Annotated in this window: 57 protein-coding genes, 1 tRNA gene, 1 rRNA gene, 1 pseudogene and 1 CRISPR repeat array (2 of these 61 only partly in view); of the genes and pseudogenes, 37 read left to right on the top strand and 23 right to left on the bottom strand. The window is 41.0% G+C overall.

Annotated elements, in window-relative coordinates; all coding sequences use genetic code 11:
• Positions 1–769: the 3' portion of a LysM peptidoglycan-binding domain-containing M23 family metallopeptidase gene (locus PL8927_RS19255; RefSeq protein ID WP_083624829.1), read on the top strand. 113 nt of this gene lie to the left of the window's left edge; the window shows 769 of its 882 coding nt (coding positions 114–882); its start codon lies off the left edge, out of view; its stop codon occupies positions 767–769.
• A gap of 158 nt (positions 770–927) precedes the next feature.
• On the opposite strand, the gene PL8927_RS19250 is transcribed toward PL8927_RS19255, so the two are convergent.
• From PL8927_RS19250 to PL8927_RS19240, 3 genes are all read right to left on the bottom strand, one after another.
• Entirely contained in the window at positions 928–1200 is a 273-nt protein-coding gene (locus PL8927_RS19250) for a nucleotide exchange factor GrpE (RefSeq protein ID WP_083624827.1), read from the bottom strand.
• A gap of 355 nt (positions 1201–1555) precedes the next feature.
• Complete coding sequence (locus PL8927_RS19245; RefSeq protein WP_156093246.1) at positions 1556–2350, bottom strand: calcium-binding protein; 795 nt, start codon at positions 2348–2350, stop codon at positions 1556–1558.
• 144 nt (positions 2351–2494) lie between these two features.
• Positions 2495–3625: a class I SAM-dependent methyltransferase gene (locus PL8927_RS19240; protein ID WP_083624824.1), complete on the bottom strand. Its 1131-nt coding sequence runs from the start codon at positions 3623–3625 to the stop codon at positions 2495–2497.
• A gap of 146 nt (positions 3626–3771) precedes the next feature.
• Here PL8927_RS19240 and PL8927_RS19235 point away from each other — a divergent pair, with 146 nt between their 5' ends.
• From PL8927_RS19235 to PL8927_RS19205, 7 genes are all read left to right on the top strand, one after another.
• A complete protein-coding gene (locus tag PL8927_RS19235) occupies positions 3772–4146 on the top strand; it encodes a DUF3110 domain-containing protein (RefSeq protein WP_083624822.1) in 375 nt (124 codons plus the stop codon).
• A gap of 37 nt (positions 4147–4183) precedes the next feature.
• Positions 4184–5098 (top strand): N-acetylmuramic acid 6-phosphate etherase, encoded by a 915-nt coding sequence (murQ, locus tag PL8927_RS19230; RefSeq protein ID WP_083624917.1) that lies wholly within the window; start codon positions 4184–4186, stop codon positions 5096–5098.
• A gap of 398 nt (positions 5099–5496) precedes the next feature.
• Entirely contained in the window at positions 5497–6324 is an 828-nt protein-coding gene (locus PL8927_RS19225; RefSeq protein ID WP_083624820.1) for a pentapeptide repeat-containing protein, read from the top strand.
• Between the two features lie 279 nt (positions 6325–6603).
• A 5S ribosomal RNA gene (gene rrf / locus PL8927_RS19220) occupies positions 6604–6720 on the top strand.
• Positions 6721–6899: 179 nt separating this feature from the next.
• A complete protein-coding gene (gene nadC / locus PL8927_RS19215; RefSeq protein WP_083624818.1) occupies positions 6900–7751 on the top strand; it encodes a carboxylating nicotinate-nucleotide diphosphorylase in 852 nt (283 codons plus the stop codon).
• A 613-nt stretch (positions 7752–8364) separates the two neighbouring features.
• A complete protein-coding gene (locus tag PL8927_RS19210) occupies positions 8365–8685 on the top strand; it encodes a nucleotidyltransferase domain-containing protein (RefSeq protein ID WP_083624816.1) in 321 nt (106 codons plus the stop codon).
• Positions 8666–9052 carry a HEPN domain-containing protein gene (locus PL8927_RS19205; RefSeq protein ID WP_083624814.1) on the top strand — a complete coding sequence of 129 codons (387 nt, stop codon included), beginning with the start codon at positions 8666–8668 and terminating at the stop codon, positions 9050–9052. Before PL8927_RS19210 ends, PL8927_RS19205 begins: the two co-directional genes overlap by 20 nt.
• An 83-nt stretch (positions 9053–9135) precedes the next feature.
• On the opposite strand, the gene PL8927_RS19200 is transcribed toward PL8927_RS19205, so the two are convergent.
• On the bottom strand, positions 9136–11256 hold the full coding sequence (locus PL8927_RS19200) for a S8 family serine peptidase (RefSeq protein WP_083624812.1): 2121 nt from the start codon (positions 11254–11256) through the stop codon (positions 9136–9138).
• A 236-nt stretch (positions 11257–11492) separates the two neighbouring features.
• On the opposite strand from PL8927_RS19200, the gene PL8927_RS19195 reads away from it, so the two are divergent.
• The 3 genes from PL8927_RS19195 to grxD all read left to right on the top strand — a co-directional run bounded on the left by PL8927_RS19195 (position 11493) and on the right by grxD (position 13024).
• Positions 11493–12161: a hypothetical protein gene (locus PL8927_RS19195; RefSeq protein ID WP_083624810.1), complete on the top strand. Its 669-nt coding sequence runs from the start codon at positions 11493–11495 to the stop codon at positions 12159–12161.
• A 139-nt stretch (positions 12162–12300) separates the two neighbouring features.
• Positions 12301–12558, top strand: coding sequence for a BolA family protein (locus PL8927_RS19190; RefSeq protein ID WP_083624808.1), 258 nt, complete (start codon positions 12301–12303; stop codon positions 12556–12558).
• A 142-nt stretch (positions 12559–12700) separates the two neighbouring features.
• Positions 12701–13024, top strand: a complete 324-nt coding sequence (grxD, locus tag PL8927_RS19185; protein WP_083624916.1) for a Grx4 family monothiol glutaredoxin — start codon at positions 12701–12703, stop codon at positions 13022–13024.
• A gap of 173 nt (positions 13025–13197) precedes the next feature.
• Here grxD and PL8927_RS19180 read toward each other — a convergent pair whose 3' ends face one another.
• Positions 13198–13452 carry a DUF6761 family protein gene (locus tag PL8927_RS19180; RefSeq protein WP_083624806.1) on the bottom strand — a complete coding sequence of 85 codons (255 nt, stop codon included), beginning with the start codon at positions 13450–13452 and terminating at the stop codon, positions 13198–13200.
• A gap of 317 nt (positions 13453–13769) precedes the next feature.
• Between PL8927_RS19180 and PL8927_RS19175 the strand changes: the two genes are divergently transcribed.
• On the top strand, positions 13770–14531 hold the full coding sequence (locus PL8927_RS19175) for a response regulator transcription factor (RefSeq protein ID WP_083624804.1): 762 nt from the start codon (positions 13770–13772) through the stop codon (positions 14529–14531).
• Positions 14532–14637: 106 nt separating this feature from the next.
• Here PL8927_RS19175 and PL8927_RS19170 read toward each other — a convergent pair.
• Positions 14638–14865 (bottom strand): annotated as a pseudogene (locus PL8927_RS19170) (RNA-guided endonuclease IscB); the annotation flags it as partial.
• Positions 14866–14927: 62 nt separating this feature from the next.
• Between PL8927_RS19170 and PL8927_RS19165 the strand changes: the two are divergent.
• Positions 14928–15689, top strand: a complete 762-nt coding sequence (locus PL8927_RS19165) for a response regulator transcription factor (protein ID WP_083624804.1) — start codon at positions 14928–14930, stop codon at positions 15687–15689.
• Positions 15690–16144: 455 nt separating this feature from the next.
• Here PL8927_RS19165 and PL8927_RS19160 read toward each other — a convergent pair whose 3' ends face one another.
• On the bottom strand, positions 16145–16531 hold the full coding sequence (locus tag PL8927_RS19160) for a DUF1830 domain-containing protein (RefSeq protein ID WP_083624915.1): 387 nt from the start codon (positions 16529–16531) through the stop codon (positions 16145–16147).
• A 378-nt stretch (positions 16532–16909) separates the two neighbouring features.
• On the opposite strand from PL8927_RS19160, the gene PL8927_RS19155 reads away from it, so the two are divergent.
• The 4 genes from PL8927_RS19155 to PL8927_RS19140 all read left to right on the top strand — a co-directional run bounded on the left by PL8927_RS19155 (position 16910) and on the right by PL8927_RS19140 (position 20714).
• On the top strand, positions 16910–18478 hold the full coding sequence (locus PL8927_RS19155; RefSeq protein ID WP_083624802.1) for a photosystem II high light acclimation radical SAM protein: 1569 nt from the start codon (positions 16910–16912) through the stop codon (positions 18476–18478).
• Between the two features lie 85 nt (positions 18479–18563).
• On the top strand, positions 18564–18797 hold the full coding sequence (locus tag PL8927_RS19150) for a DUF167 domain-containing protein (RefSeq protein WP_083624800.1): 234 nt from the start codon (positions 18564–18566) through the stop codon (positions 18795–18797).
• A 43-nt stretch (positions 18798–18840) separates the two neighbouring features.
• Complete coding sequence (locus PL8927_RS19145; protein WP_083624798.1) at positions 18841–19104, top strand: hypothetical protein; 264 nt, start codon at positions 18841–18843, stop codon at positions 19102–19104.
• A gap of 251 nt (positions 19105–19355) precedes the next feature.
• Positions 19356–20714 carry a serine hydrolase domain-containing protein gene (locus tag PL8927_RS19140; RefSeq protein WP_083624797.1) on the top strand — a complete coding sequence of 453 codons (1359 nt, stop codon included), beginning with the start codon at positions 19356–19358 and terminating at the stop codon, positions 20712–20714.
• A gap of 98 nt (positions 20715–20812) precedes the next feature.
• Here PL8927_RS19140 and PL8927_RS19135 read toward each other — a convergent pair whose 3' ends face one another.
• The 3 genes from PL8927_RS19135 to PL8927_RS19125 form a co-directional block, all read right to left on the bottom strand.
• Positions 20813–21514: a Uma2 family endonuclease gene (locus PL8927_RS19135; protein WP_083624795.1), complete on the bottom strand. Its 702-nt coding sequence runs from the start codon at positions 21512–21514 to the stop codon at positions 20813–20815.
• A 210-nt stretch (positions 21515–21724) separates the two neighbouring features.
• The gene (locus PL8927_RS19130; protein ID WP_083624794.1) at positions 21725–22075 is read right to left on the bottom strand and encodes an antibiotic biosynthesis monooxygenase; all 351 of its coding nucleotides are present in this window, start codon (positions 22073–22075) and stop codon (positions 21725–21727) included.
• A 443-nt stretch (positions 22076–22518) separates the two neighbouring features.
• Positions 22519–22695, bottom strand: coding sequence for an ABC transporter permease (locus PL8927_RS19125; RefSeq protein ID WP_156093245.1), 177 nt, complete (start codon positions 22693–22695; stop codon positions 22519–22521).
• A gap of 143 nt (positions 22696–22838) precedes the next feature.
• Between PL8927_RS19125 and PL8927_RS19120 the strand changes: the two genes are divergently transcribed.
• From PL8927_RS19120 to PL8927_RS19110, 3 genes are all read left to right on the top strand, one after another.
• Positions 22839–23981, top strand: coding sequence for a DegT/DnrJ/EryC1/StrS family aminotransferase (locus tag PL8927_RS19120; RefSeq protein WP_083624792.1), 1143 nt, complete (start codon positions 22839–22841; stop codon positions 23979–23981).
• 235 nt (positions 23982–24216) lie between these two features.
• Positions 24217–25890 carry an ABC1 kinase family protein gene (locus PL8927_RS19115; RefSeq protein ID WP_197047475.1) on the top strand — a complete coding sequence of 558 codons (1674 nt, stop codon included), beginning with the start codon at positions 24217–24219 and terminating at the stop codon, positions 25888–25890.
• Positions 25891–25994: 104 nt separating this feature from the next.
• Positions 25995–26405 carry a hypothetical protein gene (locus tag PL8927_RS19110; protein WP_083624790.1) on the top strand — a complete coding sequence of 137 codons (411 nt, stop codon included), beginning with the start codon at positions 25995–25997 and terminating at the stop codon, positions 26403–26405.
• A 73-nt stretch (positions 26406–26478) separates the two neighbouring features.
• On the opposite strand, the gene PL8927_RS19105 is transcribed toward PL8927_RS19110, so the two are convergent.
• Positions 26479–27177, bottom strand: coding sequence for a potassium channel family protein (locus tag PL8927_RS19105; protein ID WP_083624787.1), 699 nt, complete (start codon positions 27175–27177; stop codon positions 26479–26481).
• Between the two features lie 34 nt (positions 27178–27211).
• Positions 27212–28546 carry a TrkH family potassium uptake protein gene (locus PL8927_RS19100; RefSeq protein WP_083624784.1) on the bottom strand — a complete coding sequence of 445 codons (1335 nt, stop codon included), beginning with the start codon at positions 28544–28546 and terminating at the stop codon, positions 27212–27214.
• Positions 28547–28660: 114 nt separating this feature from the next.
• Between PL8927_RS19100 and PL8927_RS19095 the strand changes: the two genes are divergently transcribed.
• A complete protein-coding gene (locus PL8927_RS19095) occupies positions 28661–29518 on the top strand; it encodes a methyltransferase domain-containing protein (protein WP_083624782.1) in 858 nt (285 codons plus the stop codon).
• Positions 29519–29572: 54 nt separating this feature from the next.
• On the opposite strand, the gene PL8927_RS19090 is transcribed toward PL8927_RS19095, so the two are convergent.
• From PL8927_RS19090 to PL8927_RS19080, 3 genes are all read right to left on the bottom strand, one after another.
• Positions 29573–30556 (bottom strand): transcriptional regulator, encoded by a 984-nt coding sequence (locus PL8927_RS19090; RefSeq protein WP_083624779.1) that lies wholly within the window; start codon positions 30554–30556, stop codon positions 29573–29575.
• Between the two features lie 149 nt (positions 30557–30705).
• Complete coding sequence (locus PL8927_RS19085; RefSeq protein WP_083624777.1) at positions 30706–31758, bottom strand: hypothetical protein; 1053 nt, start codon at positions 31756–31758, stop codon at positions 30706–30708.
• A 134-nt stretch (positions 31759–31892) separates the two neighbouring features.
• Entirely contained in the window at positions 31893–32564 is a 672-nt protein-coding gene (locus tag PL8927_RS19080) for an Npun_F0813 family protein (protein WP_083624774.1), read from the bottom strand.
• 263 nt (positions 32565–32827) lie between these two features.
• Between PL8927_RS19080 and PL8927_RS19075 the strand changes: the two genes are divergently transcribed.
• Together PL8927_RS19075 and PL8927_RS19070 are read left to right on the top strand one after the other, a co-directional pair.
• Positions 32828–32901 (top strand) — tRNA-Arg (locus PL8927_RS19075).
• A gap of 913 nt (positions 32902–33814) precedes the next feature.
• Positions 33815–34324, top strand: coding sequence for a hypothetical protein (locus PL8927_RS19070; RefSeq protein WP_083624772.1), 510 nt, complete (start codon positions 33815–33817; stop codon positions 34322–34324).
• Between the two features lie 176 nt (positions 34325–34500).
• On the opposite strand, the gene PL8927_RS19065 is transcribed toward PL8927_RS19070, so the two are convergent.
• On the bottom strand, positions 34501–34692 hold the full coding sequence (locus PL8927_RS19065) for a ribbon-helix-helix domain-containing protein (protein ID WP_083624770.1): 192 nt from the start codon (positions 34690–34692) through the stop codon (positions 34501–34503).
• A gap of 168 nt (positions 34693–34860) precedes the next feature.
• Between PL8927_RS19065 and PL8927_RS19060 the strand changes: the two genes are divergently transcribed.
• The 8 genes from PL8927_RS19060 (at position 34861) to PL8927_RS19025 (ending at position 41549) form a co-directional block, all read left to right on the top strand.
• Positions 34861–35529 carry a hypothetical protein gene (locus PL8927_RS19060; RefSeq protein ID WP_083624768.1) on the top strand — a complete coding sequence of 223 codons (669 nt, stop codon included), beginning with the start codon at positions 34861–34863 and terminating at the stop codon, positions 35527–35529.
• Positions 35526–35702 (top strand): hypothetical protein, encoded by a 177-nt coding sequence (locus tag PL8927_RS19055; protein ID WP_156093244.1) that lies wholly within the window; start codon positions 35526–35528, stop codon positions 35700–35702. The genes PL8927_RS19060 and PL8927_RS19055 overlap by 4 nt, the downstream gene beginning before the upstream one ends.
• A 269-nt stretch (positions 35703–35971) precedes the next feature.
• Positions 35972–36460, top strand: a complete 489-nt coding sequence (locus PL8927_RS19050; protein WP_083624766.1) for a hypothetical protein — start codon at positions 35972–35974, stop codon at positions 36458–36460.
• A gap of 51 nt (positions 36461–36511) precedes the next feature.
• The gene (locus PL8927_RS19045) at positions 36512–36778 is read left to right on the top strand and encodes a hypothetical protein (protein WP_083624764.1); all 267 of its coding nucleotides are present in this window, start codon (positions 36512–36514) and stop codon (positions 36776–36778) included.
• Positions 36766–37440 carry a hypothetical protein gene (locus PL8927_RS19040; protein ID WP_083624762.1) on the top strand — a complete coding sequence of 225 codons (675 nt, stop codon included), beginning with the start codon at positions 36766–36768 and terminating at the stop codon, positions 37438–37440. The genes PL8927_RS19045 and PL8927_RS19040 overlap by 13 nt, the downstream gene beginning before the upstream one ends.
• Positions 37441–37443: 3 nt before the next feature.
• Positions 37444–37797 carry a hypothetical protein gene (locus tag PL8927_RS19035; RefSeq protein WP_083624761.1) on the top strand — a complete coding sequence of 118 codons (354 nt, stop codon included), beginning with the start codon at positions 37444–37446 and terminating at the stop codon, positions 37795–37797.
• Between the two features lie 6 nt (positions 37798–37803).
• A complete protein-coding gene (locus PL8927_RS19030; RefSeq protein ID WP_083624759.1) occupies positions 37804–38085 on the top strand; it encodes a hypothetical protein in 282 nt (93 codons plus the stop codon).
• Between the two features lie 725 nt (positions 38086–38810).
• Positions 38811–41549, top strand: a complete 2739-nt coding sequence (locus PL8927_RS19025) for a phage/plasmid primase, P4 family (RefSeq protein WP_197047474.1) — start codon at positions 38811–38813, stop codon at positions 41547–41549.
• A 70-nt stretch (positions 41550–41619) separates the two neighbouring features.
• On the opposite strand, the gene PL8927_RS19020 is transcribed toward PL8927_RS19025, so the two are convergent.
• The gene (locus tag PL8927_RS19020) at positions 41620–42786 is read right to left on the bottom strand and encodes a tyrosine-type recombinase/integrase (RefSeq protein WP_083624756.1); all 1167 of its coding nucleotides are present in this window, start codon (positions 42784–42786) and stop codon (positions 41620–41622) included.
• 224 nt (positions 42787–43010) lie between these two features.
• Here PL8927_RS19020 and PL8927_RS19015 point away from each other — a divergent pair, with 224 nt between their 5' ends.
• Positions 43011–43172, top strand: a complete 162-nt coding sequence (locus tag PL8927_RS19015; RefSeq protein ID WP_156093242.1) for a hypothetical protein — start codon at positions 43011–43013, stop codon at positions 43170–43172.
• Here the strand turns inward: PL8927_RS19015 and PL8927_RS19010 are convergent.
• The gene (locus tag PL8927_RS19010) at positions 43169–45439 is read right to left on the bottom strand and encodes a polysaccharide biosynthesis tyrosine autokinase (RefSeq protein ID WP_083624754.1); all 2271 of its coding nucleotides are present in this window, start codon (positions 45437–45439) and stop codon (positions 43169–43171) included. The two genes, PL8927_RS19015 and PL8927_RS19010, sit on opposite strands and share 4 nt — an antisense overlap.
• Before the next feature lie 136 nt (positions 45440–45575).
• Positions 45576–47105 carry an SLBB domain-containing protein gene (locus PL8927_RS19005; RefSeq protein ID WP_083624751.1) on the bottom strand — a complete coding sequence of 510 codons (1530 nt, stop codon included), beginning with the start codon at positions 47103–47105 and terminating at the stop codon, positions 45576–45578.
• Positions 47106–47393: 288 nt separating this feature from the next.
• Between PL8927_RS19005 and PL8927_RS19000 the strand changes: the two genes are divergently transcribed.
• Together PL8927_RS19000 and patX are read left to right on the top strand one after the other, a co-directional pair.
• Entirely contained in the window at positions 47394–49175 is a 1782-nt protein-coding gene (locus PL8927_RS19000) for an FAD-dependent oxidoreductase (protein WP_083624749.1), read from the top strand.
• Between the two features lie 344 nt (positions 49176–49519).
• Positions 49520–49747, top strand: a complete 228-nt coding sequence (gene patX / locus PL8927_RS18995) for a heterocyst-inhibiting protein PatX (protein WP_083624747.1) — start codon at positions 49520–49522, stop codon at positions 49745–49747.
• A 51-nt stretch (positions 49748–49798) separates the two neighbouring features.
• Here the strand turns inward: patX and PL8927_RS18990 are convergent, their stop codons facing one another.
• Both PL8927_RS18990 and PL8927_RS18985 read right to left on the bottom strand, forming a co-directional pair.
• Positions 49799–50914, bottom strand: a complete 1116-nt coding sequence (locus PL8927_RS18990) for a tetratricopeptide repeat protein (protein ID WP_083624745.1) — start codon at positions 50912–50914, stop codon at positions 49799–49801.
• Positions 50915–51143: 229 nt separating this feature from the next.
• Positions 51144–51662, bottom strand: coding sequence for a hypothetical protein (locus PL8927_RS18985; protein WP_083624743.1), 519 nt, complete (start codon positions 51660–51662; stop codon positions 51144–51146).
• A gap of 229 nt (positions 51663–51891) precedes the next feature.
• Here PL8927_RS18985 and era point away from each other — a divergent pair, with 229 nt between their 5' ends.
• Both era and PL8927_RS28085 read left to right on the top strand, forming a co-directional pair.
• On the top strand, positions 51892–52824 hold the full coding sequence (gene era / locus PL8927_RS18980; RefSeq protein WP_083624741.1) for a GTPase Era: 933 nt from the start codon (positions 51892–51894) through the stop codon (positions 52822–52824).
• Positions 52825–53022: 198 nt separating this feature from the next.
• Positions 53023–53166, top strand: a complete 144-nt coding sequence (locus tag PL8927_RS28085) for a hypothetical protein (protein ID WP_197047484.1) — start codon at positions 53023–53025, stop codon at positions 53164–53166.
• 271 nt (positions 53167–53437) lie between these two features.
• Positions 53438–54573: a CRISPR direct-repeat array (repeat unit 37 nt; unit sequence GTTGAAATCAGCTATAATCCCTATCAGGGATTGAAAC).
• A 69-nt stretch (positions 54574–54642) separates the two neighbouring features.
• Here PL8927_RS28085 and PL8927_RS18975 read toward each other — a convergent pair.
• On the bottom strand, positions 54643–55695 hold the full coding sequence (locus tag PL8927_RS18975) for a Fe(3+) ABC transporter substrate-binding protein (protein WP_083624739.1): 1053 nt from the start codon (positions 55693–55695) through the stop codon (positions 54643–54645).
• A 386-nt stretch (positions 55696–56081) separates the two neighbouring features.
• On the opposite strand from PL8927_RS18975, the gene PL8927_RS18970 reads away from it, so the two are divergent.
• Positions 56082–56540 carry a YraN family protein gene (locus tag PL8927_RS18970; RefSeq protein ID WP_083624737.1) on the top strand — a complete coding sequence of 153 codons (459 nt, stop codon included), beginning with the start codon at positions 56082–56084 and terminating at the stop codon, positions 56538–56540.
• A gap of 69 nt (positions 56541–56609) precedes the next feature.
• On the opposite strand, the gene PL8927_RS18965 is transcribed toward PL8927_RS18970, so the two are convergent.
• On the bottom strand, positions 56610–56823 hold the 3' portion of the coding sequence (locus PL8927_RS18965; protein WP_083624735.1) for a hypothetical protein. The gene runs 176 nt beyond the window's last position; the window shows 214 of its 390 coding nt (coding positions 177–390); its start codon lies off the right edge, out of view — the gene reads right to left on this strand; it ends in the stop codon at positions 56610–56612.

Raw genomic sequence — 56823 nt, 5'->3', positions numbered from 1 at the left:
AGCGGTTTGTCCAACCCCGGTACTCTCTCGTTTAAAACGTCATCGCATTGCAGCTGGGGAAACGGTAGATAGTATCGCCCGTCAATATAATTTAATTCCGGCAACCTTACTAGGGATGAATCCGATTTTACAACGGCAACCCGTAGCGATCGGACAAGAAATTCTGATTCCGCCCTATAATGGGATTCAGGTGGAAGTTCCCCCCGGTCGTCAGTGGCAGGAAGTGGCTAAAGCTTATCAGGCCCGTCCTGACGTGGTTTTTGAGATCAATGGCTGTCAAACGCAACCAACGGTATTATTTTTACCCGGTGTGAATTGGTCGCCAAAAGGCCCCCCGATTCCCGCTTTATTCGTCTTATCGGGTTATCCATTACCGCAACCGACAACGATACAAATGGGTTATGGTTGGCAATTAAATCCGGTTTTGGGTCGGGTTGTGTTCCACAGTGGTTTAGATTTAATTGCAACAGTGGGAACTCCAGTTTTATCCGTTGGAGCCGGAAAAATTGCCTTTGCGGGAGAACGGGAAGGCTATGGAAAATTAGTGGTAGTTAATCATGGGTCGGGAAAACAAACCCGTTTTGCTCATCTGGATAATATTGGGGTAAAAGTGGGTCAATCGGTTAATTTAGGGGATGTATTAGGGACAGTAGGAACAACGGGACAACCCGATAGTAAAGTATCCCATCTGCATTTTGAAATTCGTTATAATTCAGATTTGGGATGGATTGCAGAAGACCCTAATCCTTATTTTAAAGTGCGACGTTGACATTGTTATATGAAATTCTTAAATGTTTGCTACAAATACTTGATCGGGTGGCTAATCAATTTTTTCTATCCCCTATTCCCTATTTTCTTTTCCCCCTGTTCCCTGTTCCCTGTTCCCTGTTCCCTTGCCATCTGTAGCACTAATTTAAGGATTTCATATTATTTTAATGGGTTGGGTAATTTTCGACTAACTTTTGCTGGACAACAAATTCTATCCCCATCTCGATATCCAACAAAGCGAACATAAACCGTTTCTCCGGGTTGAATATCCTTAACATCGGGTTGATGAAATCGGGGATTATATTCCACTTGTTCCCAAGGGATGCCAATTCGTTTATAACCCCAATTTTCTAATACACCATCAATTGAACTCAGGAAAGAAAGTATATTTCTAGTCGGTAAATTAGTTTTTGTTTCTGTTATTTTTTTCATAAAGATTTCATTGTTTTTAACGCCGGACAAAAACTTTGATGCTCCCTTAAAATCCGGTGAGATGTCAGTACAAAATCAACAAACACCGTGATCCCGTGAGTATTTGTATTGTAATAGTTCTATAATTAATTTAAGGACAAACTTAGAGAATTTTTAGAGGATTTTATGAAATCTTTAATAATTTATTTACAAACCGGGGAGTTTCTTTAAAATAGTTTACATTTGTTTACAATTTTTCCCAGTTTATTGTTGGGATAGCTTCTGGAATAATTTCTGTTTGTTTGGAGAATCCACCCCTAGGATTTGATTAAAGATTTTATTGGTCGCAAGGGGTGGTTTCAAGTTCTAAAAAGAATTAAATAAAGACATATTGATTACTATCAAATGTCGATGCTATATCCCCTTGAACAATTGCTAATAATTGTTTTGAGTTATTTGTTGTATTAATCTTGAAAATAGCAACCCCTTCAGGGACATTTGCAGGGGAACTATCAATCGCATACAAGTCTGGAGTTCCTGCTAATAGTAACTTATCTTCATCTCCATTAAAATCTGTAATCATGGTATATCCTAAACTATCACTAGAAATACCTAAAAGGGTATCATTTCCCCGGTCGCCTAATAGTAAATCGTTTCCAGTCCCGCCAATCAGACTATCATTTCCTTGACCGCCATAAATACTATCATCCCCGCCATCTCCAAACAGAGTATCTGCGTCGTTATTTCCAAACACGATATCCTCTTCTGACCCACCATAAGCGGTATCAACTCCGATATCACCAAACAGGGTATCAACTCCTGAACTTCCGATGACTAAATCATTTCCTTGACCGGAAAACAGAATATCATTGCCATTTTGTCCTTCAATAAAATCATCTCCCAGGAAACTGGAAATCATGTCATTTCCATCCCGACCGGGGATAACATCACGATTGCTCGTTCCTTCTAAAGTATCGTCTTGGTTAGTACCAATCAGAGACGCAGCCGGAGTTAAGGGAGGAATTTGATCTCCATTTTGACGCAAAAAGAACGAATCTGCTCCCTCTCCTCCAATCAGGGTATCGACTTCACTATCAAACATAATTAATTGTAGGGTAGAGATTTGGGTTTCTCTAGGTACGGGGTTAGATACTGGTTGCAAATTTGACATTGTACTTAAGGGTAAAGAATCTGAAGTAGTACACTCTGATTTGAGTATAGAATCAGGAGGTTTTTTTATTCTCTTTCAGAGATAATTCGTAAACTATGTATTAATAGTTTTTAACTTTTGATAAAATATATTAAAAAAGAGGATTTATAAAAAGACCGTATAGGTTTGAATTAAAGTTTCTACCGTCGTTGTTTCAAAAACCCATTCTAAGCCTTGAGTATTGACGGCTTTAATCAGAATGATGTCTTGCTGAGAAATTTTGGCCAGGGGAAGTTGATAAGACCAAGACCATTGAGAGTCAGAAGCTGAGGGTTGAGAAGATAATAAACAATTTTTTATTAATGTTCCATTAATGAAGACTAAAATTTCTTTTAATTGGCTATTAGGATTGATTTCTGATACCCATCCTTTGATTAAAAGGTTTCCGGCTTCGGTTAATTCACACTGTTCGATTTTTCCTTGGGGATGGTGATTAAATTGTAAAGAAGATAAGGGTTTTTGAGGGTTGCGGGTGACTAAATATAAATCTTGATAGCGACAAATTCCTTTAGGAATTCGAGAATAAATTGCTTCTCCCTGACTTATGGTTTTTAAACAATTAGCAACAAAGGTTTCACCGACATAAGTTGTGCCATATTCATTCACATCTAAGGTTTGACTTTCACTATTGGGAACAAATAAAAGATCGGAGGCTGAAATGGCTAAATGGGGCGGTAATAGTTCTCGATCATGAACACTAAACATTAATATTCCTTGAGGAGATAATAAAGCATAGAGTTTTTGTAACCAGGTTAAAAATGTCGCTTCAGGAAGATGACTAAAAAAAGAACAGGCTAAAATACAATCAAAGGATTGTTGAATCGGATAATCCTGTGGATAGGTCGTAGAAACAATTCCCTGAACGCCAAACTGTTCCCTTTGAAATTGTACCGCCTGAGCATAAATATCAGAAATCCAGATATTTTCAGGAGGAATATCTTGAACTAAAAACCGAGTAAAACGTCCATAACCACTGGCAAAATCTAAGAAAGATGAAATTTGACTCAAATCCCCAAAATGCCAGTTTAAAACCTGTCGGACAGTATCTAAAATTCGACGACCATTAAAATAATAACGAATACAAGCCCGATCCGGTGTGTGATGATTCGCTAAAGCAAATAAATACATTTCATCCTGATCACAAATAGCGGAATTAAAGGTAGCAGGAAATAAGGTTTGATCTTGAATAAACCGTTGTAGGGCTAAGGATTGACGAGATAAATCAACAAGCTGCATTGACTGTTTTAAAAAATAGAAGTTTTCCTCGCAATTTCATCTTACAGAAGACTGTTCCCCAAAACAATCAGGCCACCCCAGGAAAAAATTTGACGTTTTGGCAGTAAGATAGTAAAGCAATAGTTATCAAAACTTCATGGAAAGCTATGCGAGTTTACGTGCTGCTGTTCAATGCCGGAACAGAAAATGAGGGGATTCATACGATTCAGATGGGCGATCGCAATAAAGTGTTAATGTTTGAAGACGAAGATGATGCCACCCGCTTTGGCGTGCTTCTGGAGGCTCAAGATTTCCCGACTGCTAAGGTTGAAGCCCTGGACGAAGAAGAAATTAAAGAATTTTGCCAGAGTGTTGACTATGACTGGGAATTAGTGGCATCTGGAGAGTTGGCCATTCCCCCGGAACATAATGTCGATGAAACCGACTGGCAAGTTGAGGCGGAGAAACAGGTGGAGGTAGAGTCTAATTTAGGCTCTCCTGAACTGGATGATATTCGCAAACGACTGGAAGGGTTATTATGAATGGGTCAAACTAGGACAATCCAAGGTTAAGTTAAATATGGAACAGTGGGAGTCGCGGGGACATTTATTAACCGAACAAATCAACGCTAATAGTCAGAACTTGGATCAACTCAGTTCTTTAGAATTAGTGGATTTGTTCAACCGGGAAGATGTACAAACGTTACTGGCCATCGCCCGTTCCCGTGAATCGTTGGCCCAAGCGATTGATCTCGCCACTGTTGCATTGCATCAGGGAGGGCGACTATTTTATGTTGGGGCGGGCACCAGTGGCCGTCTGGGGGTTTTGGATGCGGCGGAATGTCCCCCCACCTTCTGTACCCCTCCAGAATTAGTCCAGGGCATTATTGCGGGGGGAGCGGGTGCCTTGGTTCGCAGTTCTGAAGATTTGGAAGATCGGGCAGAAGATGGGGCGATGGCGATCGCTTTGCGCCAAATTACCTATTTAGATGTGATCGTTGGGATTACGGCCGGAGGGACAACACCCTATGTGCAGGGAGCGTTACAAGCCGCCCGTCAACGGGGGGCGAAAACGGTGTTTATTGCCTGTGTTCCGGTAGAACAGGTGGAATTTGAAGCGGATGTGGATATTCGCTTATTAGTGGGGCCAGAAATATTAGCAGGTTCGACTCGATTAAAAGCCGGAACAGTGACGAAAATGGCGTTAAATATTCTCTCAACAAGTGTGATGGTGAAGTTAGGAAAGGTTTATGGAAATCGCATGATTGATGTGGCGGTGACGAATAAAAAATTACAGGATCGAGCCTTAAGAATATTAATGGATTTGACCGAAATTAATCGAGAAGCTGCCGAAATTTTATTAGAAAAAAGTGGAAAATCGGTCAAGTTAGCGTTATTAATGCAGTGGACAGGATTAGATGCGGTATCGGGTCAAGAATTATTAGATCAGCATCAAGGACAATTAAGACAGGCGGTATTCAGTTTTCCAAATTAGGATTTTCTCAAATTAACAATTTTCCCTCCTGTTCCCTGTTCCCTATTCCCTGTTCCCTGTTCCCTGTTCCCTGTTCCCTGTTCCCTGTTCCCTTCCCATCTGTAGCAACTATAATTAGATTTCATATCATTTAATATTCAAAGCTGACTGTCCCATATATGAGTGAAAATAATGTTATATTGAAAATAATACGAACATAAACAAAACGACTAAGGATCAACTGGACATACAATCTCAATACTCTCATAGAACAGCTTGGAATTTCAGGCTGAGACTTAACATCGCTTCTCTTTCCTATCTTCTAACTCCTGATTTTTTTGGGTATGATTACCAGGATCAACAGCCCATTGAATCCTCACTAAAATTAAACCTTATTCAAGTGAAGTGGAGATTTTACAATGAATGATAAAGAGTTAAGAGAGCAAGTCAAAAGCTATATTAAAACCCTTGTTAATGCCAATACTGATAATTTATTAGAATTAGCAAAACTGATCGGAATTGACCCCAAAAAGGATTTAATTGGGGCTGATTTGCAGGGGATTGATTTAACAAAAGCTGACTTAAGAGAAGCTAACCTCAGTCAAGCCAACCTAAGCCGCGTTAACCTCACTGAAGCTAACCTGAGTCAAGCTAACTTAAGTCAAGCTAATTTGAGCGGTGTTAACTTAATGGGAGCGAACCTAGAAAATGCCGATTTAAGAGAAGCTAACCTCAGTTATTCTAATCTAGTAGGGACTAATTTAAGGGGAGCAAATCTTAGAGAAGCGGACTTGAGTGAAGCCTACCTCAGTCATACAAATCTTAGTGGAACGGACTTAACGAAAGCTTATCTCAGTGGGGCTTATTTAGGCAATACTAATCTCCTAGGAGCCGACCTCAATCAAGTCTATTTAAGTAAAGCAAACTTGAACCAAGCTAACTTAATGGGAGCAAATTTAACCCAATCTAACCTAACTAAAACTAATCTGATAGAAAGCAATTTAAGCCGAGCAGTTTTAACGAAAGCTAACCTATTTCAAGCTAATTTGAGTTTTGCTAATTTGAGTTTTGCTAATTTGAGTTTGACTAATTTAAGCCTAGCTAACCTCAGTCAAGTCGTAGTGAAAAAAACTCAATTTAGATATATCCTAGGGATTTCAGCAGAAGTTAAGGATGATCTCATTAGTAGAGGTGCGATTTTTGATGATAATTCAGGTAATAGTTTAAGTGCTTTTCTTTCTCGTTAATGGCATTGATTTAATTAAAAATCTCTATCCAGACATTCCCTATTCCCTATTCCCTATTCCCTGTTCTAAGAGTGCATAGCACTATATTTGAACGACTCTTTGACCCCCTTAAATCCCCAAACCCCCTCAGCAAGCCGGATGAGAGGAACAAAAAGTTTTTTTGGAACAGGGGTTGACATTCCCAGAAAAAGCGAGTATATTAGTAAATTGTGAGAGGAAAACAAGCGAACAACAAAACCGCGAACTCCTCAAAAATCACCGAAAAGTTTATAAAGCTTTCCTGGTGCCTATGGCTCAGTGGAACCACTCCGATCCATCTCGAACTCGGCTGTGAAACGCTGATACGGCGAAGATACTTGGCGGGTAGCCGCCTGGGAAAATAGCTCGATGCCAGGTTAATATCTAACTAAAGCCTTCTTCCAGTGATAAATCGGAAGGGGGCTTTAGTATTTTACCATACCTAGAAACCGGGTTTCTTTCAAGATTTGGGATGGGAAATCAGGGTTTATACAGAAACCCGGTTTCTTTGACCCTCGGTATTATAGGATGTTTTGAAATTCCTAAATAGACTGAATATGAAGGCGATATTACCTCCTGGGATTATTTTAGATCCGCTATTGCAACAATGGTTATTAGAAGATATTGGACGAGGCGATCGCTCGACCGCCGGATTATTAATCGGAAATCAGATAAAATCTGCGGATTGGATTGTTAAAGAAAAGGGTGTTATTGCTGGATTATCCGTAGCGGCGAGAGTGTTTCAACTTTTAGATCATCAGATGAAATTTACTCCTTTAATTCAGGAGGGAGAATATTGTGAAAAAGGCACAAAAATAGCTATTTTAGAAGGGAGTTTAGAAGCGTTATTAATGGGGGAAAGAGTCGCGTTAAATTTAGCGATGCGACTGAGTGGAATAGCGACAGCAACGCGAAAATATGTAGAAGCGATCGCAGATTTACCCTGTCAATTAGTTGATACCCGCAAAACAACACCGGGATTGAGATTATTAGAAAAATACGCCATTCAAGTCGGGGGTGCAAAAAATCATCGCCTGGGATTAGATGATGCGATTATGATTAAAGATAACCATATTGTAGCGGCCGGAGGTATTGCAGAAGCGATTACAAAAATTCGAGAAACAATGCCTTATCCTCTAACAATTGAAGTAGAAACCGAAACCTTAGAACAGGTAAAAATAGCCTTAGAACATCAAGCGGATATTATTATGTTGGATAATATGTCTTTAGGGTTAATGCGGGAAGCCGTTAATCTGATTCGTCAATATAACTCCCGTATTAAAATAGAAGCATCGGGTAATATTACCTTAGAAACAATTCGTTCCGTTGCAGAAACTGGGGTTGATTATATTTCAACGAGTGCTCCTATTACCCGTTCAAATTGGTTAGACTTGAGCATGAAAATGTGAAACTATAGCGCTACGCGAAAGGGAATAGGGAACAGGGAACAGGGAAATAGCGATCGCTCTGAGAAACCGGGTTTTTGAAAAAAACTATTAGGAAAAACCCGGTTTCTGGACACCTGTGCACACAAAACACTCATCAAAACATAGCCTATCTTCATAGGTAGAAACGTAAAAGCTGATTTTCCCAACAAAACCCTATGAAAACCGAGATTTTGAAGAAAACCATCTTCTGAAAAATGACTTGATTTTAAGATTTAGGCTTCGTTTCGTCTTTCGTTATTAGGTGTTTCTTGATTATTTAAAAATTGATAAACTCCAACTGCTCCTATTGCAAATATACCTCCTACTGCCAGAACTCCCGCAACTGGTACAGTAACAGGAGCAGTTATTACTCAGTATAAACATGAGTTGAGTATAATCAGCAACATAAACATTGATTACCTATTCTTTTTTCAAACATAAGATTTTATTGTTAAAAACCAGGTTTTTGACAAGGTACAATCACTGAAAAGGGCGGGCGGGTTTATAACAGTTATCTGTAAATCTCATCATCTTGACCTGATATAATATCAATTAGCAAGTCAATTTCTACTCACAAGGATTAGGGTCGAGAAAAATGATCGAAAGCTCTAAAATTATGCAATTAAGCCAAAATATTGCCAAGGAATTTCAGCCCGATAAAATAATTTTATTTGGCTCCTATGCCTATGGAAACCCTCAAAATGATTCCGATGTTGATTTGCTAGTAATTTTGCCTTATGAAGGGAATAGTTTTCGGAAAAGTTGGGAAATTTTAAATAAAATTAAGCCCGATTTTTCTATAGATTTGTTAGTTAGAACTCCTGTAGAGATCAAGCAAAGACTGGCTTGGAATGATTTTTTTATCAAAGAAATTATTGAAAAAGGAAAGGTGATTTATGAATCCCCTAACCATTGAATGGGTTGATAAAGCAGAGGGAGATTTTACTACCGCTTTAAGGGAATTACGAGCGAGGAAATCTCCGAACTATGATGCAGCCTGTTTTCACGCTCAACAGTGTGTTGAGAAATATTTGAAAGCTCGTTTGCAAGAAGCAGGAATTACTTTTAGTAAAACCCATAATTTGACCGTTTTATTGGATTTGCTTTTACCTGTCGAACCAAGTTACGATGGGTTTCGCCTCAAACTTTTAGCATTAACTCTGTTTGCAGTTGCTTATCGTTATCCCGGTGCTTCTGCTGATAAAGATACAGCGCGTGAAGCCTTAAATTTTTGTCAGGAAGTCCGACAAGCAGTCCGGTTAAGTCTGGGTTTAAATCCTTAAAAAAGCGATCGCAATAAAAAACCGAGTTTTTCAACATAAAATTGGGAAAACCCAAAGTTTGAAAAAAACCCGGTTTGTGGAAATTACAACCCTAAATCCAGTTTCCAATATTTGAGAGTTCCGGTATTTTCAGCAATAGCATCAATAACCCTTAACTGCCAATTTCCTTGGGCTGGGAGATTTAAAAACTGTCTTAAATGGAGTGTATTTTGTAATGTGTAGGTCGTTTTTAATTGAGTTTTAACCCCTAACGTTCGATTTTGGAGTAACACTTTATCCCCATTAGGTGCAACTAACCAAACTTCAATATCTCCTAAAAAACTATGTTCAATTTCTACACTCACCTGAATATCTTGAATTGGACTGGTTTCTGTAATCGTAATTGAACTGGTAAGTCCGTTAGGATTATTATCAGGGATAGCCTTAATCTGACTATTTTCGTGAGAAATATTCCGAGAAATTTGTTGCTGAACCATGCGTTTATTTTGTGCCATTTGCACCGCTTTAAACGCATTTACTTTGCCATAGCCAAACCATTGAGAATAGCCATTTTTATCATAATTTCCCATGCGAATCCCTAACTGAGGGTCAGGATCACCATCCACAATTTTATCCGAACTTTGTTCAAGAATTCGGCGGACTTCTGGGGCTGTTAAATTTGGATTAGCGGATAAAACTAAAGCCGCCACCCCAGCCACAACAGGAGTCGCGCTAGACGTTCCGCCGAAATAGGGTGTAAAATCCGATGGATCATAACCACCGGCTCCCACGCGGTCAGTGGTAAATACTCCTAATCCCGGTAACGTCCCCTTCAGAACTGGAGGTGTGCCAATATATCCTGTTTCTTGTAACCACATCCCCGGCGGCGCATTATTACTGGGAGCACAGACACAAACCCCAGTTCCCCAATTACTATAGGCGGATTTCTTACTTAAACTATTAGAAGCAGAAACCGTAATCACATCGGGATGAACCGCAAATCCAGATAACCATTTTACCCGACCTTTGATAACATCGTTCGGCCAACCCGATTCATCAAGCATTCCATTAATCGGACGATTCGCATTTCCCGCCGCAAAAACAATCACGCAGCCTTTACCCTTACGACCTTTGGTTGCAGCTTTATTAATAACAGCTTTTTGACGGACAGATAAAGGAAAGTAAATCGCACTGGCGCCCCAACTACAGGAAATAACAGAAGCTCCTTTATCAATCGCCCAGTTAAAAATTTGTTCAACGGATTCATCATCTAAAAACCCCGTTGTCCGAATCGGCATTAAAGCACAACCCGGTGCTACCCCCACAATTCCTTTACCATTTTCTTCGGCTACAGCCACCCCGGCACAAGCCGTGCCATGATTATCTGTAGGAGCTTCGGGAAGGGGAAGACTATCTCGACCTTTTAAATCCAAAGGCGCAACAATTTTACCCACTCCTTGAAAATCCGGGTGATTGAGATCGACAGAATCATCGCTAATTGCCACAATCACAGAACGAATTCCTCTGGTAATATCCCAGGCTTTCTCGGCTGAAATATGACAACTTGCTGCCATTTGATTGCCTTCATTACAGTGTAAATACCATTGTTTACTGTAGAGGGAATCACGGGGAACATAATAGGGCTGACTTCTAATCACAATATTCGGTTCAGCCAATAAAACCTGAGTATTCCGAGTTAAACGATTCGTGATTTTTAGAGGATTTTCTTGAGCTTGATTTGTAATTTCATAAACAAAACCATTCGGTATTCCTTCTATGGGTTTTAACTCTTTTAATCCCAGTTCTGAAGTAATAGACTCTCGTGTTGATGCTTCAACGTCTTCTTGAAATTGAATCGTAAGCTGATTGGTTAAATAAATCACTGAGGCGGGATCGTTATCCAGTTGGTAAACATGACTAGCAAAGTCAATATACTCAGAATTCCGGGCTAATGTCATCGCCTCATCCAGTTGATTTGGAGCAACTGTGACCTCTTCTAGGGAAGGAGGAACGCTATTGGCGTGTTGCATTGGAATCGGTGGCTGGGGTAAATCTTTAATTCCAGTGGTACTGGGAGACAATCTTACCGTAAAGCGATCAGGAACTTTATGTAGAATTAATTCCTCTCCACCCCGTTGTAAAACATTGGCGATACTCCCGTCAGGGACGCCAATTCCTTGATAGTTTTGTTGTGAAACACGAGATGAGTTAACTGGTGATGCCATAATTTAATCTATCCTTTCTTCTCAACGGTTTAAATTCACATTCATAATGTAGATCTATCTATTCTGGACGGTTTGGCAGAAAATCAATCGAGTCATGATCCCCACCCCCAGAAAAAATATAACCTGTCTGGGTTAAGCCGGGATAAGGTTACTGATACAGTATGGGATTGGTCAAAATAGATGATAAGATCCATGAAGTTTAATGTTTTTTTTTATCGCGTTCGCGCAATTGAGTCATGGTATCCTCTGGAACTGTCAGTTTCCTTCAACGTACAGCCTATCTATCCATCCCTGTGATGATGGCTTGGGGTGTCTTATTCCCACTTCACGTTAATGCTCAAGAATCTTCTCCCACCCTTTCACCAGGGGATGTACAGTTGAGGGATGGAACAGAAACTGAGATTGCGCCCCCATCAGGTGATCCGGTTCCGCTCAATCCTAATGATATTCGTCCTTTGTCGTTGGATAGTAGTTTTTTAAGTATTGAGGGGGGAAAACGGCTGCTTCAAGAAGCTGACACTGCTGTTTCTCAGGAAAATTATGCTGAAGCCGAAAAAAAATTTCAGGAAGCTCGTCAAGTTTTTAACCAATTATCCAATTTTTATCAACAGTTAGCAGCTAGTTTTTCCGGTGTCGATAACCGCATTGCAGACAGTCACAGAAATGCAGCCCGTGACACGGCACAAATGCGCGATACCGCCACCTATCAGTTAGCTTTACTCCACCGAGCTAAAAATCAACCGGAACTCGCTGTCCCGCTATTAATTCAGATTATCCGCTCTCAAGCACCCACGAGAGATTTAGGTAAAAAAGCATATCAACAGTTACTCGAATTAGGATTTGTAACCGATCCTTTTCCCCGCGCAGGTAACACAGAAAATCAACCTACCTCTGCGGCGCAATAGCGGCAGGGAGAGTAGGGGGAGCACCGGGAGCAGGGGGAGAGAAGAAAATAATTAACACCTGAAACCCGACACCTGTTAACAGTCAACAGTCAACAGTCAGCATCTAAAATATTTAAAACACTCTCGTTCAGGAATAGAGATGATTACACTCAATCAAGTTGAAGCCATGATTCAGTCAGAATTACCGGATGCGGTGGTTCAAGTTCAAGATTTGGGAGGCGGTGACCATTTACAAGCCATTGTGGTGTCTGCTGAGTTTGAAGGGAAAACTTTGGTGAAACAACACCAAATGGTTTATAAGGCTGTTAAAGACGCGATGGCGACAGAAGCGATTCATGCCTTAGCATTAAAGACCTATACCCCTCAAGAGTGGGAAAAAGCTACTTCAGCAGCTTAATTGTGATTGAATCCTGACGCAAGTTAACGCTGAAATTCTCTAAAATAGGCTAAACTCAAATCGGAGATTGTGCAATCGTTTTGCTCATCTATTTCCCGATCTCAAACCAACTGATTTGATTTCATTTATTCAAGAAAGAACCATGACTCCAGAAGTAACAGAAAGAATTGAAAATCTCGTCAAGAAAAACAAAGTCTTTGTCTTTATGAAGGGGACAAAGCTCATGCCAATGTGCGGTTTTTCTAATCAGGTTGTACAGATTTTAAATAGTTTAGGGGTTCCTTTTGAAACCTTGGATGTCTTAGAAGATTATGAAATTCGCCAAGGAATTAAAGAATATTCTAACTGGCTCACGATTCCCCAAGTCTATATCAATGGTGAATTTGTTGGCGGTTCGGATGTGATGGTTGAACTCTATCAAAAAGGTCAATTACAGGAAATGCTAGAAGTGGCTCTAGCTTCATAGAATCGGTGTTGGGTTTGTGGAACAGGCATCTTGCCTGTTAAGTGAAGTGGGGTGTTGGGTATCGGGTGTCGGGTGTCGGGTGTCGGGTTGGATGGAGTTTATTTCCTCTCTCTGTCCCCCTGTCGCCCTATCCCTATATCCCCGCTTTCCCAAACCCTTTCCTGACTCCTCCCCTAATAATAATCTATTTGAGTTTGAGGTTGAGGCATTGGCATTTCAAAATTAGAGGGATCGTAAATGTATCGAGTCGCTTCTTCCTCCAAACGACTAATTAAATAGGGTTCCAAGGTATTCGTGTGTCTGAGTGCGGCTAAGTAACCGTCCAAATATAACCTTAAGTCATCATAACGATAACCTCGGTTCCACATCTCGACGAGGGCGTCGGTGAGTTTTTGATAATGGCGAATCGTTAAGGTGTCTTGAAGCATGGTTTGAATGGGGTTTGAGTAGTAACTACTAGATTCGACGGGAATGGGTTCGCCATCCGGTCATTTTATTAAGAGTTTAATCGCCGGAGAATTCCGGTGCTGGCTTCTGGGGTCACGAGGGAGTAATGGGACACTGACTTGTCTATCTCTAATCTTAACTCCCTCTATCTTAACTGTTTCTCTCCCTCACCTGGACTTCCTTTTCTACTTTTCTACTTTTGACGCAATAAGCTGATTACAGAGTAACAGGAGCTACAAAATCAGAAAGATTACCCTGTTAACCTTGAAGTCAATATTGAAGAAGGAATCTCGTATCCGTGGGATCTGCTTGTATTTCAATTATTGAAGGAAACCCGCATTTACGATCGCTCTTGGGTTGGCATTTACAGCACGTCGGGTACTCGGTTTATCAGGCGGCGGATTTGCACCATGCAAGGGATATCTTCTATGCTCATCAACCCAATTTAGTGATTTTGGATGCTGAACTGCCAGAGGGAAATAGTTTGGAATTTTGCCAATGGCTTCAACAGCAACGACAATCGTTAATTTTAATGTTATCGGTTCGCACAACGGAATCGGATGTTGTCCGAGGCTTGAGAGCGGGTGCTGATGACTATTTAGCAAAACCCTTTGGAATGCAAGAGTTTTTGGCAAGAACAGAATCCTTGATGCGGCGGAGTCGCACCATCGTTCCGCCAACAACCTTGGATTATGGAGCACTCAAAATTGACTTGGTACAACGTCGTGTGCGTTTACAGAGTCAATTAATTGAACTGACTCCCCAAGAATACAGTCTCCTCTATGTTCTCGCTCAAGCTTGCGGAGAACCCTTGAGTCGTTCAGAACTGTTGCGACGAGCATGGCCAGATTCTATTGATAATCCTCGCACGATTGACACTCATGTTCTGTCGTTACGGAAAAAAGTAGAAATTGACCCCCGACAACCGAACTTAATCCAAACGGTTCGGAATGTTGGCTATCGTCTTAATTTAGAAGTCCTGAAAGCGGAAACCGTTCGCACCGCTAGACTCAATGGCAAATATCCACCCATTCGAGAGGTGAAAACGGGTAGTGCGTAATCACTAACCGGGAACCTCTCACAAGAAAAACATGGGAAGGTTGGAAGCCTCGTATCTTCAGAGCGAGGAGGAAAACCGACCCAAGCGGTTTTAACCGCCTGTTTTTTTAGAATCCATAAGAATAACCATCCTTTTTATGAATTGATTGACAATATTTATGACTAATTCCTGTTACTCTTCCATTCTGAGTAACAATATCAAAACTACCAGATGCACGGCAGAGAACTCGACCCAAATAAAAGCCTATTTTCTTGCCTTTGGTAACAACAGCTTTAACAATATCGCCCGTCTGAAAGCCTTTATGAATCTGCATTCGTGAGCGATGTCTCGTTGGNAAAATCAGAAAGATTACCCTGTTAACCTTGAAGTCAATATTGAAGAAGGAATCTCGTATCCGTGGGATCTGCTTGTATTTCAATTATTGAAGGAAACCCGCATTTACGATCGCTCTTGGGTTGGCATTTACAGCACGTCGGGTACTCGGTTTATCAGGCGGCGGATTTGCACCATGCAAGGGATATCTTCTATGCTCATCAACCCAATTTAGTGATTTTGGATGCTGAACTGCCAGAGGGAAATAGTTTGGAATTTTGCCAATGGCTTCAACAGCAACGACAATCGTTAATTTTAATGTTATCGGTTCGCACAACGGAATCGGATGTTGTCCGAGGCTTGAGAGCGGGTGCTGATGACTATTTAGCAAAACCCTTTGGAATGCAAGAGTTTTTGGCAAGAACAGAATCCTTGATGCGGCGGAGTCGCACCATCGTTCCGCCAACAACCTTGGATTATGGAGCACTCAAAATTGACTTGGTACAACGTCGTGTGCGTTTACAGAGTCAATTAATTGAACTGACTCCCCAAGAATACAGTCTCCTCTATGTTCTCGCTCAAGCTTGCGGAGAACCCTTGAGTCGTTCAGAACTGTTGCGACGAGCATGGCCAGATTCTATTGATAATCCTCGCACGATTGACACTCATGTTCTGTCGTTACGGAAAAAAGTAGAAATTGACCCCCGACAACCGAACTTAATCCAAACGGTTCGGAATGTTGGCTATCGTCTTAATTTAGAAGTCCTGAAAGCGGAAACCGTTCGCACCGCTAGACTCAATGGCAAATATCCACCCATTCGAGAGGTGAAAACGGGTAGTGCGTAATCACTAACCGGGAACCTCTCACAAGAAAAACATGGGAAGGTTGGAAGCCTCGTATCTTCAGAGCGAGGAGGAAAACCGACCCNCTTGACCTTGATTCAATAACAATCGAGCTTGAGCAGGATGTATTGGGCTTTGAGGTTGTTTATTCGGAGCAATTACAAAGACGTGATTAGACATGAAATAACTCCTATTTCTAGGGTAATGTTCGCTTCGCCAATGTTTTCTGAACTTTTGGCGTTAACAACACTGTCTTACCCCTCGTAAAACTGTTTAATTGTTAACAATAGAGCCACAAACTAGCGTCGCATTCGTGGGTATTATGATCCAGAAAACGTAGCTGTTAGGCTGAGGCTGGTCAGCTATCTAAAGTTGGAGGCATGAAGCCCCGTCACAAAGAGAGCGGGGTGCTGACAGTGCAATGGGTGTCATGATTTTATTATCGAGGTTTTTTTAAATTAATCAACGGAGGTTAACGCTGGAGTTGTTAAAGGTTCCAGTTTGATTGTACGCTTACTGGTAAAGGTTCTCGGTTGCGTTAAAGGTTGAGCATTGAGTGTTAAAGGTTTATCGTCATGGTGAATAGACTCTTGATCAATCTGGAGTCGCTCACAAGGAATATTATCGGCAATAATGGCACTCGCCATACTCCCGGTATGGATTTCTAGGGTGGCTTGCGACATCGCTTCAAAGACTAAGCGTTGTCCTGGGAATACCACCCGCTCAAAGTACCAATTCGCAACATTGGTGATGCGAGCGATCTGAATATGGCTGGTAGCGTTGACATAGCAGCACAAAATTCGACCAGAACTATTCGACGGTAGGGGATCAAGAATTTGAGCCATATCTAAATCAAGGGGGTTTGAGCTAAACATTTTATCGAATACTTATTACGTTAACATTTGCTGATCCCCGTTGGTTGTAACCCCGACTACCAATCGGCTATTCTACTTACTGATTTTTTCGGAAACTTCCCCACAAATTCCCGGCTTTTCCCTGATTTTAAAGAAATTCTGCCAAAATCTCAGAATCGAAAAAAAGTCTGGATTCCGGGGATAGAGAGCGGTCGTTTCCTGTCCCGTCTGCTTATCGAAACTTCATGAATTTCTCAGATTGGCAAGCTTAAACGACCGAAAATTGGTTATAGTGTTAAGGAATCTTAAGCAAAGTCGATATAACTTCACCGATTTCAGCCCAAATTCCGCCTGAACTACACAAGCCTTATGGAAGATAAAATCCTTTACGTCCGCCTCCCCTGTAACCCCATTTTCCCGATTGGGGTGGTTTACCTCTCTGATTACGTTCACAAGCTGTTTCCCAGTGTTCAACAGCGCATTTTTGATTTAGGTACTTTTCCGCCCCTGGATTATGCCGCCGCCTTGGATGCTTGTGTCGATGAGTTTCAACCGACTTTATTAGTCTTTTCTTGGCGAGATATTCAAATTTATGCTCCTGTGGGAGGACGGGCTGGAAATCCACTACAAAATGCCTTTGAATTTTATTATGCTAAAAACCCTTTCATTAAATTACGAGGGGCGTTAGGAGGATTAAGGTTAGCAACGTCCTACTATACCGAACTTTGGCAAAATTTAAAATTAATTAAACGCGGATTATCCCGTTCTCAACGGTATCACCCCCAAGCGCGAGTCGTAGTTGGTGGGGGGGCTGTGAGTGTTTTTTATGAACAATTAGGAAAGAGTTTACCTTCAGGAAGTATTGTTTCAGTGGGGGAAGGAGAAAGTTTATTAGGAAAGCTGTTAAGAGGGGAAGATTTAGCCAATGAACGCTGTTATATTGTCGGACAAACGACCCCGCGCGATCGCTTAATTCATGAACAACCCATGAATTTTGAAAAAACAGCTTGTAATTACGATTATATTGAAACAATTTGGCCGGAATTTCAATATTATTTTCAAGATCAAGACTTTTATATTGGAGTACAAACAAAACGAGGTTGTCCCCATAATTGTTGTTACTGTGTTTATACGGTTATTGAGGGGAAACAAGTTAGAATTAATCCCGCCGATGAAGTTGTAGCGGAAATGCAGCAACTTTATCAACGCGGAATTAGAAACTTTTGGTTTACTGATGCTCAATTTATTCCCGCCCGTCGTTTTATTGATGATGCGGTAGAATTATTACAAAAAATTCTTGATGCGGGGATGACGGATATTCACTGGGCGGCTTATATTCGGGCGGATAATTTAACCCCAGAATTATCTCAATTAATGGCAAAAACGGGGATGAATTATTTTGAAATTGGCATAACCAGTGGTTCTCAGGAATTAGTCAGAAAAATGCGGATGGGGTATAATCTGCGGGTAGTGTTAGAAAATTGTCGAGATTTAAAAGCCGCCGGGTTTAATGATTTGGTTTCGGTCAATTATTCGTTTAATGTGATTGATGAAACCTTTGAAACCATTCGCCAAACCATTGCTTATCATCGAGAGTTAGAGGCGATTTTTGGGGTGGACAAAGTGGAACCTGCGATTTTCTTTATTGGGTTACAACCCCACACCCATTTAGAGGAATATGCGTTCCAACAAGAAATATTAAAACCGGGGTATGATCCCATGAGTTTAATGCCTTGGACAGCCAGAAAGTTACTCTGGAACCCCGAACCTTTAGGATCATTTTTTGGAGAAATTTGTTTAGAAGCTTGGAAGCGCAACCCCAATGATTTTGGGAGAACGGTAATGGATATCTTGGAAGAACGGTTAGGACGGGCACCTTTAGAAGAAGCGTTGAGTGCACCAATTTCTGGGGAAAAACAATTAGCAACTGTTCGTTAACTCCAACTTTAACTTGAGGGTGCGTAACGGATACACGAATTGTTGTATCCTATATTAAGATTAGCGATCGCAATTCTCTAAAACCTTGGCACTCTTAAAAATCAAAGTCAAACCCAATTCTAAACAGCAAGCTTTCTATGAAGAAATTGATGGAAGTTTTACCGTTCATCTTAAATCTCCTCCAGTGGAAGGAAAAGCCAATCAAGAATTGATTAAATTTTTAGCGAAACACTTAGGAGTCCCCAAATCTCAGATTACGATTAAATCCGGCTTATCCTCCCGCCATAAATTTGTAGAAGTTCCCGATGTTAAGCCCTAGTATAATAGGTGAGTGTGCGCCATAAATTTAAGTTTTTTTGCCAATGGATGCGTTTCAACCCACCCCACCAGATTGGACTACTGATGCAATTCACGCTTCTGAATTTTGCTGTCCTCAATGTTCTGCTAGTAGTTTAGAAGCTCAACAGGTTTGGATTAACCGTCGTTCTCCCGTTTACAATGAAAATAACCGTCGCAAATGGCAGGAATTTTATACTTGTCAATGTGGCTGTGTTTGGTGGGCTTGGAGTAGCGATCGCCCCCCTTCTAATCTTGTTTCTCAAACCGAAGATTCTGATATTTTTTGATCGTCTAATCTCTAAGTAAAAAAACACTGGGGTTTAGTGTAATTTTTAAAGATGGCATTCAGCCTTTTAAAATTAACACTAAATCTGGAGAGGTGTGAGTTTTTAATATTATTCCTAAATTCTCTTTATAAATCATGGGGAAATATTATTACCAGAAAATACCTTACCCAGATTTACCTTAAATTCTGTCTAGTTTTATGGGATTATAGACATGATCTAAAACCCAGGTTAAAAAGGACAAAACACCCCAGATGAATATCCGCTCAAAAGGAATTCTATTCACACTTTTCTTAAGTGTTTGTTTACTCGCCATGAGTTTGAACCTGTCAACAAAGGCCGTCGCTAACGAGCAAACCTCCCCTTCCTCTGATGTTGTCTGGACAGCAGAAACATCTAATCCCAATGTCTTGGGTTGGATGAAAGGTTTCCCACCCCCACCTGATAAAATTATCCGTTTTGATAACGGTAGTTATTTTGAATTTCCGCAAATGCGTTGGAGTGTTTGCCATTTTCAACAATTGATGCCTACTCAGTCGGTAAGCCGTAAATTGTTCGGGGCAGTTCCCTTAGAAAAAAACGAATTACCCGAACTCAATCAAGTTACATTCATGCCTTGGGACGCGACAAAACCGATGACCTGGGAACAGGCATTTTCTGCTAATTTTACCGATGGTATTGTTGTGCTTCATCATGGCAAAATGGTCTATGAAAAATTTTCCGGTTGTCTGACTCCTGCTAACCGTCATGCGGCGATGTCCCTAACAAAATCCTTTGTCGGTTTATTAGGGGAAATGTTGATAGCTGAAAACAAATTACAAGAAGATCGATTGATCAAAGATTATATTCCTGAACTAGCCAACAGTGCCTTTGCAGATGCCAGTGTGCGCCAAGTTATGGATATGACAACTGGCTTGGACTACAGCGAAGATTATGCCGATCCTAACGCAGAGGTTTGGCAACACGCAGCAGCAGGAAATCCTCTGCCAAAACCGAAAGACTATACGGGCCCTAGAACTTATTTTGAATTCCTACAAACCGTTAAGAAAAAAGGAGAACATGGTCGTAGTTTTGGATATAAAACGATTAATACTGATGTTCTCGGTTGGTTAATTAGTCGCGCTACCGGACAACCTCTCACCGAGGTTTTATCTGAAAAAATTTGGAGCAAAATCGGTGCTGAGATGGATGCTTTTTTTACGGTTGATTCGATTGGTACACCCTTTGCAGGTGGCGGTCTAAATGCGGGTTTACATGATTTAGCTCGGTTTGGACAAATGCTGCTTAATAATGGTATGGTTGCTAATCAACGGGTTGTTCCTGAAGCGGTGATTGCTAATATTCGTCAAGGTGGCGATTTACAGGCTTTTGCCCAAGCTGGATACTCCTCACTTAAAGGGTGGAGTTATCGCAGTATGTGGTGGATTACTCATAATCAACATGGGGCGTTTATGGCTAGAGGTGTGCATGGTCAATCGTTGTATATTGACCCCGCAGCCGATATGGTGATTGCTCGTTTTGCTTCTTATCCGGTGGCGGGTAATGCGGCTAATGATCCAACCACTTTACCTGCTTATGAAGCGATCGCAGATTACTTACTGAAGCGAGATTAGAATTTAGTTTTCAACATTTTTATGTGATTAAAAACCTCCTCATTTCAATACAAACTATTGGAATGAGAAGGTAAGTTAAAAAGCGATCGCTTATCCTTTTAAAGTTGTTCAGGATCAATTCCTAATTCTCGGAGTTTAGCCGCTAACTTATCAGCCCGTTGCTGTAATGTTTCTCGTTGTTGTCGCTCTTTAAAAGCAACTTCTTCAGGCGTTAAAACTAATTCACCTCCGGCTGTAAAAAATCGTAATTTATGATCAAGAACGCCTAAAAATAGGTCTAATTGTTGACTCCATAACCAGCCGTTTTCATTGGGTGAAATCGGTTGATATTGACCCTCAACAATATGAAATCCGGCAAATTCTAAAGTCTTTGGATCAAACCAGAAATAGTCAGGAGTACGAAAAACATCCTGATAGATTTCTTTTTTTTCTCCGCGATCAGTATCAGCCGTTGTTTTGGATAACATTTCAATGATGACATTAGGATATTTGCCATCTTCTTCCCAAACAACCCAACTATTACGGGGTTTTCGTTCAGTTCCCAAAACTACAAAAAAATCTGGCCCGCGAAATTCTTCGGATTTTTTTTGACGTTGACTATAATAAATGGTTAAGTTGCCAATGGCATAAAAATCATCTCGATCTTGCCATAACCATTCTAACGAGTTAAGTAAAAGTAGAATTTGGCGGAGATGGAGTTCGCTTTCCAATGGGGGCTCCTGACTCAATAAATCACTGGGCGGAAATTGCACTTCATTGAGAAGTGTTGGGGTTTGGATTTGTTCTTCAACAATAGACATTATTGAATATCCGTTAGGATGAGTGTTTTTTGATTATAGTTTATCAAAATAGCGATCGCACCTTTCCACACCAGAAGATCACATCGCTTATAATAGTTCTAATCTTTAATTAATCTAAAATGAATCACTATTAGGGAAACATAAAACCCGCGCCTGCGGGTTTTTTTTGGTGTAACAACAGATTTTAATCTGTCGAAACCGATAAGAATTTTATCGCAGTAATGCTTCTGCGAGTTGCTCTAAACAAATAGCACTGCTGACTTCATAAAAGGATGTCGTGGGTGCTTTGATAAATAAAGTCGCCATTTCATTCATAATGGCTTGATAGGCTTCTGTTTGATTATCGGACATATCCATATCGCCAATATCTTCCCAAAAAATAATGGCAATTCCTTTATCAGTTCCGGGTTCTTGGAGTAAATAAGCCCCTTGAAAGCCTTGTTTATAAGTGGCTACGGCTTGTTCAAATAATGTTTGAGCTTCTTTAAATTTACCAGGTTTGAATTCACCGATAGCAACGTAGGCGACTTTTCGTCTTAGAAAATCCTGAAATTCAGACATAAGTTAACTGACGTAATAAACAGTATTGACGCTCTGCACCCTAAAGAGACGCAGATTCTTTAAGACTGTGCTTAAATAGAATTTTTGGCTGTATTCTCAGGGGAGAGAGGGTGGATGGCAAATGCTATTATTTTCAATCACAATAGTCACTTGAAATCCCGTCTTTTACAAAAAAATTAATTTGATTGTTCCCTCTATTTCCCACAAGTGAACGAAAAATGAGGCACTCCCCCACAGGAAGAATTGATTACCCCGGTTCTTGGGATGCAGATTCAACCTTCCAGTAATTCTACCAGTTTAATCACCAAAAACCATAGAGAATAATTAAGAAATGAGATAATTAAGAACTTCTAAGGAACTAAAATCAAAATCCCTTGAATTGGGCATCAGCGTTGAAACCTTCCTGATAAATCCCAAAAGTCAGTAGCAGGGTTTTCATTAAGTTAGCAAAAACTAACAGAAACAGAATCAACACCTGAAACGGCAACAGCATCTAAAGGATTAACCCTCGCTAACAGTTCTCCCGACAATACCCCCGGTATTGTAATTAACCCCACCGTCATCATTCCCTGTAACGTAGGAGGGGATGCCAACTCGCCACCAGCAATTGCCCTTGTCATCCTAAACCTTGCCAAGCAGAAATAGCAATTGTGATCGCGGCGCAGTCTTCATAAAAGCCCCAAGTCTGTAAAATCTAAGGAAATCAAAAAAAACGTTCCTCAGAAAACGAACTAACTTTCAATTTTACTTGGTGGTGTGAAACGTGAATACAGTCCCTCCCCTTGATCTAAGCCAACAGTACAAACTGATTCAGGATGAAGTAAGCCAAGCTGTGCAAGCGGTCTTGGCTTCGGGTCGTTATATTGGAGGTTCAATCGTCGAAGCCTTTGAACAAGAGTTTGGGCAATATATTGGAGCCAAAGAAACCATTTCCTGTAATTCGGGAACCGATGCTCTCTTTTTGGCATTACGCGCTTTTAATATTGGGCCAGGGGATGAAGTAATTACTACGCCGTTTACCTTTATCGCCACAGCCGAAATGATCAGTGCGGTGGGGGCAACTCCTGTGTTTGTCGATATTAATCCCCAAACCTTTAATCTCGATCTTGAACAAATTCCCCAAGCCATCACCGCCAGAACTAAAGCCATTATTCCGGTGCATTTATTTGGTCAACCTGTGGATATGACCCGGTTAATGGCGATCGCCCAATCCTATCATTTAGCGGTAATTGAAGACTGCGCTCAAGCAACGGGAGCAAGTTGGCAAGGGCAAAAAGTCGGCAGTATTGGACATATTGGTTGTTTTAGCTTCTTCCCGACTAAAAATCTAGGGGCCTGTGGGGACGGTGGTGCAGTGACGACCCAAGATCCCGCCCTCGCCCAGGCCATGAAAATCATCAAAGAACATGGTCAAGCCAGTCGCTATAGTTCCGAAACCGTCGGCATTAATAGCCGTTTGGATGCCTTACAAGCGGCGATTTTACGGATCAAACTCCGTTATCTCGATACTTGGAACCAACAACGGCAAACTCTAGCTCGACGTTATCACCAATTCCTCTATCCTCTGTCGGAAATTATCACACCCCAGGAAATTGCCTGCGGCCAGAGTGTTTGGAACCAATACACGATTCGGGTTCAATCCCCCTCCGATGCTGTATCTACCCTCAAGCCACGAGATCACCTGCGAAACTACTTACAAGAACAGGGGATTGGTTCGATGATTTACTATCCCATTCCCCTGCATCGGCAACCCGTTTATCAAAGTTTAGGATATTCAGCCGAGCAACTCCCGATTGTTGAAGCCGTTTGTCAGGAAGTCTTATCTTTGCCACTATTTCCCGAACTATCTCCAGATCAACAAGATCAGGTAATTTACGCCATTAAGGAGGGTTATTCAACAGTGTAAGTTTTGTTAACAGATGCTAATGTATGCTAGAGTTTAGGATTAGTTCAAACCCCACAATTGTAGAAACACGCCATAGCGCGTCTCTACTCTACGGTGCTATTTTTGTATACTGTAGTGTAATGAAACGTTAAAAAATTTCACAAATCCAGGTTAACAACGGGGTTTTGGTTATCGCTGAATAGCCAACACTCCTCCCCCATCTAAAATCTAACTGTTACAAAAGGAATATTACTGAGTGAATCCACACCAAGTTAAATCAGAACGACGCTACAACCCAGAGGAAATTGCCCGGTATTATCGCCGTCGTCCTTGGCTGGCAATTGGCCGAATTATCATGGTAATTTGGTATTTCACCGGGTTTCTTCTGGGGCTATTGTGGGATCAATGGCAACATCGAGGCGTGGAACATACCCCCGAACGCGCAGCCCACCTTCGTCACGTTCTCACGGATTTAGGCCCGACTTATATTAAGGTCGGTCAAGCTCTTTCCACTCGTCCTGATTTAATTCGCAAAGATTTTTTAGAGGAATTAACTAAACTTCAAGATCAATTGCCTCCTTTTAACCATGATCAGGCTATGGCAATTATTGAAGCGGAATTAGATCAAGATTTAGATATTATTTACAGCGAAATTTCTCCTGAGCCAATTGCTGCGGCGAGTTTAGGTCAAGTCTATCGCGCTCGACTCCGAACGGGCGAAGATGTGGCGGTTAAGGTACAACGCCCGAATTTATTACCTGTTTTGACCTTAGATTTATATTTAATGCGCTGGGCTGCGGGATGGTTATCTCCTTGGTTGCCGTTAAATTTAGGTCATGATTTAACCTTAATTGTCGATGAATTTGGGATTAAGTTATTTGAGGAAATTGATTATATCAATGAAGGGCGGAATGCTGAACGCTTTGCCACCTATTTTGCTGATGATCCTCATGTTAAAGTTCCCTCGATTTATTGGCGTTACACCACAACTTGTGTTTTAACTTTAGAGTGGATTAATGGGTTTAAACTTACGGATACTGATCGAATTAAAGCCGCCGGATTAGCTCAAGATTCTTTAATTGAAATTGGTGTCACCAGTGGTTTAAAACAATTGTTAGAATTCGGCTTTTTCCATGCTGATCCTCACCCCGGTAATTTATTTGCTCTGGCTGATGGTCGGATGGCATTTATTGATTTTGGGATGATGGATCAGTTGCAACAAAACACCAAAGAAACTCTAGTGGATTCAGTGGTGCATTTGATTAATAAAGACTATGATCAACTGGCTCTTGATTTTGTTAAATTAGGGTTTTTATCCCCCGAAACTGATATTAGACCGATTATCCCCGCCTTAGAATCGGTTTTAGGAAATGTCATGGGAACCAGTGTTAAGGATTTTAATTTTAAAACGATTACCGATAGTTTTTCGGAATTGATGTATGAATATCCTTTCCGAGTTCCGGCTCAATTTGCCTTGATTATTCGTTCTCTGGTGACGCAAGAAGGCATTGCTTTAAGTTTGAATCCTGATTTTAAAATTGTGGATGTGGCTTATCCTTATGTGGCTCGTCGGTTATTAAATGGGGAAACTCCAGCGCTGCGCCGTCGTTTAATTGAAGTCCTATTTAAAGATGGGAAATTCCAATGGCAACGATTAGAAAATATGATTGCGATCGCCCGTTCAGATCGGAATTTTGATCTATTACCAACGGCACAATTAGGATTAAAATATTTATTGTCTGATGAGGGAGACTTCTTACGACGACAAATTATTTTGGCGTTAACAGAAGATGATCGCCTCCATACCGCAGAAGTTCAACGATTATGGAGTTTAATTCAACCGGATTTACAACCCAGTCGTTTATTCGATGCGGCTTGGGGTGCAATCTCCCAATTTTCAACTGATCAAGTTGCGGCTCTGAAACTTTAATTGTTGAACAAAAGGGAACAGGGAACAGGGAACAGGGAACAGGGAAGAAGTAAAAAACTCGGTTAACAGTCAACCGCCAACCGTTAACAACCAACCCATAATTTATGTATAATTCTGCCGATCCACCTTTGCTTTTACTGGTTGTAGGTTTATTCATTGGAATAACCTCCTGTACCGCGTTTGTTGTCAGTCTCAAACAACTGTTAAAAGAATGGTCAAAAAATCGCTCAACTCGTAATTTAGCCAACCTGCGAGGTGTTCAAGTCGTGTTTCCATTTTCGGGAATAGCGTTAGGAATTTGTATTTTTCTGGCTTCCTGTTTGCAGGTTTTTGCTTTTTCAGGAATCATTGCTTATGGGTTTTCTTTTCCTTTAACAGTGTTAATGGCGGGATTAGTTTGGTATCAGTTAACTCGGTTATTTAATCAACTCGAAAAACGGGGTTTAAGAGGGATTGATTTAGACGATTTAAGTTTAGGTAAAATCATCCCTCAACAAAATCTACGGGACAATTAATCACAGATTAAGACAGATTTCACAGATTTCACAGATTTAAAGATTAAGAAACCTGTAATCTGGGAAATTCTTTCTAACCTGCTAAACGATTAATATCCTGATTAGAACCGACAACAACTATTAGAGTTCCTTTGTAAAGTCGTCGATTAGAAAGGGGATTTATTTCCATTTTATCCCCTTCATTTTTGATCGCTAAAAGATTTAATCCATAGCGACGACGGAGTTCTAATTCAGCAATAGTTTTGCCATCAAATTCATCAGGAACAATCATCTCTACAATACTATGTTCCGCATCTAGTTCAAATTGTTCAATTAAACGCGGACGGGTTAATTGTCGAGCTAATTGTTGTCCCATTTCCTGTTCGGGAAATACGACCATATCAGCACCAACTTTATTTAATAATTTAGCATGGGTTTCTGATGAAGCTTTTGCAACAACATTGGGAACACCCCCTTCTTTTAGGTTTAAAGTGGTGGTAATACTTTCAGCCAAAAAACTCCCCACAGCCACAATTACCGTATCAAATTCTAAAATTCCGGCTTCTCGAAGTGCAGAAGTTTCCGTTGAATCTAATAGTAACGCATGGGAGGCAATTTGATCACTTAATGCCGAAGTTACTCGTTTTTCTTCTTTATCAACCGCGAGAACTTCATAACCGTTTTTGTGCAATGTTGAACAAACCGCACTCCCAAAGCGACCTAATCCAATCACTGCAAATTGTTTTTTTTCGGTTCTGAGATTGCGTAAAAAATTCCAAGAAGAAAGATTCATATTATTGGTTTTCAAGACAGAGAAAATTAAGTTTTTATCCGACTAAAAGGTTTTCTTCAGGATAGTCAATAGAGGTTGGTTTAGGATCACCTAAAATCGCTGACATTAACAACAATACCCCAACCCGTCCCATATACATTATACTAATAATAATCAGTTTACTCAAGGGGGTTAAAGTCGCTGTAATTCCCGTCGATAATCCCACCGTTGCAAAAGCAGAAACGACTTCAAACAAAATGGGGTCAAAATTAATTTCAGGTTGGCTTAAAGAGATCAGAATTGTCGAGATACAAATGACTATAAATGAACCAAATAAAACTCCAATAGCTTTTAAAATTAAAGGCAGTGGAATTTGGCGTTTATAACAAATCACTTCTTCTCTTCCTTGTAAAGCAGACCGGGTAGAATTAAATAAAATCCGAACCGTTGTCGTTTTAATTCCTCCTCCAGTTCCCCCTGGACTAGCTCCAATAAACATTAAAATAATGGTTATAAATAATCCTGAAACTGTCAATTCCCCAATATTAATCGTATTAAATCCTGCGGTTCGGGTCGTTACCGATTGAAACCAAGCCGCCATGACTTGATCAGGAAAATTAAGGGGTTCTAAGGTTCCGGGATTACGATGTTCAGTGAAGAAGAATAAAACTGTTCCTAAGATTAATAGAAAAACGGTTGTGGAAGTAACAACTCGGAAGTGAATGGAAAAATCCCGCCGCAGGGGATGTTGATAAAATTGATTCCGAATCCATAAATAAAGTTCTTGAATCACTTGATAACCCAAGCCTCCCCAAATAATTAGAAACGTAATAATAAAATTCAATAAAGGAGAGTGAACATAGCGAATAAAACTATCAGATAATAAGCCAAATCCTGCATTATTAAAGGCACTGATACTATGGAAAATAGCGAACCATAATCCCTGATTCCATCCCAAATCAGGAACAAACACAAATAACAAGAGAAAAATACCTGTTAATTCAAAAATAGCGGTGGTTGCCACAATAGATTTTAATAAAGGAACAGCCCCCGCTATTCCCGAAGCATCTAAGGATTGTTGTAAAGCTAATTTATCCTTGAGGCGAAACTTTCGACCTAATACTAATAGTAAAAAGGTGGTGACGCTCATGTATCCTAATCCTCCCACCTGTACCAGTAACACTAAAATAAACTGGCCCCAAAACGAGTAAAATTTGCCCACATCTACAACGGATAACCCTGTCACACACACGGCAGAAGTGGCTGTAAATAAAGCGGTTAGAGGATTACCCCAAGTTCCCTCACTCAAGGAAAAAGGCAACATCAGCAATATTGTCCCAACGGTAATCACCGCCAGGAAACCTAAACCAATCGTTCGAGATACGGTCATGGGAGTTGATGATAAATCTTTAAGTTCAGTTACAAGACAATTCCGAATCAATAGGATCATACTGTAGAGAGGCTTACCTAAGTGTGTCCGAAAAAAATTCTTTGATGGATTCAGATGAACTCAACTTTATATCAGCAAATTCAGCAATTCTATGATTCTTCTTCTGGTTTGTGGGAACAGATTTGGGGAGAACATCTGCATCATGGGTATTATGGGCCAAATGGAACCCTAAAAAAAGAACGACGTCAAGCCCAAATTGATTTAATTGAAGAACTTTTAAACTGGGGATTGACCTCAAACCCTTTAATATTATCTCAAATTCTCGATGTGGGCTGTGGTATTGGGGGAAGTAGCTTATATTTAGCCGATAAATTTCAGGCTGAGGTCACAGGCATTACCCTCAGTCCCGTTCAAGCTAAAAGAGCCACAGAACGCGCCCTAGAAGCTCAGTTACAGGCAAAAACGAAGTTTTTAGTAGCTGATGCCTTAGAAATGCCGTTTGAGGCAAATAGTTTTGATTTGGTGTGGTCTTTAGAAAGTGCTGAACATTTCCCGAATAAAATTAAGTTTTTGCAGGAATCCTATCGCGTGTTGAAACCCGGAGGAACTTTACTGATGGCGACTTGGTGTCATCGTCCTTTAGACGGAAATGCCGGACAACTCAACGATGCAGAACGTCGCCATTTAGCCGAAATTTATCGGGTTTATGCCTTACCTTATGTAATTTCCTTACCCGAATATGAAGCGATCGCCACTCAAATAGGGTTTAACAATCTCCAAACAGCCGACTGGTCAACAGCCGTTGCGCCTTTTTGGAATACGGTCATTGATTCCGCCTTCGATCTCCGCGCCCTAATTGGTTTGGTATTCAGTGGTTGGACAACCATTCAAGCCGCCTTAGCCTTACCTCTAATGAGTCGAGGCTATGAAACTGGATTAATTCGTTTTGGTTTATTACAAGCAACAAAATAGAGACGGTGTTGTCTGTTAACAGTCAACAGACAACAGACAACAGACAACACCCCTTCAAAACCGATAGACTTGCCCATCAATTAACAGTCTGGTGATTCCTTTAGCCTGTAGATAGGGGGCAGCTTTTTTCAGCAGTCGGCCATCGGGGACTTTAAAAACCCGTTGGTTCCGTCCTGAGAAACGACTAGCTACCCGGTGATTATCAAATACAGGAAGGGTTTTTTCCAGAACTTCCTCCTCTGGAATTGTTCCTAACTCACTAAACGTTCTCAGGGGTTTAGCAATTAATTCTGAAGATCGGTCAATGACTAAATAGCAAGTTCTGGGTAGTGCTATTTCAGTTAGGGGCAAAATCTTAATTAAGGCTGCACCTGCACTAGCTAGAGCATTAGAAAATAGGCTACGCCGATCTCCGCCATTATCTTCGTCCTCCTCCTCGTCCCCAAACTCTTCTAGGTAGTCCTCTTCATCCTGATTCTCATCATGCTCATCATGCTCATCATGCTCATCATGCTCATCATCCTGATCATCCTCATCATCCTGATCATCATAGTCCCCAAAGACATGACCCCTGGATTCAAGCAGATCCTTTGCTAACAGTTCCTCTAAGCCAGGAGTAGAGGGTTGATAATTAGACTTTGAAGTCTGTATAGAATCCAGTTCTAAGGGATTAGAAGAGTCGAATTCAAAAATGGACGAATCAAGATCAGATGAACGTTTACGCTTTCGAGGCAGTATGAGTGTAGATTCGTGCGGAATCTCCAAGAGTTCTGGTATCTCTAGCTGAACATCCTGTTGAGACTCATCTAAATCACTCATATCCTCTGAGGAACGTTTACCCGCACGATGAAGACGCTGTTTTTGAGTGGTCAGAATGTCATAGACATCTTTAGGAACAGCACTTTGCAGGACTCGTCTCACCGTTGAGCTACTGACTCCATAGCGTTCTGCCAAAGTAATCGTTGTTTCCTCTGGCACATCTTGATAGAGCCTAATAATTTCCTGCTTTTCCGATTCAGATAGTTTCGTGGATGTCATTGAGTTGGGAGTCTCTTGAGGTCGAAGGATTAGGGTGGACTCTCCCCGGCAGAAGCCACCGGGCTTCCTTATGAGGAGGGGAGAAGGATTAAACGGGATTTCCATTGATCTCGATCAGGTTGAGATCGAAACCCCAACAGGTGAATCGATTAACCTTTCGCCGTGCGTCTACCCCGTCGGCTTTGACGAGAACGGGTTGAGATGTCGTACTCCAAAATCGCTCCAACAGCAAATAAAACACCCGTAAATACAAAGAAGACTTCTAATAAGCCGCCACTTTCATATTCGCCTTCGAGTCGGGAGTCAGCCCATTTGAAGTACATATCCGCAATGTAGAGGGAAAAGATAGCAAACGCAATCATACGCCATGATTGAGAAAACCGTCCTCCCCAAAAGGCTAAAATTAGGGCCGTTGCCAAAATTAACAGGAAAACATCCCCAATGATATAGAACAAATTCACCCCAAATTCCAGGGGTTCGAGTTTGCTATCAATGGCTTCTACCCATAAAGGGACAGAGGTGTTTTCCTCCTCTGATTCAGTTTCAGAAGCAGCCTGAGTTTTAGCCCCAGGTTTCTCCAATTTAGGAGCAGATTTAGGGGCAGATGCCACAGAGGATGGAACTGAAGCCTTAGCAACCTGTTGTTCAATGGCCACAGGTTCCGGTGAACCCAACAATCCAAAAAAGGTGGGGCTTGCAACCCATAGACCAAAAGCCGTTCCGGCGACAGCCACCCCCAACAATGCAACCCACTGGGCAATTTCTAAATCCACTCGTTTAGAGAGGACAGCCAGAATCATCCCAGCCCCAAGAAAGATATAGCTGAGAACGTAAAAAGCATCAGCGATGGAAACCGCCGGGTCTAAATGCCAGACGAGTTCCCACACACCAAAGAGGACGCCCCCGACAAAGTAGAAAAACACCCCTAAACCGATACACAACCAGACGTTGCGACCGCTAACCATCTGGGGACTTTGCCAGTTTCTATAACAGACAATCGCTGCTGCCAGAAATGCCCCTAATTCAAAAACGTAGGTTCCGATGGAGTACCACAGAGGTAACTCCTCTCCTTCGGCTGTCACACTAAACAGCAGGAAGAATAACAAGGCAAGAACAGCCCACACAATCCCTGTAATCACCATGCCCTGTGCCGAAAACAGGGAGGAAGATAAGGAGGACTTTGGTTGTGAAGTGCTACTCATAGGATTAAAATAACTAGCAACTTAAAGAATCAAGACAAAGTTTAGAGGCTGATCGTCTTTAACTTCAGCATTTCAACAATGGTCTGTAGTAAGATCGTCCCATATTTAGGTCAGATCAGCTAGTCTAACATTCGTCAATTCATGATCCATAGCTTGCCCAAAGACGACTGATTCAACCAACTGATAAATAGATCCCGATCATCGGCTGGCAGACCTTCAAGAACTTCTTCTATCCCTTCTGCAAAACTGGTATTGCCAAAATAGCCTTTTCCTAAGTTATAGAGTTCTTGCAGCAAGGTGCTGAGGTGATTCTCTTGCCAAGGCGGAACTTTAAGGCCATCAAGGGGATTCAGGGTCAGGAGTGTTTTCACAGCCTCCGCATTATCCGCTTGGGGAAACTTGGACTTCTGAAAAATTTTAATTAAATCTTTTTCAAAAGAACCTGCTTGTCTAGCCCCTAACAAGTCTTCAATATCAAAATACACCGCTTGCAAAAGGAGTAAGCTGGCTTGAGTCAAAATGGGTAATTTGGTGTCTGTTCCACCGTGACCTTCTCCCAAGAGTTGATCTAAACGGACTTTCCCCCAGACACTATATCGATCTGGTTCTTCTAATAGGACACAAGCTTTTCCCTTGTTATCAGTGAGATCCCGCCACAATGCTCTCGCCTCTTCAGCTTGTTGGGCGCTAAACATTTTCATCAGGCGAAATGTCTGTCCCTGATAATTTAAAACAGGAATTTGCTGGTCTCGATGAGGGTGTTGAACCGTCGTTATTTCAACATCCGTTCGTTTTAATATAAACATGACACTTATGCACCTACTCCTGTCCTGGCGGTCGGCTGTGTCTTTAGATTGTAGTCTTTAACTTCTGTCTTCGGCTAGAAGCATCAGACATTTCCGTAAAGAGGTGCTAGAACACACCTTTACAGGTTACAATTGGCTTGAGATCAAACCTATTGTTTCCGCCATTTACTCAGAATAACACGGCATCTGTCAATGACTTGAGCAAAAGTCTTTTGAGGTTCTGTTAAAAATTGAGAAGGAATAAGGTAAAATCTCTATATGTTGGGTGTGTAACTCAGGTGGATAGAGTAGCGACCTTCTAAGTCGTCTGTCGGGGGTTCGAGTCCCTCCACACCCGTTCAATATCAAGCCTTTCAGCCCCTATTTTTGATTTTTAATGTCTACGCAATGTCTACGCGAAATTTGTAGACATTCCGTAGACATTCTCCTAACAGCTTTTCTAACAACACCCAACTTTCTGAACTGCCGGAGCTACTAAAACCCATAATCTTAAAGGTTGATTCAATAGGCTGAAAAAATGGGGCGGGTTTGAGCAATTTTTTTAATCCCAACGACAACGACGCTGATCGCTCTCCCAATCCCTAGAGAAAACCGATAAAGCAAACAGTCAGAGCCAGACTTTTACAGGCAACCCCACAGAATATAAGCAGACCTTGAACAACAAGCCCCCATCATTTATATCTACGGTTCTGCTAATCCACTGCGGTCAGAATTCAGGGTTGTGGGAGTCGTTGGCTCCGAGTTGTTGCAACGTCTCTCGGATTGTGTGTTTAGTCTTTGCCACATCACCGCCCTGGAAGCTTAGGACTCTATTCAATACCTGGATTACCAGGGAGATAACTGGATTATTAGCCACCTAAATACCCCACTAATTCAGTGCCGCAGCTTATCCCAGGTTTTTAGGCGCGTCTTTAATTACAGTAGCCACAGCAGTAGGAATATTAGTAATGTTTTTTTGAATTTAGAGTTTAAATTTTATTCATTTGTATATCTAACTGGTGCAACTGGTGCAAACCCTTGATATATAAGGATTTAACTGGTGCAACAACTGGTGCAGAACTGGTGCAACAACTGGTGCAACTGGTGCAACTTCTCCAAAAACCACCCCCAACAGATAACCACCCCTAACGGAATGGGACGGGAGGGGGGTAGGGTTGACTATTGTTAAATTAAACTTGAATACAAGTATTGACATCCTCAAAAGATGACCATAGGATGAAGGTAGAAACTTGAATACAACTTTATAACCTATGGCTACTGATGAGATTATGGTGAAGCCCAAAGGGGGACGGGGTAAACGGGCCGACTACAACACCGTCCAAGTTAGATGTCCTGAACCCATTAAATCGGCCGTTGTTAATCTGATTAATCAATGGCATCTGGGAGAGGTTCAACAATCGGAACCAGTGACAGAATTAACGGAACTGCAAGCGGAAATAGAGGCATTAAAACAAGCCAACAAAAACCTGAATACAACTATTGAGGAGCTAAGGAAACGGAATAAACAACTGGACAATACCCTTGAGATTAATACCCTAAAAGCTGAGTTGACGGAGTGCAAACTAAACCTGAATACAAGTATGGAGACAATAGAACAGCTAAACCTGAATACAAGTAAATGTGTAACGGAACAATCAAACCCGAATACAGGTATAAATAAAGCAGCAAGGGATATATTAGAGGATGCCCTAACTCTAAAAGCCAACGCCGGGGGTAAGATTAAAGATGCTATCAGACAAGCTTTAACCCTTCTGAAATAGAATAAAAAACCATCCTTTTAACGGGATGGTTTCTATATATTATGAGGTAGTTTAATTTTACCTTAAAACCTACGACTTGCTATTGTCTTGATTGGAATTAAAAACTAATCTTAGACCCAACAAACAACCCCCAGGCAAAATGCTAGGGGGTTGAATTGTTTGTAATGGCATTTTGTCTACTTGCCTTCCGAGTTCTCTATATAACGTTTCAGGATTATGGACACAAGGTTGCTCAACGTCCTGTCCTCCGAATCTGCCAGTTTCTCTAGGCGTTCTTTGACATCGTGAGGAATGTAAGCGGTTATTCTGGCTTGTTGAACTTTGCCACCCACATCAACAGGTTCCTTTACAAAAATTTGTGTAGTCATCTACTTGCCATCCTATCACTTCATGCTACTATAGTTACCATGCTACCACAGCACGAGTTAGTTGTCGTTAGCTAGTAATAGCTAAACAGCCAATTAAAACCCACTGGCGCGAATTGGAACCTCTCACCAGTGGGTCTATAACCCCTACGAATAGGAGATGACTCTATTATGACGTCAGCTAGTGTAGCCGTTAAGCGGCTTCAGTCGGAATCTTTACAACAGAAAACCCTAAGCGAACTCAAACAAGACGCGGCTGAGATGGGATTGAGTAAAGAAGATGTGAAACAGTTTGGCAGTTTGACCTATAAACAAACCTGGTTAACTGCCATTGGAGATGCGATCGCCCGTGAATTTGAAGCGACCGAAACAGTGGAAGATATCGCTGTACAGCCAAACGAAGACCCCACAACCGAACCAGAAGCAACGGAAATCGCTTGCTTAATTGATCACCCGGCGCTGTGTGAAGGGGAACTACGAGAACCCGCAGAGGGTAGCGATTATCTGGGAAGCGATGACCGAGGTTTACCGACCCATTGGGCTTTATTTGATGAGGACGCGGGTAAGGTAGATATTTACTCCCTCAAAGAGTCAGACCCTATCACTCCGATTGTCACGATTGGGAACATTGGGGAAAAAATGCTTACCCTTACCCAACCCAGTGCCACGCCCTTGAGAGATGAGTTAACGGAACGGATGCGCCGTTATGTGGGTGAGACTATGACCCCGCAGGAATTTGAAGCGCTCCAACATGAACCTCTGGATGAGATGACCGCCGCGATTTATCTGGGTTGGTTAGAAGGGAGTGGACAGGATTTGATTGAGGCATTAGCAGCATGAAACCCACCGGAATTGTGGACTATGTAGCGCCTTGGTTTATTCCGTTATTCTGTTTTCTTGCGGGTTGGTTTCTCAATACAGTTATTGAGGTCAAAATTAATCCTGTAACAGGTTTATATAGCCATGAGAATTACCACGAATATTTATCTAAGGTACGGGCTAACCATCGTTAAAATTGACTTTGCATTGTTTAGCACTTTTGCTAGTTTGTTTATTTCAAAAGACGTTCAACTAGACGGGTCTTATGAAAAGAAACATACCAGTAAAAAATATAGCCTTCGTTTCTTCACTAGAGAATACAAGGAACATTGGAAATGGGTAAAATTTGCCTGGTTTGATAATACAGTCAAACCCCCATATAATACCCCTGAAAATTACAACTCCATCCCTTTCTGATTCTCTACTATATCGCTGTAACACTGATTCAGCAAGGAGTTCAAAAATGTTAAGTTACTTCAAAGGCGATGACCTTAATAGCGGTAGTATTGCACCCGTGCAGGGTCAAGCTAACAATTTAGACGCTAATTCTGTACATTCTAAATCCGCTAATAACGCTATTACCCCTGACAGCCCTGGCAGTTGGAAGGCTTACCGAGCCGTCCCAGTTGTCACAGAAGCCCGTGCTTTTACTGAAGAAGAGGCTGACGCTTTAACTGAATTTGAAAAACAGGAACGGATGAAACGTAAAGCCAGTAAAAAGGCTTATGAAAAGTTAGAAAAGATTGGCAATCATCAAACTGCCATTAACCGTCATCACGAAAAATATCGCCGTAATGAAGCCCGGAACGAAAGACGGATTCAAGGCTATAAAAACACCAGTGCAAAATATCTGCATTCTCTACGCCCTGAATACGCAAAACTCGGTCAAGGGTTAGAACAATCTGCTCAACAAGCTGACCAAGCAATTAACGCTTTAATGGGTCAACTTTAAAACAATAACCCGTGTCAAAACGGCACGGGTTAGCATGAGGAAAAGCGCAACATGATTCAATTTTACCGCATAATTGGCTTCTTTTTACTGATAGCGAGTAGTGCTTCCCTTGCCTCCCTCCTGGCCCGTTTAATCCAAGATTTAAGAGAACCCGCTTTCTGGGTATCACTGATTTTATCTCTGGGATTAGGTATCGCAGGAACCGTCATCTATTGCACTCGCAACCCAGAGACGCAGGACTGGCTTTTTACTAGCTTAATCGTTGTGGGTTTTGCGATCGCTTTAATTATTGGGGGACTAATTCAATGGTCACGGTGATCAATCCTGTCTCTCATTCAGAAGCCATCAAACAGAATTGGAAACTGTTACACAGTATCAACATTCTTGCCTTGGTAACGGCAGTTCCTCTGTGGTTTGTTACCCCGTTCTTAACCCGTAACCCAGAGTCAAACGGATGGCATAAGTTCTTTCGTTTTACCTCTATCGGTTACGCCATTGCAGTCGGTTCAACTTCCCTCTATTTTTCTAATCAACTAGGGAAAATGAAGCCCAAAATTGACGCAATGAATAAGCGAGAAATTGCTGAATTCAAGCACACAATAGCCAGTGATTTATTCCTAGCTCAAGGTACTAATTCAGCCATTGCACAATTCGTTTTAACCGAACGTCAAAGCAGTTTAACCCCTGTAACTGAGTTCCCAGAAAGTTCCGAAGTGGAACTCTCAGACCCTAGCGTTCATCGGCAGTTCCCAAAAAGTTCCGAAAGTTCCGAAAGTTCCGGGAACTCGGAACTCTCTAAGGGAACGGAACGGGAACGAAACTTGGAACTTTTTATGGAACCCGTCTTAGAAGCACTAGAAAACGGCTTAAAAGATTCCGACATTATTAAAGATGTCATGGGATTTAAGGGAAGACGTTACGCAGACGGGAAAGTCATTTTAAATGATATTAAATCCTATCTTGACCTAGAGGAAGGTTAACCCATGATTCGCCGGACTTTGAAATACACCAGAGCCTTAGAAATTGATTCCGAATTTACCCACCTTTCTAGCGATGAATTGTACAGTCATCTACAAGATAAAGGCTATTACTGGGATTCTAATATGTCTCGTTGGGTTTATACCCCTGGAGAAGAGAACGACCCGGCTAGTCAGTTAATTAAAATTCGGCTTTGGTACGACAGAAATCAGGTCAAGGATTTAGCAGAAAAGCTAACCGAGTTAATGACTGATGTAGGATTCCGTTCTGTTGAGTCATCCTCTATTTATCCTTGCCGTCCCCCCAAAGGAAACGACGGCAGAATCTATCTAGTCTTCCAACCACCAGAAACCCTTTGATATGTCATGAAACCCGAAAAAACCATGATCTGTCTTGATAGGTCAATCCTGGAAAAAATCACCAATGACTTACGAGAATTGACAGATGAAGCTTCACAATTATTGCGGTATTACCATCTTGTTGTTGTGGCTTCTACAGATGAGAGTGAGCACCCCCCTTATGTTCAATTAGATAACGCTCTATTCCTCCTCAACCTGTTTCTGAGAGAATGGGATAGAGAACGGATTGAGCAGTTTACTGAAGACTTGGACAAAGCTCACCAAAAGTTCCGAGAGATTTTAAGGTGAAATTTAGAAAGGGTTGCACTTTGTTGTACCCCTTTCTAAAAAGCTCATGTTGTCAAGGTGACGCAAAATTCTGACGAATTTAGAAGGATACGATGAAATACCTTTACCGGACACTTTAAGGATTTACCGTCGCTTTTGAGAGATGTTACAAGAGTTTCACCAACATTGAAAAACAGTGGTGTAATGAAGGTGTAACGGTTTATTTTTACATCTCAACATGAAAAAGCAACCCCGGTGTAACAGAGTCGTTTTCAAGATCAATGATGCCGAATTGTTAAAACTTAAACGCTATGCAGCGAAGAAAGGAACAACGGTGTCAGGACTTTTGAGGATGTATATCCACCGCTTGCCCGCTATCCACAATCATAACTCACAAAGTCAGGACGAGTCTTGTTAGTTCTCCAAAAGACATGGGTTGTTACAGTGCAAAAAAAAATGTATTATCGAGTCAGGTAGGGCTATTTAGAGATTTAGCAAGTGTTAAGGCAAATGATGGAAGCGTATCTATAAACGCTTAAAAATATTTGTTGGAGATTATATGCAATTAGTTCTTCTTGACTTCTGGGATTAGAAACTTAGCTACAAACGTTTGATCAGAGATAGGGAAAACAAACTGTGTCGTTACGCCATTTTACTTATTAAACTTCTATTCTTTTACCCATTAAAAGCAGTATCGCCATTCCTGGGTAAGGGGGTAGGAATGACGATCAATGGAGTTTTTGAAAATGATACATACAATGATAACAGAATCTACAAAATCCACACAAGACAACCGCACATTACCCAAAGATAGTCAAGTCCTGTATGTCGCTACAGAGCATTTACGGGAATGGGTAGAAGGTAGCGCCGTCAGCAATGCGATCACCAGTCCAAACATTGAATCTATCAGCGCTGAAGAAGCCAACAAGCGGGTAAAACCCAAAAACCCAATAAAAGACCCCGGATGGTGGTGTCGGGGTGTTAACTGGAGAACTGGAGAATATCTCTCAGAGCGTCATGGCCAGTTCAAGCCCAACCATCCTCACCATAACCCCGAAACAAATGAGAACTCTAAATATTTAACAGCCAGTCGGATGACCCCGGATGCGATGTTCCTGAAAATGCCCGGAAATGACAACTACTGGCAAAACATCTATGACAGTCTTAGTAACCCTATCCTCTGGACAGAAGGAGCCAAAAAAGCCGGGGCGGGTTTATCCATTGACTTCCCTACCATTGCTTTAACCGGGGTTTGGAATTGGGGCAAAAAAGGAAAATTCGCCCCTGAAGTCTTAAACTGGATTCAACGTGGGGGGGTACAGTACATTGGTTTTGACTCAGATTACCGGGAGAAACCCCAATGTAGAGACGCCATTCGTAAATTCTGTACTTTAGCTAGAGAACACGGAACAGAGCTTAGGATTGTTTCGTGGAGCTCTGAGTGGAAGGGGATGGATGATTTCATTAAAGCCAATGGTAAGGAAGCTTTCTTAGATGCAATTAAGATGGCTCAAACTGTTGAACAGTGGGAGAAGCAATTCACCAAAGATGATGATAAACCCTCAAAAGGTAGACCCATCCCTAGGTTAGTTGCCAAAGAGATTGCAGAAGACTTTCAACAGCGTTTTAAATACCACAACCAACAACAAACATGGCGGTATTGGAATGATAAATACTGGGAAAAATATGATGATGGTTCCTTCTTATCTGCCGTCAAAACCATCTTAGATTCTAAGAATGTTAACTACAAAGGGCACGCATTTTTAAAAGATGTTGTCAACCTGTTAGAGTGTGACTTGCGGGCGAGACACTGGAAAACATTTGACACTAGCAAATATATTGCCTTTAGCAATGGGGTGTTAGAAGTTTCTACCGGAAAACTGTTAGAACATTCTCCGGGTTTTGGGTTTATTTCTCATCTTCCCTATGACTATAAACCTATCATTATTCAGGACAATATCTTAGACACCTTAAAAACTGGATGCCCTGCGGTGTATCGGTTTATGACGGAAGCGATGAAAGGGGATGAACGCGGCATTAAGAAACTTTTAGCCGCGATTAACGGGGTAATTAAATTTAGGTTTAGTGAGTTACAGCAATTTGTTCATCTGTCAGGGAAACCGGGTACAGGTAAAGGAACATTCTTAAGATTGCTGCAAAAATGCGTCGGTAAAGGCAACTATCAAGGGTCTAGTTTATCGTCTTTGTCCAGTGAATATGAACTAGCCTCTATTATTGATAAACAGTTAGTTATCTTTTCCGATGAACGGAAACAAGTTGGCTGTGAAACAATTTTGAAGTTAACCGGGGGGGATGATATCCGGTTTAGGGAAATTCGGAAAAGTCCGGGGTCAGCGCCTTTCCTAGGTACAACTGTTATCGCTAGTAATCACACCGTTTTTGCTGGAGATACCACTGGGTTAGATCGGAGGCTGTGCTTAATTCCGTTTAACAATCCGGTTCCAATTCAAAAACGGACGGGGGAACTGGAACATTTAATGGATGAGGAAATCCCTCAATTAATTGCTGTTGCCCTGCGGTTATCTGATCACGAAGTTACCCAACTCATTAGAGGTTATGGGGATGCGGATATTGCAGAATTCAAGCTGCATGAATGGCGGATGAAGATGGAATCTAACAGTGTTGCCGCGTTCTTTAACGATACTTTGGTACTTGACCCAACGGCTGAAACCCGTGTGAGTTTCCTTTTTGATGTCTATAAAGATTTTTGTGAAAAGGCCGGATTGAAGCCACTATCTCAAGTTAAATTCCCTAAACACTTAGACGAATTATGCAGCGACTATTTAGGGGAAAAGGTGACTTGGGATAAGTTACGCCGTCATTCCCATTTTGTCGGATTGCGGGTAAGAACTGAAGATGACGACGGTTTACCCAACTATGAACAATATTTGATGAAATTAGCAGAAGCGAGTCAACTTGCACCAGTTGCACCAGTTGATGCACCAGTTGATGCACCAGTTGATGCACCAGTTAAACCCTTATCTGATAGGGGTTTGCACCAGTTGCACCAGTTTGAGGGGGGGTTGATAGAAAATAATATTTCTGATCAACATTCAGAAGTTCAACCCGTAGAAATTCTCCAAACAGAACCCGAAAATCTCCCGCCGTCAAAATCCACATCTAAGCCGAAACCGTCTGACGCTCAGAAGGATTTTGAGTTTATAACCAAACTAAATAATGGCGATAAACTTTCCCAGAGAGAACAGCAAGTTGTCAACCTGATTAAAGATACCTTTCATCAGATTCTTAAGTGGGAGAAAAAAGAAGATTTTTTGAAGGACTGGAAAGAACTAACACTCGCTCAGGTTCACCTAGCTGACCTAGTATTGAGATGGCACAGCAAAGGAGAGAAGTTTTTCACCAAGTTTTTACCCCGATTGGGAATTACCCCGGCTGAGTTAGGACTATCTGACCCCACTCCTAAACCCATAGAACCGGACGGTGATCAGATGTCATTGTTGTAGTGATTTAACTTTTTCCCTAGCTCAACTTCAGAGGAAATTAACTTTAATAGTTGTCCTCTGAAGTGAAGCATTAGACTGGAAGAATTAGATTAACGGTGCTATCAAAATAATGCTTTTCAATAATAGAAACGCTGGTATCGCACCACTTAGCAACGCTGAGGGTAGGGACACTGCTATTGACTTGTTCAGTGATGAAAGTATCACGACAAGAATAGGGGGTTGTATTCCGTTGAACAATAGGGTCAACAATTTTATCCCAAGCCCGTTGAGAAAAATTATTGTAATTAATCGGACTACCTTCAGGGCTAGGGAAAACTAAATCATTGACATTAACATCATCAGGTTTAATAGAATTCATAAACTCTCTGAGAGCTTGATTCATGGGGAACTTTCTAACCTTATTATTTTTACTACCTTGATTTTTAATAACCTTCCCTCCTACTGTTGTAATAGATTCTTTAAAGGCAACATGATTATTATTTACATTTCCCCATTTCAAGCCAATCGCTTCACTCGGACGACAACCTGTTAGGAATAGAAACTGAACTAACGGATAATAATGGCGGTAACTGTTACCCGGTATGACGTGATTACGAAAGGCTTCTAAGATTTTTTCCTTCTCTTCTTGAGTAAAGGCGTTAGGCTCTGGTTCGTTTCTTTCGTAGTTATCCTTAAACTCTTTTGCCATTCCGTCAAATGGGTTATCCCCCCTTAAAAGTTTGGCTGATAATGCCCACTTAAACGCTGCATTGATTTGTTGCAAAACTTTCTTGGTGTAACCTTCAGAGGTATTGTTAACCAACCATTGACGCAACTCTAAAGCCTGATAGGGAGAGGTTACACCAGACTTTTTAATCAGAGGCAAAATACACCGGGTTCTGTGGTGTAATGTGGCAATTTTCCAGGTCGGTTTTTTATACTCAATAAACTTTTGATAAAGTTCAACCAGTGCAATATCTGGGTATAGTTCCGAGACTTTATTTTTATAAGAGTGGCTTTTATGGCGCGGTTTATATCGTTCTAGGGTGACATCAAGTTGATCAAACCGGATATCAGCATTGATTGCATTACAAATCTCTTCAGCCTTTTTTCTATCAGTTGGACTATCCGCCTTTAGTCCCAAAGCAAAAGTTTTAACCTTGCCATTGAACAAGCTTCTGGGGAAAACAATCCGCAGGTTTTCCCCATTTCTTTCTATCCGTGCCAAACCTCTCGGACTATATGTGAATGTTTTCATTTGTCTACTCAGGTCACAACTCTATCTAGCCTCAATTGTCTACGCAATGTCTACGGATGTCAAAAACCAGTAGATAGAGTCAAGCTTAATAAGTTTACCCAGTAGGAAATACAGCCATTTATGAGCTATGACCTTCTAAGTCGTCTGTCGGGGGTTCGAGTCCCTCCACACCCGTTCAATATCAAGCCTTTCAGACCCTATTTTTGATTTTTAATGTCTCCAAAATGTCTACACCCGTTCCATATCAAGCCTTTCAGGATTCGCAAAAGTGTAGCAAAAGTGTAGGAGAATTTACTCCACGTTTGCTACACTTTTTGCGGCTGAGAACCGAAGATGACCGTTCCCCCAACTATGAACAATACCTATGGAATCAAAATTCTACTTAATAATCCCGATAATAATGGGTTTCTTGTTTATCCCCATTAGCAACCATTCCTAACACGGGAACCCCGGCGGTGTTAATTTCCCGCAGAGCTAAACTAAAGGCTTCTCGGTCGGTTTTTCCTAAACCTACAACCATCATTAACCCATCAGTATAAGGAGCCAATAAATTAGCATCAGCTAACCCTAAAACCGGGGCGGTATCGTAGATAATTAAATCGAAGGATTCCTGCAATTGTTTCATTAACTCTTGCATAGGTTTTGAGGATAATAACCGAGTCGGATCTGGATAATATTCTCCGGCGGTTAACACATATAAATTCTCGTCATAGGGAACCTGTTGAATAACCGTTTGAAACTCTAATTTTTCCGTAATAATATTAGTTAAACCTTGTTGATTTTTCACCTCTAACATGGTATGAATTCGAGGACAACGCAAGTCAGCATCGACTAATAAAACCCGTTGACCCATTGCAGCGGCTCCTTGGGCTAAATTCATCGCAATCGTTGATTTTCCATCGGCTGGAGTTGCAGAAGTAATCACACAGGAACGCACAGAACCTTCAGGATTGAGTAGACGTAAATTTGCATTTAACGCTCGGAATGCCTCTTGGAATGGGCTACAAGCGGGATAGGTGATATTAGAAATATCGATAGTAGGAGCAATAGAACCCGGAAGGATTAATGCTTCATTACTAGCAGGAATTACCCCTAATAACGGTAAACTAATACTATCAGTTACTTCATGAGTTGTGCGATAAACAGTATTCAACCTTTCCAGAATTTGAGCGGTAATTACCCCTAAAAATAATCCGGCTAATCCTCCTAATGCTAAATTCAAAGGAACATTCGGAGAAACCGCCATTAATTCTCCATTCATTTGACTGGGAATGCGAGGAGGTGCAATCAATTCCCAGGGTTCCGATTTCGTTTTGGGAACGACTTCTAATTGCATCGCTTGGCGTTTATTCGTGAGTTCTGTCAGTTGAGTATTGGTAGTTTTTAACTGTTGTTGTAAATCGTTATAACGACTAAAAACCACCGGGAAAACTTGGGAATATTGGTTAAATTCTTGAGTGGCTTTTTCTAAAACTTCATTTCTAACCTTCAACATCTCAATATTATTAGCAGTCATCACTAACTGCTGGATGAGTTCCATTCTAATAGAATCTTGAAACCGGATAATATTAGGATCAACTTGATTAGAATTTTTTCCTAAAATCCGTTTCGCTTCCTCTTCTAATAAAGGCAATAATTGCGATCGCTGATCTAATAACACTTGAATTTGAGGAGCAGTCCCTTTAAAACGGGCAGATTCAATCGCAATTTTTGTCTCTAATTGTAATAACTCTTGTAGTAAACTTTGATATTGGGGAGACTGACTTAAGGCGGATGCGAGTAACGCCTCTTCGGGTTTTAATCCTAACTGTTTTTGTAAGGTTTGATATTGAGATTCTTGTTGTTGAAGTTGAGCTTTAGTTTCTAACTTTTGGGATTGTATTTGACTATTTTGTTGAGCTAAATATTGAGTTTGCAGTTGCGGATCAATAAAGTTATATTGTTGTTGTAGTTTTTGAATTTCTTGTTTAATTGGGGGAAGTTTTTCCTCTAAACTGGCAATTTGCTCTTGAATTAGCTTGAATTGTTGTTCACGCTCTTGGGCTTTGTTATCTTCAGGAATACTATATTTTAAATAGCCTTCTGCTAGTTTTTCTAAAACAAATTGCACTTTCTGAGGTTCAGAATCTTGATAACTCACCTCTACAATTCGAGTCTCTTTTAACGGTTTAATCGAGAGAATATCATTTTTAAGAAAGGTTTGTCCTGTGGTTTTATTAAATAGAGAATCATAAGTAACTTCAGGATAGCGGGTTTGAATTGCTTTAAGAATTCCTGACAATAATTTAGGACTTTGTAAAATTTCAACTTGAGAATAATAATCTAAATCTGGCTTCCCTTCTAAATTAGACGCTTGAGGTTCAAGTTGAGGCTGAGATTCAACTAAAATTTGAAACGACCCTTTATATTCAGGAGTCTGATTAATTGTCCACAGATAAACTCCCGCAGTAACGGCTGTTGTCACCCCTAAAACAGCAATAGCTCGTTTCCATAACACCTGCAAAAAATTAGATTTTTCTCCCTGATTATATTCCAAAGGATATAAATCCGCATCATAATATAAAGGACTCCCGGAAGGAATTCTTTCTACAGAATACAGAGGTTTATTTAGAGAGTGACCAGCAGATAACCGAGATAATTTCCTAGTTTTCATATTAATTTTGGGGGTAATTTCAACAATTTAAGTTTTGTAAATGCAGAACACTAATCAACCATCATCTCTATCCTCAGTTATAACAGTCGAGCTAAAACACTGATTTTTTTATTCCTGTTCCCTGTTCCCTCTCCTATTAAAAAATATTAACAAACCGAAATAATCCCAAGAAATTGTTAATCGGACTTAAGGAATTTAACACCGTCCCTAAACCATCTCGGAAGGAAGCCCCCCCCGACCGACCGACGACAATAACATCATTATTTCTAAGCTTGGGATTCGTTTCTTCGTTAACTTCCGCCGATAAATTAATCGGAATTGGTCGTCGAGAAACCGTCCCATTAGGATGTAAGCGAATTAACTCCACCTCTTTCTTATTAGCACGAGATTCATTCAATCCTCCCGCCTCCACCAGTGCTTGATTCAAGGATGTATTCGGAGCAACGCTTTTCGCACCTGGAGCTACCACTTCACCCACAATACTAATTTTTAGCTTATCGGGAGAAAAACTCGCGGCGGCTACTTCTGCATTTTCTTCTGTTTCAGTCGCTGTCGCCGTTGGCACAATAATCGTATCTCCCTGTTGTAACATGGCATCTTGAGTGACATCTCCTTCCTGTAAAAGTTTCCATAAATCCACTGTAATCTGTTGTTCTGTTCCCGTGCGGGTCAGCCGTCGCACCTGAATATTACGGATATCCGCTTGAGAAGTAATTCCCCCCGCCACTTTCAAAGCTTGTGTTACGGTTAATATTCCCCCACTGGCCGTTGAAACAACACCTTCAGTTAATTGACCCGGTTCTGGGGTAACTTGGGGAATAGGTTCTAACCTTAAGGTATGGGTTCCAGGGCGATTAACAGCCCCAACAACCGCCACATTAATTGGTTGATTATTATTACTCGCAAAATTAGCCGTTACTAATTGGGAAGATTCCAGCGCGTTGTGTTCTGTGGCTGTGGGAATATAAATTGTGTCGCCATCGCGCAAGGTAATATCCTGGCGTAAATCCCCCGTTTGCATCAATTCCCACAAATCCAAATTCAGAATTTTTTCCCCTGCATTTCCCTGAGAACGACGAATTTTCACCTGTCGGACATCCGCCGAAGGGGTAATTCCCCCCGCCATTTGCAAAACACGGGTAATCGTTGGTAAACGACCCCTCCCCCCCTGAACTTCTGGGGTAGCCAAGGAATTGTTTGTGGAGGAAGTTGCGGACAACATATAAGACCCCGGACGTTGAACTTCTCCGGTGACAGCAATTTGTAGAGGACGAGCAGCGACTAATTGCAGGGTTAACAGGGGTCGTTGTAAATATTCCCCATAGCGTTGTTGAACAATAGCCGTTACTTGGTCTAAGGTCATACCCTGAACTGAAATATTGCCAATTAAAGGTAAATTTATCGAACCATCAATGGAGACTTGATGTTGACCATTATTACCACTATATTCAGGAACATTAAAAATATCCAGTTGTAAAAGATCTCCTGGCCCTAATGTATAACCTTGGTTGTCTTCAACCGCAGGATTTATTGTTGATGACGGAACCGCTATGGGTTCGGTCGGTGGCCATTGAGCCTGGGCGGTTGATAGATGTCCCAGGATGACCGCAACGGTCAGGGAAACGCCCAGGGTTAATTTAGGTTTTAAGAATAGAATTTTTGTCATAGAATCCAAATATCATGCGTAGTAAGCCCTTCAGGGCTTTTCTCCGAAAGTAGTAAGCCCTTCAGGGCTTTTCTCCGAAAGTAGTAAGCCCTTCAGGGCTTACTACAAGAATTAGTTTTAAGCCCTGAAGGGCTTACTACGAGAATTAGTTTTAAGCCCTGAAGGGCTTACTACGAGAATTAGTTTTAAGCCCTGAAGGGCTTACTACGAAAATTAACAAATCACCCTGACACTAAACCTAATTTTAACCGATAATTTTTAGATCGTTTTTTAGTTTACAAACTCGTCATGAATCAATTACAAGCCGATGTTTTAGTGGTTGGAGGCGGAACCGGGGGAACTGCGGCTGCATTACAAGCCGCCCGTCGTGGGGCGAAGACCATTTTAGTTAGTCAATGGCCCATGTTAGGGGGAATGTTAACCTCTGGGGGCGTTCCTGCACCAGATGGCAATGAATTAGTCGCGTTTCAAACGGGAATTTGGGGGGCTTTTTTACGAGAATTAAACCAACGTCAACCCGAAGGTTTAGATAATGCTTGGGTGAGTTTCTTTACTTATCATCCCCAAATTGGAGCGAATATTTTTGCAGATTGGGTGAAAGCCGAACCGAATTTATTATGGATTTCAGGACAACAACCTTTAGGAGTGGTAAAACAAGGGAATTCTATTACAGAAGTTAGATTTGATTCCTGTACAATTTGTGCTAAAATTATATTAGATGCAACGGAATTAGGCGATGTTTTGGAATTAGCAGAAATCCCCTATCGTTGGGGATGGGAATTACAAGCCGAATGGCAAGAACCCAGCGCTCCCATTGATGAATTTTCCTTTATTAAAACAACCCCAGTGCAAGCTCCAACCTGGGTTTTTATCATGCAAGATTTTGGAAAAGATCAAATCGCCCCGGAAATTCCCGCCCCTGCTATTGATACCCCAGAATTATTTATTAATGCTTGGAAAAATTACGATATAGAATCATTTATCAACTATGGTAGACTTCCCGGTCAACGGTTTATGATTAACTGGCCACTTCAGGGAAATGATTATGATCAAAATTTAGATCGTTTAATTGGTTCAGATTCTGAACGGTTACAATTTTGGCAAGAAAGTTTTTGGCATAGTCAAAGTTTTGCCCGGTTTATTCAACAACAACTCGGACAACGCTATGGGTTAGCAACGGGAAGTTTCCCAATAGAAAATCGACCGAATTTTAATACAGATTCGACTATTTTATCGGCTTTTGCCTTACATCCTTATTATCGAGAAAGTCGTCGAGTTCAAGGATTAACTACAATTCGGGAACAGGATATTTTACCGATTAAACAGGGTTTTACGGCTTTATTACCCATAAATGAAATAGGAGAATGTGAAGCGATCGCTATTGGAAATTATGCTAACGATCATCATTATACCACTTTTGGATTACCCGTACAACCTAAAAGTTTACGTTGGGGAGGACGTTGGACAGGAACACCCTTTACTATTCCCTATCGCGCCTTAATTCCTGTTAGTGTTGATAATTTATTAGTCTGTGAAAAAAATATTTCTGTTTCCCATCTTGCTAACGGTGCAACTCGTTTACAACCTGTTGTCTTAGGAATAGGACAAGCAGCAGGAATGGCAGCAGCCTTATGTATTGAACAAGGAATAAAACCCCATGAATTATCTGTTAAAATCTTACAAAATGCCTTGTTAACTGATAAAATTGCTCCTCAAGCTATTATTCCTTTATTTAATTTACCTCCTGATCATCCCGATTGGTTAAACTGGCAATATTATTATTTAGATCATCCCGAATTTTATCCTCCTGATGCTAATTGTCCTGCATCTGCAATTTCTCCCCATCCTTCAAAAGATAGTCAGCTTTTTTCGGGTATTTTTCAACGTCAGGGTCATCAAGACTATACCCTCACTTTAACGGAAGGGAAGTTAACGGGTCAAACCTGGAGATTAGTAACGCTACATCCAGAAATTAACCAACAATTACAAAAGATTTCTACGGCTTCCCTCCTAACGGTTTACGCACGTTTAAACGTCTCTGGTCATTGGTTAATTGTAGAAGCATTTTAATCCCATTAGAAACCGGGTTTCTGAAAGTTAATTGATTTCAGCCTATATATAGCAATCCGTGTAGGATTTGTGATCACAACCTGTAGGGGTTGGGTCTCCCAACCCAGGCGCAAAGAGGGTTGGGAGACCCAACCCCTACGATAAAATATTACAACCTATTTAGGATTGCTATCTCAGGGTTAGAAACCCGGTTTCTGGGTTTTGGTTAGTGTTTTTAAACCTTATAAAAGAGGGTTAATAGCCGGATTTTATCAGGAGGGGTGAAAAACTTTTTCCAACTAATCCTGATTTAAAGAGTAATAGTTTGTATGAAGAAGTGGACAGACTCACACGGACACTTTATTATGCAAATCTATACATCTTTAATTTTATCAGTTTGTTTATCGGTTGGTCTTACAACTAACGCTTTAGCGGTTAATTTTTCCACTAATCAATTATCCGATATTGTTAATGGCCAACAATTACTTTCCGCCCGAACTCGACTCAATGGCCCTTATCAACCCGACAGAGGGGAAGGACGTCGGGATTTCAGAGATACAACCCATTCTGATGATGTTAATTCTCAACTCTAATTAATGGTTAAAAGTTAATTATAAACCGGGTTTCTTGAAGAAATCCGGTTTTTATTTTGCTTGTTTAAAAAATACCAACCCGCTATAGAGTTGAAACGCATTATCCCAAATGCTTTCTGATTTTCGAGATAAATCAATATAAGGTTTAATCCGGCCCAAAAGTTGAGTATAATCTAAGGTTGTTTCTGCAAAAGGTGTAAACTCTGACCAGAGTTGAGCGTGAGTTAAATAAAGGTTAAACTGTTCTATTAACAGATTCCAATTCATCCGATTTGTATTTTGACGGGTTGGAAGTCCGCTAGTTTCACTCGAAAATTGACTAAAATCAATCCCTTCTTGAAAGTCATAACTCTGATCACAAAACCTTAAAATACAACCTCGTCGTGGTAAATGTAAATCCAAAATTTGAGCATAATCTTGAGTCATTTCTTTATGCCGAAATCGCTCTGATTTGGGCCGACGCGGATCATAATCTAACATTTCCATAAATAAGGGTAATAATCCCTCAACCCGTTGGCTAACTTCTTGCCAATTAAACGTCATCGAGCCTAATTGATCCTGTTCATTTTGACAAATAATAGTCGGTTGTGGGGATAGGGATTGAATTGATTTTACTCGGAATACATGAAGCTTTTGAATATCGGTTAACGACACCCAAAATACAGGAATTCCTGCTTCTAACATTTCTTGACCATAAACTTTTAATTCTCCGATTTCCCCGGTTTTATATAGTCGCCAACCCCGACTTTGTAACTGTATTCTAGCGGTATAGGGATCGGTTTTTAACATTCGGGCGAGGGTTTTGGCGGCATTTTGCTTTTGTTCGGGAGCCAGAGGTTCTAATATTAAAACACCGGGTTCGGTATTAGTTGGATCAGTTTTTGCTTCAACAATGGCTTGTTGACGTCGATTTTGTTCCAGGGTTTCAATGCGTTGTAAACCTTGACGCGCCTGAGCGACAATTTTGGGGTTAGTGGCATCTTTTAATAATTTACGATAAACTTTTTCTGCGGTTTCTAGTTTATCTGTTCCTTCATACCAACGCCCAGCATATAACTGTACCCAAGGATTGTCCGGCGCTTGCTGTTGCAGTTGTTTTAACAGTTTTGCCGCTTGGCGGTAGTCCTGACGGTCTAGGGCTTCCGCAACTTGTTCGAGTTCTGTCATTCTTTCACCTGTTGCCCTATTATTATTGTGCCATTTTCTGAAAAACCCGGTTTCTTATTTTTCCCTAAACCTGAAATTAACGATGAATAGAGAAACCGGGTTTTTATAGGGGTTGAAATCAAAGCACCTTCTCTTGCTGAAAAACCCGGTTTCTTTGGCTTCCCCTAATAAAATCACCTCCCCGTCATTAACAGGAAGGTGAAAGGATAACCAGGATGGTTAAATTAGCTTATCTGGGACAAACAGAAATGTTATTGGCGTTGAGAACAATTGTTCCCGCCGGTTGTTGATGAACTAAAATCGGGTTGCCTGTATCAGTTTTGATCAGTAAAGGACTTAAACCCAGACATCCTTGAATGGCTTCTCCCCATTCTTCCACTTTGCGAGTATATTCAGCCCGAATGCGGGGAACATCATCTAAGGTAATACCATTGGGGATCGGAGGTAAGTTAGGGATAAACACCGTATCGGTAATTACCGCATCACTGGTAATGCTTTTGTCAACCCCTAATTCATAGATAATCGGATATTTGAAGGCAGAAGGTAAAGTTCTATCGGGTACCCCTAAATCGGGTAAACTGTAATAGATAGGGGGATCAACCCGTCCGGTATCAGGATCTTTGGGTTGATATTTATAGTCAAAGTCAGAGGGAACCACAGGTACCCCAATCGGATTTTGAGCAACAGCAGGTAATTGTGTACCAACTGCGATTAGGGCGCATAACCCACCAAGCAGTTTAGATTTCATTGTTTTCATCTCCTCAATCTCACCAGCGTGAATGATCTAACACCAAAGCAATAGCTTTTTCAGTTGGACTAGGTTTCTATCTTATGATCACTAAGATAGAGCTACTTGGCAACTCTATCAAATTTTATTCCCTATATCAAGGGAAAGGGGTTCGAGGTTCGGTCGGAACTTCCTGCCCGCAGCAAGTTAAAATAGCAAAAGACGGTCATAAACAGGAACAGGACTTTACATGGATGGGTTTGAAGGTGTAACGATTCCCTTACCGCCAGAGGGATATAAATCAGGGTTTGTCGGGATTATTGGCCGCCCGAATGTAGGAAAATCAACATTGATGAATCAGATGGTGGGTCAAAAAATCGCCATCACCTCTCCCATTGCTCAAACGACTCGCAACCGTCTCCGGGGAATTCTCACCACTCCAGAAGCTCAAATTATTTTTGTTGATACTCCAGGAATTCATAAACCCCATCATCAATTGGGTAAGGTTTTAGTTCAAAATGCTAAATTAGCCATTCAGTCCGTTGATGTTCTGTTATTTGTTGTTGATGGTTCTGTTGAGGCTGGAGGAGGCGATCGCTATATTGTTGATTTACTCGAACACGTTCAGATTCCTGTGATTCTGGGAATGAATAAACAGGATCAAAAACCGGAAGATTCGGTGATTATTGACCGGAGTTATCGGGAACTCGCCAAACCTTATCAATGGCCCGTTGTGGAATTCTCCGCTTTAACCGGGGATGGTGTTGATCACCTCCAACAGTTATTATTTGATCGCTTAGATCTCGGCCCCTATTATTATCCTCCTGATTTAGTTACCGATCAACCGGAACGCTTCATCATGGGAGAACTCATTCGAGAACAAATTTTACTCCACACCCGCGAAGAAGTCCCCCATTCCGTTGCTATTTCTATTGACCGGGTGGAAGAAGATCCTAAAATTACCCGGATTTTAGCGACCATTCACGTTGAGCGCTCTTCTCAAAAGGGAATTTTAATTGGTCATCAGGGAAGTATGCTCAAAGCTATTGGAAGTGATGCGCGTCAACAAATTCAAAAGTTAATTGAGGGAAAGGTCTATTTAGAATTATTTGTTAAAGTTCAACCCAAATGGCGACAGTCCCGCAGTCAGTTGGCGGATTTGGGTTATCAGGTAGAACAATAATTCCCTGGGATCTGAAAAAGTTAATCCGTATTTATACTGAGTCAAAAACTTCGTTTTAAGGTCTTCTGGGTGATTGATTTAGAAAAATTATAAAATCTAAAAGTAATTCAAACCATTACAGGGTAGGCTTTTCCAGATTTAGGGTTCATAATAAATAGAGGCAACACAAAAACTATCCTTTCTGGAGACTCAGTAACAATGAATACCGACTTGACTTATGGATTATTACTGGCTTTGATTAATGGCATGATTTGTCTGTCTTTACCTGCGATCGTGTCCTATATTCAGGGTCAACGCCGGGATCATGATCAGTCATCCGTGATCACTCAGCAACAAATCTAATGAGACTCAACAATTCTGAGTTGCGCTAACCTGTAGGTGTTCAAAATAGAAGCAGATTTTTAGGGTCTGAAACCTTTGTCTGTTCTGGGTTTGAAGTCTGTTTTGGCGGAAATGAGGTTGGCGCAATTCTTGAATCCCTTATCTGAAAGGGCTTTTAGCGTTTTTTTATTTTTACCCCTTGCTAAGTCGATGGCTGGAATGCTATATTATGATCAGGTTGTCGGAATCGCACCTCGAAAACTAAATATATCAAGGGTTCCAGAAGCCTACGGTTGAAATCAGCTATAATCCCTATCAGGGATTGAAACGCTGAATTTGACGAACCGACAACCCCCGACGCTCGGTTGAAATCAGCTATAATCCCTATCAGGGATTGAAACTCTGACTCGATGAAACCTTGTTTAATGGAACTACCGTGTTGAAATCAGCTATAATCCCTATCAGGGATTGAAACAGCATATAAAGCCTTTCCACCGTCGAGGGCGACAAAAGTTGAAATCAGCTATAATCCCTATCAGGGATTGAAACTTTCTGGGATGATGCAATTCAATCTTTAAAACTAATCACTTGTTGAAATCAGCTATAATCCCTATCAGGGATTGAAACAATGTTGAAAAAACTGCGGGGGGTATTTTTGGATGGAAAGTTGAAATCAGCTATAATCCCTATCAGGGATTGAAACTAATCCCTCATCGGTAGCGAAAGGATTTACCAGTGAGTTGAAATCAGCTATAATCCCTATCAGGGATTGAAACAACAGTGATTTTAAAACCCATTGGGTTCCGCCCACAATTAAATGTTGAAATCAGCTATAATCCCTATCAGGGATTGAAACATTTCAATTCGCATTCCCAAGGGAGAATGTTTCAATGTTTAGTTGAAATCAGCTATAATCCCTATCAGGGATTGAAACATCAATGGCGGTCAATGGGGCGATTATTATGCAGACAAGTTGAAATCAGCTATAATCCCTATCAGGGATTGAAACTATCTATTTTAGGAGCAGGTGCGATCGCACAAGTTGTTGAAATCAGCTATAATCCCTATCAGGGATTGAAACACGCCCAAAATACCAGCAAAAACTGAGATTAAATCACGTTGAAATCAGCTATAATCCCTATCAGGGATTGAAACATATATATATCCTTCAGCAACGCCTAAGACTTTCATGTTGAAATCAGCTATAATCCCTATCAGGGATTGAAACGGCTGAAGAGAGTCCTAAAGAACTCACTACAAATATAGTTAAAATCAGCTATAATTCCTATTAAGGATTGAAACCGGAATCAATTTCGTAATTAGTAATTCGTAATTAGTAATTCGTAATTAGTAATTCGCAATTCGTAATTCGTAATTCGTAATTCGTAATTATTGAAATAAATTATAACCCCTATCAGGGATTGAAACAAAGAAGTTCCTAGAGTTCCCTGATAGAGATTATCAGTTAGTAGGTTTTTTGAAATACCTGTATTGCAACTATTTCCAACCTGCTCGATCCATAATTTGAATCGCCTGGGAATTAAATTTCCCGTAGGCTGCAACATTCATCGGATCACTCTTAAACGTGCCAAAACTCGCTAAAACTGGAGACACAGAAACACCCGCAACAGCCGGATATTCAAAAGCACTTTGAGCAAAAATCTTTTGCGCTTCAGGACTCGCTAAATACTCTAAAAATTTAATCGCTCCCGCTTTATTTTTAGCTGTTTTAATCACTCCTGCACCACTAATATTCGTGTGGGTTCCCTGGGCTCGTTGGTTAGGGAAAAATAACCCAACTTTACTCGCAACGGCTTTATCTTCAGGTTTCTGAGAAGCGACTAAACGCGCTAAATAATAAGTATTGGCTAGGGTTAACTGTCCAGCACCCGCCGCCACCGCTTTAATTTGAGAAACATCATTTCCTTCCGGGGGTCTGGCAAAATTAGCAACTAATCCTTTCACCCAGTTTTCTGTCGTGGCTGTTCCACTTTGTCCCATCATCGCAGCCACTAAGGATTGGTTATAGATATTATTAGAAGAACGAACCACGACTTTTCCTTTCCATTTAGGATTCGCTAAATCTTCATAGGTAGACAGTTGAGCCGGATTGATTTTGGCTTTATTATAAACAATCACTCTCGCCCGTTTAGAAAATCCAAACCAATTACCATTCGGTTCTTTTAAATTAGCCGGAATTGCTTGATTTAAAACAGCAGAAGAAACAGGTTGAAATATTCCCTGTTGTTGCGCTCTCCAAAGGTTTCCAGCATCAACAGTAATTAAAATATCTGCCGGACTATTGGCTCCTTCGCTTTTAATTCGTTCTACTAATTCCTCTGCTTTTCCTTCAACAATATTGACTTTAATCCCTGTTTTATTGGTAAAGCTTTGATAGATCTGATTATCGCTATCGTAATGACGAGCCGAGTAAACATTCAAAACCTGGGGATTGGCTTGACTGCGTTGTATGGGGCTAAGTCCGCCAAAGGCGACTAAAGCCCAGGCTGTTCCAACGGTGAGGAACGCTCGTCTAGTGATGTTGTTCATGGACATGGAAAGGGTGGGTTTTAATGCAATAGTTTTTCAAGAAGATAGTATACACTTAATGCTAGTAATTCTCAATAATTGTTTTTTGAGGATACTTATGGTAAAATGTGCGTTTTTTACGCCTGTCTGGGAAAATCATGAATTTGAGAACCATTAAACTCTGTTTTAGAGGCTTCCTGGCTTAACGCTCTAGGCTAATCTAAATCTAATTTCAGAAATTAATGCGGGAAATTCCTAATATGCTTTTCTCAAAAGTCAAAAATTATTGCAAATAATAATCAAATTTTGTAGATCCCAAATTATCCCTAGTCATCGTATTGCAACCAGGGATAGAATGTTAACGGTAATTAACTGTCAACAGTCAACCGTCAACAAACAACCGATCTATGTCTAAAGTGATTGGTTCTTTAGGGGAAAAATTGGTAAGCCATTGGTTAGAAAGCCAAGGTTGGCAAATTTTGCATCATCAATGGCATTGTCGATATGGAGAAATTGATTTAATTGCATTACAAGAGGGACAGACGACCCTTCCCCTGTTGAGTTTTGTTGAAGTGAAAACCCGCAGTCAACGCAATTGGGATCAGGGGGGACTGTTAGCAATTACTCCCAGTAAACAAGCGAAATTGATTCAAACGGCGGAATTATTTTTAAGCGATCGCCCTGATTTAATAGAATATCCTTGTCGGTTTGATGTGGCTTTAGTTGGATGCGATCGCCACCCAACTCAAACCTCTATCTCTAAGGATATTCCCAACTTTCCTCACCCGATAAAAATCGGTCAATCTTTTTCCCTAAACGGCTACCGACTGATTCTACAAGATTATATTGAATCAGCATTTAGCTAAATTCAGTTATCAGTTATCAGTTATCAGTCAACCGTCAACAGTCAACCGTCATTAGTTAACGGTCAACCGTCAAGCTAAAGCTTCGGGACAGTAACCTAACCCTCTAACAAATTGGGTTTTGAAGGATTCAACATCTTCGCGGTTAGGAATACCATGAGACACGACAGCAACTTGATAGCGACGCATGACGCTGAGGGGGGATTGACCTGTTTCCAAGCCCCAAAGGGCCATTAAAATTCGCATATCGGGTTCGTAGGGAATACCCAATTCGTGCATGAACGCT

This window comes from Planktothrix serta PCC 8927 (assembly GCF_900010725.2).
Classification (GTDB): domain Bacteria; phylum Cyanobacteriota; class Cyanobacteriia; order Cyanobacteriales; family Microcoleaceae; genus Planktothrix; species Planktothrix serta.
Note: the sequence above shows the minus strand (reverse complement) of the source record. Positions and strands in the feature narration are given on the sequence as shown.

What these genes read in the sequence shown, in the direction of transcription:
- PL8927_RS19250 (WP_083624827.1), bottom strand. Translation starts at nt 1,200, where the DNA reads ATGAAAAAAATAACAGAAACAAAAACTAATTTACCGACTAGAAATATA.
- PL8927_RS19245 (WP_156093246.1), bottom strand. Translation starts at nt 2,350, where the DNA reads ATGTCAAATTTGCAACCAGTATCTAACCCCGTACCTAGAGAAACCCAA.
- PL8927_RS19240 (WP_083624824.1), bottom strand. Translation starts at nt 3,625, where the DNA reads ATGCAGCTTGTTGATTTATCTCGTCAATCCTTAGCCCTACAACGGTTT.
- PL8927_RS19235 (WP_083624822.1), top strand. Translation starts at nt 3,772, where the DNA reads ATGCGAGTTTACGTGCTGCTGTTCAATGCCGGAACAGAAAATGAGGGG.
- murQ (WP_083624917.1), top strand. Translation starts at nt 4,184, where the DNA reads ATGGAACAGTGGGAGTCGCGGGGACATTTATTAACCGAACAAATCAAC.
- PL8927_RS19225 (WP_083624820.1), top strand. Translation starts at nt 5,497, where the DNA reads ATGAATGATAAAGAGTTAAGAGAGCAAGTCAAAAGCTATATTAAAACC.
- nadC (WP_083624818.1), top strand. Translation starts at nt 6,900, where the DNA reads ATGAAGGCGATATTACCTCCTGGGATTATTTTAGATCCGCTATTGCAA.
- PL8927_RS19210 (WP_083624816.1), top strand. Translation starts at nt 8,365, where the DNA reads ATGATCGAAAGCTCTAAAATTATGCAATTAAGCCAAAATATTGCCAAG.
- PL8927_RS19205 (WP_083624814.1), top strand. Translation starts at nt 8,666, where the DNA reads ATGAATCCCCTAACCATTGAATGGGTTGATAAAGCAGAGGGAGATTTT.
- PL8927_RS19200 (WP_083624812.1), bottom strand. Translation starts at nt 11,256, where the DNA reads ATGGCATCACCAGTTAACTCATCTCGTGTTTCACAACAAAACTATCAA.
- PL8927_RS19195 (WP_083624810.1), top strand. Translation starts at nt 11,493, where the DNA reads ATGGTATCCTCTGGAACTGTCAGTTTCCTTCAACGTACAGCCTATCTA.
- PL8927_RS19190 (WP_083624808.1), top strand. Translation starts at nt 12,301, where the DNA reads ATGATTACACTCAATCAAGTTGAAGCCATGATTCAGTCAGAATTACCG.
- grxD (WP_083624916.1), top strand. Translation starts at nt 12,701, where the DNA reads ATGACTCCAGAAGTAACAGAAAGAATTGAAAATCTCGTCAAGAAAAAC.
- PL8927_RS19180 (WP_083624806.1), bottom strand. Translation starts at nt 13,452, where the DNA reads ATGCTTCAAGACACCTTAACGATTCGCCATTATCAAAAACTCACCGAC.
- PL8927_RS19160 (WP_083624915.1), bottom strand. Translation starts at nt 16,531, where the DNA reads ATGGCTCAAATTCTTGATCCCCTACCGTCGAATAGTTCTGGTCGAATT.
- PL8927_RS19155 (WP_083624802.1), top strand. Translation starts at nt 16,910, where the DNA reads ATGGAAGATAAAATCCTTTACGTCCGCCTCCCCTGTAACCCCATTTTC.
- PL8927_RS19145 (WP_083624798.1), top strand. Translation starts at nt 18,841, where the DNA reads ATGGATGCGTTTCAACCCACCCCACCAGATTGGACTACTGATGCAATT.
- PL8927_RS19140 (WP_083624797.1), top strand. Translation starts at nt 19,356, where the DNA reads ATGAATATCCGCTCAAAAGGAATTCTATTCACACTTTTCTTAAGTGTT.
- PL8927_RS19135 (WP_083624795.1), bottom strand. Translation starts at nt 21,514, where the DNA reads ATGTCTATTGTTGAAGAACAAATCCAAACCCCAACACTTCTCAATGAA.
- PL8927_RS19130 (WP_083624794.1), bottom strand. Translation starts at nt 22,075, where the DNA reads ATGTCTGAATTTCAGGATTTTCTAAGACGAAAAGTCGCCTACGTTGCT.
- PL8927_RS19125 (WP_156093245.1), bottom strand. Translation starts at nt 22,695, where the DNA reads ATGACAAGGGCAATTGCTGGTGGCGAGTTGGCATCCCCTCCTACGTTA.
- PL8927_RS19110 (WP_083624790.1), top strand. Translation starts at nt 25,995, where the DNA reads ATGTATAATTCTGCCGATCCACCTTTGCTTTTACTGGTTGTAGGTTTA.
- PL8927_RS19105 (WP_083624787.1), bottom strand. Translation starts at nt 27,177, where the DNA reads ATGAATCTTTCTTCTTGGAATTTTTTACGCAATCTCAGAACCGAAAAA.
- PL8927_RS19100 (WP_083624784.1), bottom strand. Translation starts at nt 28,546, where the DNA reads ATGACCGTATCTCGAACGATTGGTTTAGGTTTCCTGGCGGTGATTACC.
- PL8927_RS19095 (WP_083624782.1), top strand. Translation starts at nt 28,661, where the DNA reads ATGAACTCAACTTTATATCAGCAAATTCAGCAATTCTATGATTCTTCT.
- PL8927_RS19090 (WP_083624779.1), bottom strand. Translation starts at nt 30,556, where the DNA reads ATGACATCCACGAAACTATCTGAATCGGAAAAGCAGGAAATTATTAGG.
- PL8927_RS19085 (WP_083624777.1), bottom strand. Translation starts at nt 31,758, where the DNA reads ATGAGTAGCACTTCACAACCAAAGTCCTCCTTATCTTCCTCCCTGTTT.
- PL8927_RS19080 (WP_083624774.1), bottom strand. Translation starts at nt 32,564, where the DNA reads ATGTTTATATTAAAACGAACGGATGTTGAAATAACGACGGTTCAACAC.
- PL8927_RS19070 (WP_083624772.1), top strand. Translation starts at nt 33,815, where the DNA reads ATGGCTACTGATGAGATTATGGTGAAGCCCAAAGGGGGACGGGGTAAA.
- PL8927_RS19065 (WP_083624770.1), bottom strand. Translation starts at nt 34,692, where the DNA reads ATGACTACACAAATTTTTGTAAAGGAACCTGTTGATGTGGGTGGCAAA.
- PL8927_RS19060 (WP_083624768.1), top strand. Translation starts at nt 34,861, where the DNA reads ATGACGTCAGCTAGTGTAGCCGTTAAGCGGCTTCAGTCGGAATCTTTA.
- PL8927_RS19055 (WP_156093244.1), top strand. Translation starts at nt 35,526, where the DNA reads ATGAAACCCACCGGAATTGTGGACTATGTAGCGCCTTGGTTTATTCCG.
- PL8927_RS19050 (WP_083624766.1), top strand. Translation starts at nt 35,972, where the DNA reads ATGTTAAGTTACTTCAAAGGCGATGACCTTAATAGCGGTAGTATTGCA.
- PL8927_RS19045 (WP_083624764.1), top strand. Translation starts at nt 36,512, where the DNA reads ATGATTCAATTTTACCGCATAATTGGCTTCTTTTTACTGATAGCGAGT.
- PL8927_RS19040 (WP_083624762.1), top strand. Translation starts at nt 36,766, where the DNA reads ATGGTCACGGTGATCAATCCTGTCTCTCATTCAGAAGCCATCAAACAG.
- PL8927_RS19035 (WP_083624761.1), top strand. Translation starts at nt 37,444, where the DNA reads ATGATTCGCCGGACTTTGAAATACACCAGAGCCTTAGAAATTGATTCC.
- PL8927_RS19030 (WP_083624759.1), top strand. Translation starts at nt 37,804, where the DNA reads ATGAAACCCGAAAAAACCATGATCTGTCTTGATAGGTCAATCCTGGAA.
- PL8927_RS19025 (WP_197047474.1), top strand. Translation starts at nt 38,811, where the DNA reads ATGATACATACAATGATAACAGAATCTACAAAATCCACACAAGACAAC.
- PL8927_RS19020 (WP_083624756.1), bottom strand. Translation starts at nt 42,786, where the DNA reads ATGAAAACATTCACATATAGTCCGAGAGGTTTGGCACGGATAGAAAGA.
- PL8927_RS19015 (WP_156093242.1), top strand. Translation starts at nt 43,011, where the DNA reads ATGTCTACACCCGTTCCATATCAAGCCTTTCAGGATTCGCAAAAGTGT.
- PL8927_RS19010 (WP_083624754.1), bottom strand. Translation starts at nt 45,439, where the DNA reads ATGAAAACTAGGAAATTATCTCGGTTATCTGCTGGTCACTCTCTAAAT.
- PL8927_RS19005 (WP_083624751.1), bottom strand. Translation starts at nt 47,105, where the DNA reads ATGACAAAAATTCTATTCTTAAAACCTAAATTAACCCTGGGCGTTTCC.
- PL8927_RS19000 (WP_083624749.1), top strand. Translation starts at nt 47,394, where the DNA reads ATGAATCAATTACAAGCCGATGTTTTAGTGGTTGGAGGCGGAACCGGG.
- patX (WP_083624747.1), top strand. Translation starts at nt 49,520, where the DNA reads ATGCAAATCTATACATCTTTAATTTTATCAGTTTGTTTATCGGTTGGT.
- PL8927_RS18990 (WP_083624745.1), bottom strand. Translation starts at nt 50,914, where the DNA reads ATGACAGAACTCGAACAAGTTGCGGAAGCCCTAGACCGTCAGGACTAC.
- PL8927_RS18985 (WP_083624743.1), bottom strand. Translation starts at nt 51,662, where the DNA reads ATGAAATCTAAACTGCTTGGTGGGTTATGCGCCCTAATCGCAGTTGGT.
- era (WP_083624741.1), top strand. Translation starts at nt 51,892, where the DNA reads ATGGATGGGTTTGAAGGTGTAACGATTCCCTTACCGCCAGAGGGATAT.
- PL8927_RS28085 (WP_197047484.1), top strand. Translation starts at nt 53,023, where the DNA reads ATGAATACCGACTTGACTTATGGATTATTACTGGCTTTGATTAATGGC.
- PL8927_RS18975 (WP_083624739.1), bottom strand. Translation starts at nt 55,695, where the DNA reads ATGAACAACATCACTAGACGAGCGTTCCTCACCGTTGGAACAGCCTGG.
- PL8927_RS18970 (WP_083624737.1), top strand. Translation starts at nt 56,082, where the DNA reads ATGTCTAAAGTGATTGGTTCTTTAGGGGAAAAATTGGTAAGCCATTGG.